This is a genomic window from Roseibium sp., from assembly GCF_965216085.1.
Taxonomy (GTDB): domain Bacteria; phylum Pseudomonadota; class Alphaproteobacteria; order Rhizobiales; family Stappiaceae; genus Roseibium.
Map to the genome: position 1 here is coordinate 2,289,458 of NZ_OZ244138.1, position 57,671 is coordinate 2,347,128.

A 57,671-nucleotide genomic window follows, 5' to 3' on the forward strand; every position below is an offset into this window, starting at 1 on the left:
CCGCACTGGTACGATCGAACGCTGATTGAATTCGCCGCCGGTCCCGGTGGCGAGTTTTCTAGGAATTGGGCTCTTGGAGCCCTTGTGAGGCTCCGGAAGGGATCCGGGGGAGTGAGGTCGAATATGGACGAAACCTTGAAGGAACTCGCCGAGCATATTGAGCTCGGATTGGCTGAGTCCCTCGTGTCCTGGAAGGTGGAATTTGGTGAGCTGACGCTGACCGTGACTGCCGCCGATATTCTCGACGCCGTGCGATACCTGCGCGACAACAGCTCCTGCAAGTTCGTCAATCTGACCGACATATGCGGCGTCGATTATCCGGCCCGCGAAAAGCGCTTTGATGTCGTTTATCACTTCCTGTCCCCAGTCCAGAACCAGCGTATCCGCGTGAAATTGGCAACGGACGATGCAACTCCGGTGGCCTCGCTGACACCACTGTTTCCTGGGGCAGAATGGTTTGAACGCGAAGCCTACGATATGTATGGCATCCTGTTTTCCGGTCACCCGGACCTGCGCCGCATCCTGACCGATTACGGCTTTGACGGCCATCCGCTGCGCAAGGATTTTCCGGTCACCGGGTTTGTCGAAGTCCGCTATGACGACGACAAGAAGCGCGTCGTTTACGAGCCGGTTCGGCTCAATCAGGAAATGCGGTCTTTTGATTTCCTTTCGCCCTGGGAAGGCACGGATTACGTGCTGCCGGGCGATGAAAAAGCAACGACGAACTGAGGGGCGGCATGAGCGAACGGCTTTCAGGACGGTGTCTTTGCGGGAAGGTGCGGTTTACGGCCGTTCCGGAAAAAAATGAGATGGGCGTATGCCACTGCGAAATGTGCCGCAAATGGACAGGCGGCACCTATATGGCCGTTGACTGTGGGGCGAGCGTGGAGTTCGACGGGGCAGAATCCTTGGGTATATATAAGTCGTCCGGCTACGGTGAGCGGCTTTTCTGTAAAGAATGCGGCAGCAGCCTGGCGTGGCGGCTTCAGGACGGTACGCACACGTCATTTTCAGCTCAGGCGTTCGACGATCCCAGCCGTTTCAAATTCAAGACTGAAATCTTCACTGACGAACAGCCGGACAATTATGCGTTCGCCAATGAAACGACACGAATGACTGGCCCGGAAGTCATCGCGCTCTTCACAGCAAATCAGGACCCTCAAAATGGCTGAGGCTCAGGTTCGTAATTTCAATATCAACTTCGGTCCGCAGCACCCGGCGGCCCACGGCGTGCTGCGCCTGGTGCTGGAGCTGGACGGCGAAGTGGTGACGCGGGTTGATCCGCATATCGGCCTTTTGCACCGCGGCACCGAAAAACTGATCGAGCAGAAGACTTATCTACAGGCTGTTCCGTATTTCGACCGCCTCGATTATGTGGCGCCGATGAACCAGGAACATGCCTTTGCCATGGCCGTGGAGCGCATGTTGGGCATCGAAGTGCCCAAGCGCGGCCAATTGGTGCGGGTGCTTTATTCGGAAATCGGCCGGATCCTGTCGCACCTTTTGAATGTCACGACACAGGCGCTCGACGTCGGCGCGCTGACACCACCGCTCTGGGGCTTTGAGCCGCGTGAAGAGCTGATGGTGTTTTATGAGCGCGCCTGTGGCGCCCGTATGCACGCAGCTTATGTGCGGCCGGGCGGGGTTCATCAGGATCTGCCACGCGATTTGCTCGACGATATCTGGGATTTCTGTGATCCGTTCCTGCAAACGCTGGACGATATCGAAGGTCTTCTGACCGACAACCGCATCTTCAAGCAGCGCAACGTCGATATTGGCATTGTTGATCTGGATGATGCCTGGGCACGCGGTTTCTCCGGCGTCATGGTGCGTGGGTCTGGTGCTGCTTGGGATCTACGCAAGTCGCAGCCGTATGAGTGTTACTCCGAGCTCGACTTCGATGTTCCGGTCGGCAAGAACGGCGATAACTACGACCGTTACCTGATCCGCATGGAAGAAATGCGCCAGTCAGTGCGCCTTATGAAACAATGCCTTGAAAAGCTGACGGTGGAAACGGGACCGGTGTCGTCCTTGGACGGCAAGATCGTGCCGCCTAAACGCGGTGAGATGAAGCGGTCGATGGAATCGCTGATCCATCACTTCAAGCTCTACACCGAGGGCTATCATGTCCCGGCTGGCGAAGTTTACGCGGCCGTCGAAGCGCCGAAAGGTGAGTTTGGGGTTTATCTGGTCGCTGATGGCACCAACAAACCGTACCGCTGCAAGATCAAGGCTCCGGGGTATGCACACCTGGCAGCCATGGATTTCTTGTGCTGCGGCCATCAGCTTGCTGATGTGTCGGCCGTGCTGGGGTCTTTGGACATCGTGTTTGGTGAGATCGACAGATAGCCCATGACCGTAGCCGCGAACCCTATTTCTGTTGATTGGCACACCGGTACAGCCACACACGCTGGACCGCTGGAAGCTGCTGGCTTGCGCATTATGCGTTTGGCTGCAAGCTTGCTTGCGCCGCTTGACAGCTTTGGGTTCTCCTATGTCGCGTCCCTGGTTGGGAAGATTTTCCCGAGTGACCGGTCCGTCCGGCTTCAAATCGACACCGACAGCAGCTTCACGTTTCCCTATGGCGACAGATACTGGAGCAGAATGCTGCAGCCCGGCAGCCGCTATGAGGAAGAGATCGAAGATCTTTTGATCGCTCTGAAATCTGTCGACTATGCATTTGTGGACTGTGGCGCGAACTACGGCTTCTGGTCTGTAAAAGTCACGAGTGAGCGGTTTGGGCAGCATCCAGCTGTCGCCATTGAACTGGACCCGGATACTTTTGCGGGCCTTCAGGTGAATGCCGGTGAAAATGGTAACCGGTTTGACTGCTTGAACCGGGCTGTATTCGACAAAGATGGCGAGCATCTGGACATTTTTGGTGACAAACACGAAGCCCGGACTGTTGCGGCCAGCGATGCCGGAACCGCGCGTCATGGCAGTGTTTTGTCCTCCACACTTGACCGGATCGTCGCTGATGCTGGCTTCCAGACCCACGGCAAGGTCGTGTTGAAACTGGATGTCGAAGGCGTCGAGATCAAAGCGCTTCAGGGCGCGGCTCAGCTGCTCGAAAAAGATGTTCTCCTAATTTACGAGGATCACGGTAGCGATCGCGATCACGAGATTTCCCGATATTTAACCGCCAATGAAGCGATGCGCGTTTTCGGTTATCTAAAGGGCAGCTTTTTTGAAATCGAAGATTTGGCTGATCTGACCAGCCTGAAAACCAATCGCCGTAAAGGCTATGATTTTTTCGCAACTCGGAGCCAGTTTTGGCTGGATCAACTCGCCGGACTTATCGCCGGCCAGTCTGTATCTGGGCCAAACAGTGCTGAATTGCGCAGGAAACGGGGATAACACCATGGCAGTTCGCAGACTTGCCGCGGAACAACCAGAAAGCTTCGAGTTCACCGAGAAGAACTTCGGCTGGGCCAAGAAGCTGATCGACCGCTACCCGGCTGGCCGGCAGGCCTCTGCGGTCATACCGCTTTTATGGCGCGCGCAGGAACAGAACGAAGGCTGGGTCAGCGAACCAGCGATCCGCTACATCGCCGACATGCTCGACATGCCGAATATCCGCGTCTTGGAAGTGGCGACTTTTTACACCATGTTCCAGCTGCAGCCGGTTGGAAAAAAAGCCCACATCCAGGTGTGCGGCACGACGCCTTGCCAATTGCGCGGATCGGAAGACCTGATCAAGATCTGCAAATCCCGCATTGCCAAGCACATGCACGAGATTTCCGAGGACGGCATGTTCTCCTGGGAAGAGGTTGAGTGTCTTGGCGCCTGTACAAATGCTCCGATGGTTCAGATCTTCAAGGACACGTACGAAGACCTGACCGAAGACAGCTTCAACAAGCTGATCGACGATATTGCGGCCGGCAATGAAGTGACACCTGGCCCGCAAAATGGCCGGCGGTTCTCCATGGCCGAAGGTGGCCAGACCAGCCTTACCGAGATTGACGACAACACCAAGGGGGACCTCCCGGTTCCGCATGTAGTGGACGGCTCTGAAAAGGCCTCACATCATTTTGCTGGCGCGTCCATCAACACCGGCGGCAACGACTATGATGGCGTTCCGACCCCGGCTGAAGATTCCGTTGCCAAGGTAAAGGCGGCGTTTGCTGCCAAATCGGCGGAAAAGGCAGAAGCTCCCGCAGCTGCACCGGCCGAGAAGAAGGCTGAGGCACCGAAAAAAGCAGCTCCGAAAAAGGCTACAGTCAAAAAAGAGGCTGCGCCCACGAAAGAGGCTGCGCCCAAGAAAGAAGCTGCTCCTAAAAAGGCCGCTGCACCGAAAAAATCTGCTGCAGCGAAAGCCAAGGCTGCAGACGATGCGCCAGCTGCTGAAAAAGAGCCGGAAGTCCTCAAAGAAGCCCGTGGTGGCCAGGCCGATGACTTGAAGAAGCTCAAAGGCGTCGGTCCGAAATTGGAAGCAACCCTCAATGAGCTCGGGTTTTTCCATTTCGATCAGGTCGCTGCGTGGGGCCCGGAAGAGGTCGCCTGGGTCGATAGCCGGCTGAAGTTTAAGGGCCGCATCGAGCGGGATGGCTGGATTGAGCAGGCCAAGATCCTCGCATCCGGCGAGGCAACCGAATTTTCCAAGCGTGTGGAAGCCGGCGATGTTGCTTCCTCCAAGAGCGAAGACTAAGGGGAAGAGATGCTTGAGGATAAGGATCGGATCTTCACCAACATCTACGGTCTTCATGACTGGGGTCTTGAAGGCGCGAAGAAGCGTGGCCAGTGGGACAACACCAAGGCGTTGCTCGACAAGGGCCGCGACTGGATCATTCAGGAGATGAAGGACAGCGGCTTGCGTGGCCGTGGCGGGGCGGGTTTCCCGACCGGCCTGAAATGGTCGTTCATGCCGAAAGAATCCGACGGCCGTCCCGCTTACCTCGTCGTCAATGCCGACGAATCTGAGCCAGGCACCTGTAAAGACCGAGAAATCCTCCGCCATGACCCGCATACGCTGGTCGAGGGCTGTCTGGTGGCCGGTTTCGCCATGGGAGCGATTGCTGCTTACATCTATGTGCGCGGTGAGTTCATCCGTGAGCGCGAGCGTCTTCAGGCGGCGATTGACCAAGCTTATGATGCCGGTCTGATCGGCAAGAACAACAAGAACGGCTACGATTTCGACATCTACGTTCACCACGGCGCCGGCGCTTACATTTGCGGCGAGGAAACCGCGCTGCTGGAAAGCCTGGAAGGCAAAAAGGGCCAGCCGCGCCTGAAACCGCCGTTCCCGGCAAACGTCGGCCTTTATGGCTGTCCGACGACGGTGAACAACGTCGAATCCATTGCCGTTGCACCGACCATCCTGCGCCGTGGCGGCGGCTGGTTCGCAAGCCTGGGTCGTCCAAACAACACCGGCACCAAGCTGTTTTGTGTGTCCGGTCATGTCAATCAACCGGCGACCTTCGAAGAAGAGCTCGGTGTGCCGTTCTCCGAGATGATCGACAAACACTGCGGTGGTATCCGCGGTGGCTGGGACAATCTCCTGGCAGTGATCCCGGGCGGTTCCTCCGTTCCGTGCTGCACGGCGGATGAAATCAAAGACGCGCCGATGGACTTTGATACGCTGCGCGGTATGGGCTCCGGCCTTGGTACCGCTGCGGTGATCGTCATGGACAAGTCCACCGACATCATCAAGGCGATTGCCCGTCTCAGCTACTTCTACAAGCATGAGAGCTGCGGCCAGTGCACGCCATGCCGGGAAGGCACCGGCTGGATGTGGCGGGTGATGGAACGCATGGTGAAGGGCGAAAGCTCTTATGAAGAGATCGATATGCTCTTCAAAGTGACCAAACAGGTCGAAGGCCACACCATTTGTGCCCTTGGAGACGCGGCCGCATGGCCGATCCAGGGGTTGATCAAGAATTTCCGGCCGGTCATCGAGCAACGTATCGATGATTATGTCGCCAAGTCGAAGAGTTCTTCGACCCTGGTGGCGGCTGAGTAAGCGGAACGGGATTTGGAGAGCAGCGGATGACGAAGCTCATCATCGACGGCAACGAGGTAGAGGTCCCTTCGGACTACACCCTGCTTCAGGCCTGTGAAGAGGCAGGTGCCGAGGTTCCGCGGTTTTGTTACCACGACCGCCTGTCGATTGCCGGCAACTGCCGCATGTGCCTCGTGGAAGTGAAGGGTGGACCGCCCAAGCCGACCGCGTCCTGCGCTATGGGCGTCAAGGATCTGCGTCCGGGACCAAACGGCGAGCCGCCGGTCGTTGAAACCAAGTCCGAGATGGTCAAAAAGGCCCGTGAAGGGGTGATGGAGTTCCTGCTCATCAACCACCCGCTGGATTGCCCGATCTGTGACCAGGGCGGTGAGTGCGACCTTCAGGACCAGGCGATGGCCTATGGTGTCGATGGGTCGCGGTTCCATGAGAACAAGCGTGCGGTCGAAAACAAGGAAATCGGCCCGCTCATCAAGACCATCATGACCCGCTGCATTCACTGCACGCGCTGTGTCCGCTTCACCACTGAAGTTGCCGGTGTGACAGACATGGGGCTGATCAGCCGCGGCGAAGATGCGGAAATCACCACTTATCTGGAAGCCGCATTGTCCTCAGAAATGCAGGGCAATGTTGCCGATTTGTGCCCGGTCGGTGCGCTGACCCACAAGCCGTATGAATTCCATGCCCGTCCGTGGGAGCTGACCAAGACCGAAAGCATCGATGTCATGGATGCGCTTGGGAGCGCGATCCGTGTCGATACACGCGGCAAGGAAGTCATGCGGGTGATGCCGCGGCTCAATGAAGAGATCAACGAAGAGTGGATTTCCGATAAGTCTCGCTACATCTGGGATGGGTTGAAGACCCAGCGTCTTGACCGGCCGTATGCCAAGAAGGACGGCAAACTGCAGCCGGTGTCCTGGCCAGAGGCGTTCCAGATCATCGCTGACAAGGTCAAGGCAACATCCGCTGACAAAGTTGGCGCATTGGCTGGCCAGCTGGCCGGCGTTGAAGACATGTTCGCGCTGAAGAGCCTAATGGACAAGCTGGGCTCGGCCAACATCGACAGCCGTTTCCCGGGCTCGCCGCTGCATCCGAAAAACGGCCGCGCCAGCTATATCTTCAATTCCACCATTCAAGGCATTGAAGAGGCCGACGCGATCATGCTGATCGGCACCAACCCGCGTCTGGAAGCGCCGGTCCTGAACGCCCGGATCCGCAAGCGCTGGAGCCAAGGCAATGTCCACGTTGGATTGATAGGTGAAAACGCCGATCTGACCTATCCGGTGACCTATCTGGGCGCCGGCCCGGACAGCCTGAAGCAATTCATTGAACACGCGCCGGCCAAGGCGGAAAAGCCGATGTTTATCATCGGGCAGGGCGCGTTGAACCGCGCGGATGGTGCGGACGTTCTGGCAAACCTGGCTGCTGCAGCCAAGTCGCTCGGAGTGATTAAGGACGGCTGGAACGGCTTCAACATCCTGCACACCGAAGCATCGCAAGTTGGTGCGCTGGACATTGGTTTTGTTCCAGGCGAGGGCGGCAAGGACACAGCCGGCATGCTGGAAAGTGGCGCTCTGGATGTGCTCTTCCTGCTCGGCGTTGATGAAGTCGAAGTTCCGGAAGGGGCGTTTGTTGTCTACCAGGGCACCCATGGTGACCGCGGCGCGCACCGCGCCGATGTGATCCTGCCGGGCGCAGCTTATACGGAGAAATCCGCGATCTACGTCAACACCGAAGGCCGTGTTCAGATGGCTGATCGCGCTGGCTTCCCTCCAGGCGATGCTCGCGAAGACTGGGCCATCCTTAGAGCGCTATCGGCCGTTGTCGGCCAGACGCTGGAGTTTGATTCCCTCCAGCAACTGCGTGCCAAGCTGTTTGAAGCCGTGCCGCACATGGCTGCTATCGACGCGATTGAGGCTGGCGATGCTGGCGATATCGAAAAGCTGGCCAACGGCAAAGCCAAGATGCATAACGCCGGATTTGCAAATGTGATCCGGGACTTTTATTTGACGAACCCGATTGCTCGGGCCTCCAAGGTGATGGCCGAGTGTTCGGCGCTCGCGAAAACGCGTGCCGCAGAAGCTGCGGAATAAGGGGTAGGGGACTGAAATGGCTGAGTTCATGACCACCTACGGCTGGCCGTTCCTCTGGATGGTATTCCAGAGTGTTCTGCTGATGGTCGTGCTTTTGGTGTTCGTCGCCTACGTGCTTTATGCGGACCGCAAGATCTGGGCGGCCGTTCAGATCCGCCGCGGCCCGAACGTGGTTGGACCCTGGGGGCTATTCCAGAGTTTTGCTGACCTTCTGAAATTCGTTCTGAAAGAGCCGGTGATCCCGTCCGGATCCAACAAGGTTCTCTTCCTGCTGGCGCCGCTGATTTCTGTGCTTCTGGCGCTTGCCGCCTGGGCAGTCATTCCGGTCGCGGACGGCTGGGTTGTCGCCAACATCAATATCGGTGTTCTGTTCGTCTTTGCCGTATCATCGCTGGAAGTCTATGGCGTGATCATCGGCGGATGGGCGTCGAACTCCAAATATCCGTTCCTGTCGGCGCTGCGTTCGGCGGCGCAGATGGTGTCTTATGAAGTCTCCATCGGCTTCGTCATCGTTACCGTTCTTCTGTGCGCGGGCACTTTGAACCTCACTGGCATTGTTCATGCCCAGCAAACGGGTCTTGCCGATATGCTGGGTGTGCCGTGGCTGAGCTTCCTGAACTGGTACTGGTTGCCGCTGTTCCCGATGTTCGTTGTGTTCTTTGTCTCCGCGCTGGCTGAAACCAACCGGCCGCCGTTCGATCTGGCGGAGGCGGAATCGGAGCTGGTTGCCGGTTTCATGGTGGAATATGGCTCGACGCCGTACATGATGTTCATGCTTGGCGAATATGTCGCCATCTGCCTGATGTGCGCGCTGATGACCATCTTTTTCATGGGCGGATGGCTGCCGCCATTCGACTTTGCGCCGTTTACCTGGGTGCCGGGCATCGTCTGGTTCATCTTAAAATGTCTGCTCGGCTTCTTCATGTTCGCAATGGTCAAGGCCATGGTCCCGCGTTACCGCTACGATCAGCTGATGCGCCTGGGCTGGAAAGTGTTCCTGCCGCTGTCTTTGGGCATGGTTGTAGTTGTCGCGACTGTCCTGATGATCATGGGCTGGGCACCGTGAGCGGCATAAGAGGCGGCTGATGGATATTTCGCTCCCCGGTGTGATCGGGGCGGCCGTTGGGTTCTACATCGGCTGGCTCGACTGGAAGATCCTGAAGGGCATGCTTCAGGCGGTGGAGACGAAAAACAGACAGGCTGGCGGCGACGGTGGCGCCGCGGCCAAGTACAAAGCGCTTCTCGGCGCACTGAGTTTTGGAATTCCGGTGATCGGCTTCCCGATTGTCGGCTATTGGGCGGCCAGTCAACTGGCTGGTTGAGGAAAGAGAGGCAAGGGCGATGGTTGGTCAAGTGGTCAAATCGCTGTTTTTGCAGGAATTCGTGTCGGCTTTCTTCTTGGCGATGCGCTATTTCTTCAAGCCGAAGCCAACGGTGAACTATCCCTTTGAAAAAGGGCCGGTGAGCCCGCGCTTCCGGGGAGAGCATGCGCTGCGCCGGTATCCGAACGGCGAAGAGCGCTGTATCGCCTGTAAGCTGTGTGAAGCCATCTGCCCGGCGCAGGCGATCACCATTGAAGCTGGCCCGCGCCGCAACGATGGCACCCGCCGCACCACACGCTATGACATCGACATGGTCAAATGCATCTACTGCGGCTTCTGTCAGGAAGCCTGCCCGGTGGAAGCCATCGTCGAGGGGCCGAACTTCGAATTCGCAACGGAAACCCGCGAAGAGCTTTATTACGATAAAGAAAAGCTGCTTGCGAATGGGGACCGCTGGGAACGCGAAATCGCCCGCAACATTGAAATGGACGCTCCTTACCGTTAGGAGCTAACCGCAACCAAATTGGTCCAGCAATCCGGTTGGATCCCGCATTTTTTGGCCGCAAGGCTACACGACAGGCAGGTCTTTGAAATGATCCTGAAAGCCCTCTTTTTCTACCTATTTGCCGGCGTCACTCTGGCGTCTGCATTTATGGTGATCGCGGCCCGCAATCCGGTGACGTCGGTCCTGTTCCTGATCCTGGCCTTCGTCAACTCTGCTGGCTTGTTCATCCTACTCGGCGCAGAGTATCTGGCTCTGCTTCTGGTCGTTGTTTATGTCGGTGCCGTTGCGGTGCTTTTCCTGTTCGTTGTGATGATGCTCGATGTCGACTTCGTCGAGCTGCGCCAGGGTTTTCTGCAGTATCTGCCGGTCGGCAGCTTGGTTGGGCTGATTTTGCTTGTTGAACTTCTGATGGGCCTTGGTGCCTGGGTGATCGCCCCAGAAGTCTTGAGCCAAGGTGCAGAGCCGACGCCGGCCTTGACTGAGATGAGCAACATCCAGGCGCTCGGTTCGGTGCTCTACACCAAATACATCTATTTCTTCCAGGTCGCTGGCCTGGTGCTGCTTGTGGCAATGATCGGGGCGATTGTCCTGACGCTGCGCCACAAGCCAAACGTCAAACGTCAGGATATTCCGACCCAGGTCGCGCGCAACAAAGAAAGCGCGATCGAGATCCGGAAGGTCGAAACGGGCAAAGGTATTTGACGCGGTAAAAACGCGTCGTTCGAGAAGTCCTGAAACCGGCACGCTCCTCCGTGCGGTATCAGGTTGGGGTAAATGAGGGGAGCACGGCGAGGCGCCCATGGAAATCGGTCTGTCGCACTATTTGTCGGTCGCGGCGATCCTGTTCACGATCGGAATTTTCGGGATCTTCCTGAACAGGAAAAACGTGATTGTTATCTTGATGTCTGTCGAGCTTTTGCTCCTGGCAGTAAACATCAACTTTGTCGCCTTTTCGTCGTTCCTCGGCGACATGATGGGACAGATCTTCACCATGCTGGTGCTCACCGTTGCGGCGGCTGAAGCGGCCATTGGCCTGGCGATCCTGGTGGTCTTTCACCGGAACCGCGGCTCGATTGCCGTGGAAGACGTCAACGTGATGAAAGGGTAGGGGCTGATGTATTCCGCAATCCTGTTCCTGCCGCTGATCGGTTTCCTGATCGCTGGCCTTTTTGGCCGCGCCATCGGTGCCAAAGCGTCTGAATATGTCACCAGCGGTCTGTTGATCCTGGCGGCGCTTCTATCCTGGTGGACGTTCTTCAGCTTCTGGCTTGGCGGGGCAGAAGCCCAGGTGATCAACCTGTTCCGCTGGATGAGCGCCGGTGACCTGAATGTTGCCTGGTCGATCCGGGTCGACACGCTAACAGCAGTCATGCTGGTGGTCGTCAACACGGTTTCCGCGCTCGTGCATGTCTATTCCATTGGCTACATGCACCACGATCCGCACCGCCCGCGCTTCTTTGCCTATCTGTCGCTGTTCACCTTTGCCATGTTGACGCTGGTGACCGCCGACAATCTGATGCAGATGTTTTTCGGCTGGGAAGGTGTTGGTCTTGCTTCTTATCTGCTGATCGGTTTCTGGTATCAAAAGCCATCCGCCAATGCGGCTGCTATGAAAGCTTTTGTTGTCAACCGTGTCGGCGACTTTGGGTTTGCGCTCGGCATTTTCGGCGTCTTCTACCTCTTCGGCAGCATCGACTTCACCACAATCTTCAATGATGCCCCGTCCTTCATCGAAGAGCAGGGTGAGGTGATGACTTTCCTGGGGTACCATCTGGATGCCCAGTCTGCGATGACGATTGTCTGCTTGCTCTTGTTCATGGGAGCTATGGGCAAGTCGGCGCAATTCCTGCTGCACACCTGGTTGCCGGATGCGATGGAAGGCCCAACCCCAGTCTCCGCACTCATCCACGCCGCGACCATGGTCACTGCCGGTGTCTTCATGGTGGCGCGTTTGTCGCCCCTGTTTGAACTTTCTGATACGGCGCTGGCGATCATCGTCTTCTTCGGTGCGACCACGGCGTTCTTTGCGGCAACGGTTGGTCTCGTTCAGAACGACATCAAGCGCGTGATCGCTTATTCGACCTGTTCCCAGCTGGGTTACATGTTTGTTGCGCTCGGCGTTGGTGCCTACTCTATCGGGATTTTCCACCTGTTTACGCACGCGTTCTTCAAGGCGCTGCTGTTCCTATGCGCCGGGTCCGTGATCCACGCCGTCTCTGATGAGCAGGACATGCGCAAGATGGGCGGTCTGAGAAAGCACATTCCGATCACCTATTGGACGATGATGATCGGTACGCTGGCCCTGACCGGTGTTGGCATTCCGCTAACCCACCTTGGTTTCGCAGGCTTCATCTCCAAGGACGGCATCATCGAAGCGGCGTTTGCTGCGACCGGTGGGGACCATCCGAACCCAATGGCCATGTACGGCTTCTGGCTGACCGTGATCGCAGCTGGCCTGACCTCTTTCTACTCCTGGCGCCTGACGTTCATGACCTTCCATGGCAAGCCGCGCGCTTCCGTCGATGTGATGAAACACGTTCATGAATCGCCGCTTGTGATGACGGTGCCGCTGTTTATCCTGTCGATCGGTGCAGTTCTGGCCGGCATGGTCTTCTACGGTCCATTCTTCTACGACGAAGCGTCTTATGAAGCCTTCTGGGCCGGGTCTCTGCCAGCCTTTGCCTCCAGCCACGTCTTGCACGACATGCATCACGTCCCGGCTTGGGTGAAGGTGTCGCCGTTTGTCATGATGGCGGGTGGTCTACTGGTTGCATACCAGTTCTATATCCGTGCGCCGGAAATGCCGAAACGGTTGGCGGAACGCCATTTTGGGCTCTATCAGTTCCTCTTGAACAAGTGGTATTTTGACGAGCTCTACGACTTAATCTTTGTCCGTCCTGCAATGTGGATTGGCCGTGTCCTTTGGAAGAAGGGCGATGGAACCGTGATTGATGGCTTCGGCCCGAACGGGATCGCGGCGCGGGTGCAAGGTGTCACGGCCTGGGTCGTGAAACTGCAGACCGGATATCTTTACCACTATGCATTTGCGATGCTGATCGGCGTGGCTGCGCTGATCACCTGGTCGATGTTCTCCGGTGCCGGCACCGGCGGGGGTGCGCACTAATGATTGACTTCCCAATTCTGTCACTCACGACATTTCTGCCGTTGCTTGGCGTTGTCTTCATTCTCATGGTGCGCGGGGATGATGACGAGGGTAAACGCAGCATGCGCTGGGTCGCGCTGATGACAACCAGCGTGACGTTTGTGTTGTCCCTGATGATCTGGGCCTTCTTTGACTATTCCAACCCTGGCTTCCAGTTTGTCGAACAACGCGATTGGCTGGGCGGCAACATCCAATACAAGATGGGCGTGGACGGGATTTCGATCCTCTTCGTCATCCTGACGACCTTCCTGATGCCGTTCTGTATTCTATCCTCGTGGGGGAGTGTCCAGAAACGCGTCAAGGAATACATGATCGCGTTCCTGGTTCTAGAAACCTTGATGATCGGCGTCTTTTGTTCGCTCGACATCGTGGTCTTCTACGTCTTCTTCGAAGCTGGCCTCATTCCGATGTTCCTGATCATCGGTGTCTGGGGTGGCGCGCGCCGGGTCTACGCATCCTACAAGTTCTTCCTCTACACGCTGCTCGGATCAGTGTTGATGCTGGTCGCGATCATGGCGATGTACTGGACGGCTGGCACGACCGATATCCAGGAGCTGCAGGCCTATTCCTTCCCGGCGGAAATGCAGACCTGGCTCTGGATTGCGTTCTTTGCGTCGTTCGCGGTGAAAATGCCGATGTGGCCGGTGCACACCTGGCTGCCGGATGCCCACGTTGAAGCGCCGACGGCCGGGTCAGTGATCCTGGCGGCTGTCCTTCTGAAGTTGGGTGGATACGGGTTCCTCCGGTTCTCACTGCCGATGTTCCCGATTGCCAGCGCGGATTTTGCGCCGTTGATCTACACCTTGTCGATCGTAGCGATCATCTACACATCGCTGGTGGCGCTCGCTCAGGAAGACATCAAGAAGCTGATCGCCTATTCCTCTGTTGCCCACATGGGCTATGTGACCATGGGTATCTTCACCATGACACACCAGGGGGTTCAGGGCGGGATCTTCCAGATGCTCTCACACGGTATTGTCTCTGGCGCGCTCTTCCTGTGTGTCGGTGTCATTTACGACCGCATGCACACCCGTGAGATCTCCGCTTATGGCGGGCTGGTCAACCGGATGCCGAAATACGCGGTCGCCTTCCTGATCTTCACTATGGCCAATGTCGGTCTGCCGGGCACATCCGGGTTCGTCGGTGAAATCCTGACGCTGATGGGCGCGTTCCAGGTCAACACTTGGGTGGCATTCTTTGCAACTTCCGGCGTGGTTCTGTCGGCGGCCTACGCGCTTTACCTCTACCGCCGGGTCGTCTTTGGCGCACTGGAGAAGGAAAGCCTCAAGTCGATCCTGGATTTGAACCTGCGCGAGAAGGTCATTCTGATCCCCTTGATCTTCCTGACGATTTTCTTCGGCTTCTATCCGATGGCGATCCTGGATGTGACCCAGGGATCGGTCGACAACCTGATCAATCATTACACTGCGGCTCTTGAAGCTGCTGGGGCGACCCAGCACGCAGCTGCAGCGCACTAAGAGTTTCGAGGACGAGACAGAGCTATGACCCAATTGCCAGATCTCATGCCGGCGATGCCGGAAATCATCCTGGCGCTCGGAGCGATGGTGCTATTGATGATCGGTGCCTTTGGCGGCCGGAACATCAGCTACGCAGTCTTCGGCGGAGCGATGGGGCTTCTCGGCGGCACGTTCCTCGTGCTGCTGCTGGTTCCGAACTTTGGCGAGACGTTTGGCGGATCCTTCATTCTGGATGATTTCGCCTACTTCCTGAAGCTGATTGTGCTGGTCGGCTCGTTTTTTGCCATTGCCATGTCCTGGGCCTATGCAAAGAGCCAGTCGTTCGATCATTTCGAATATCCGATCCTGATCGTCCTGGCGACGCTCGGCATGATGCTGATGCTATCGGCCAACGACATGATCGCGCTTTACCTCGGCCTGGAGCTGCAGAGCCTGTCGCTCTATGTGGTTGCTGCCATCAACCGCGACAGTGTCCGCTCGACGGAAGCTGGCTTGAAGTACTTTGTTCTCGGCGCCTTGTCTTCGGGCATGCTGCTATACGGCATGTCGCTGGTCTATGGGTTCTCCGGTCAGATTTCGTTTGCCTCGATTGCCGCGGTGCTCAGCCATGAAGGTGCGCCGCTTGGCGTAATCATCGGCCTGACCTTCATCCTGGCGGGCCTTGCCTTCAAGATTTCCGCGGTGCCGTTCCACATGTGGACGCCGGACGTTTATGAAGGGGCACCGACGCCGGTTACGGCCTTCTTTGCAGCGGCTCCTAAGGTTGCTGCGATGGGCATGCTGGTGCGCATCGTGATCGATGCGTTCCATCCGGTGACCAGCGACTGGCAGCAGATCATCGTCTTCATTTCCATCGCCTCTATGGCGCTTGGCGCCTTTGCGGCGATTGGTCAAACCAATCTGAAACGGCTGATGGCCTATTCTTCAATTGGCCACATGGGCTATGCGCTGGTCGGCCTGGCTGCCGGAACCCAGACGGGCGTCGAAGGCGTGATCTTCTATATGGTCGCCTATCTCGGCATGACGCTTGGTGTGTTTGCCTGCATTCTCTCCATGCGCCGCAAGGAAGGCATGGTCGAAGAGATTGCCGACCTTTCAGGTCTGTCGCAGACCAATTTGACCATGGCTGTGGTTCTTGCGCTTTTGATGTTCTCGCTGGCCGGTATTCCGCCGCTGGTCGGTTTCTTCGGCAAGTGGTTCGTTTTTGCCGCCGCTGTTCAAGCTGGTCTTTATCCGCTGGCGGTTATTGGTGTTCTGGCGTCTGTGGTCGGCTGTTATTATTACCTGCGCATCGTCAAGGTCATGTTCTTCGATGGACCGGCCGAAGCGTTCCAGCCGATGCCGACAGAACTGAAGGTCGTTCTTGGGCTCTCTGGCCTGTTCGTGATCTTCTTCTGGGTGATGCCTGGACCGGTTGTGACCGCGGCAACAGCTGCTGCGCAGTCTTTGTTCTGATGGATGGCACCAGCGATTGAGTAGTCAAACACCACATCAAGGTTTTGAAGGTCCGGCGCCTGGAGCGCCGGATTTTCGTTATGAGGCGCATGATACGGTTGGTTCTACCAATGTGCTCTGTTTTGAGCGTGCTGCGGCCGGCCATCCCGGTAATCTGTGGATCCGTGCCGGCATTCAGACCGCTGGCCGTGGCCGCAGGGGACGGGTATGGGAGTCGCCGCATGGAAACCTCTTTGCCAGCGTGCTGCTGATTGACCCAGCGCCGCTCGACCGGATCGGCGAATTGCCGCTGATTTCTGCGGTCGCGCTTGCCGAGGCCGTTGACAAGGCCGCCGGAACATTCCAATTGGTGTCGTTGAAGTGGCCAAACGACCTTCTGGTTGAAGGCGCAAAACTCTCCGGCATTCTGCTGGAAGCCGAAACACTGGAAGATGGCCGTTTGGCCGCAGTGATGGGGTTTGGCATCAATTGCGTTTCTCACCCAGATCCAGCGCTTTACCGGGCCACCGACCTGCGTAGCCTAGGCTATCAAATCAGTGCTGACCGGCTGTTTGAAGCACTCGCCGAGACGCTGGCCAGTTATCTGGCCACATGGAAACAACCTGACGGATTTGACCGGATCCGCCGGCAATGGCTGAAACGGGCCGCTCATTTGGGCCAGCAAATTACGGTCAAAGCCGCTCAGGAAGAGATTACCGGCATATTTGACGATCTGGATGCGCGCGGCCACCTGGTCTTAAAACTTCCAGATGGCCGGAAACGGACCATTTATGCAGGCGATGTATTTTTATCCGGCGAATAACAGCCGGACAGTTCCCTCTATGCTTGAGAGGGGTAGGAGATTTTGATGGCTTCGGCCAAAGACAAAAACGATATTGTGTTCCTGCCGCTCGGCGGCGTGGGCGAAATCGGGATGAACCTCGGCCTTTACGGCTATGGGCCGGAAGGCAACCGCACCTGGTTGATTGTCGACTGCGGTGTCAGCTTCGCAGGCCCCGAACTGCCGGGCATCGATTTGATCATGCCGGACATCAAGTTTCTGGAAGACGAGGTCGACAATATTGCCGGCATGGTGATCACTCATGCTCATGAAGATCACTATGGCGCGATCCTGCATCTGTGGCCCTTTTTGAAAGTGCCGATTTATGCGACGGCCTTTACAGCAGGCTTGCTTGCCGCCAAGACCGAAAGTGAACCGGGCGCTGAAGAAGTGCCGGTGACAGTCGTGCGCCAAGGTGAACGGCACCAGATCGGGCCGTTTGATGTTGAATTTGTCGCTATGGCGCATTCGATTCCGGAGCCTTGTGCTTTGGCAATCCGGACGTCCGCAGGAATGGTGCTTCATACCGGCGACTGGAAGATCGACAAGTCTCCTGGCATCGGGCATCCAATCGACCTGGACCGTCTGGCAGAGCTCGGCCGGGAAGGGGTGATGGCCCTGGTCTGCGACAGCACCAATGCCGTGCGCGACGGCGTCAGCCCGAGTGAAGCCGATGTCGCTGCTGAATTGACCAAGGTGTTGGCGGGTGCAAAGAACAGGGTTGCGGTTACGACCTTTGCCTCGAACGTCGCCCGGATCCGTGCCATTGCTGTGGCGGCAAAGGCTAACAACAGAGACGTTGTTGTGGTTGGCCGGTCGATGCACCGGGCAATTGAGGTTGCTAGCGAATTGGAATATCTCGACGGCTTGCCAGCATTTCACGATGAAGAGGCTTTTGGCTATTTGCCGCGGGATAAGGCCGTGCTGCTGTGCACTGGATCACAAGGGGAAAACCGAGCGGCGCTTGCGCGTATTGCCACCGGTGATCACCGCAATATTGCGCTGACCAAAGGCGACATGGTGATCTTTTCCTCGCGCACCATTCCCGGCAATGAAAAAGACGTTGGAGCGGTTCTCAACAATCTTGCCGACAAGGACATTGAGATCGTCACCGACAAGGATGCGCTGGTGCATGTCTCTGGTCACCCGCGCCGGGGCGAATTGAAGCAACTCTACAAATTGGTACAGCCGAAAGTCGTGCTTCCTGTGCACGGCGAACCGTTGCATCTTGCCGCTCATGCTGCGTTTGCGAAGGAGCAGGGTGTTCCGGAAGTCATCCGCGGCAAAAATGGGGACATTATCCGCCTTGTGGCCGGACGGGCTGCAGTCATTGACGAGGCACCGTTCGGCATTCTGGTCAAGGACGGCAGCATTCTGGATGATCCGGAAGTCACCGGTGTGCGTGAACGGCGCAAACTGTCTTATGCCGGTGCCGCGATCATCACGCTGGTGGTCAATCGGTCCGGTGAGCTCTTGGATGATCCGCATGCGGTGCTGCTTGGCCTGCCCGACACAGATGACGAGGGCGAGCCAATGGAAGAGATTGTCACGAAAGCCGTGGTCGGCGCCGTGACCAGCATTCCGAAGGCCCGGCGCAAGGACAAGGATTTGATTGCGGAAGCGGCTCGCCGTGCGGCTCGCGCAGAAATTCTGAACGTCTGGGGCAAAAAGACGCTCTGCAAGGTGGTGGTGACCCGTCTTTAGATTTAGTGCGGTTGAACTGATTAGACAGGAACCGCCGTGTTTGTGGAGGAATTGATATGATCGGGCGGCTCAATCACGTTGCCATCGCGGTATCGGACATCGAAGCGGCGACCGCGACCTACCGGGATACCCTTGGTGCAGATGTCTCTGCCAAGGAAGAACAGCCAGATCACGGCGTCTCGACGGTGTTCATCAACTTGCCGAACACGAAAATCGAACTACTTGAGCCCTTGGGAGACGATTCGCCGATCGCCAAGTTCCTGGAAAAGAACCCGTCCGGTGGCATTCACCATGTCTGCTATGAGGTCGAAGACATCATCGCGGCGCGGGACAAGCTGGTGGCCGAGGGCGCCCGGGTTCTAGGCAATGGCGAACCGAAAATTGGGGCTCATGGCAAACCGGTGCTGTTCCTTCACCCGAAGGACTTTTTGGGCACCTTGACCGAATTGGAAGAGGCGTAAACACATGTCGGTGGCGTTCAGCCTGGCAATCTTTTTTATGATGTGGTGGATCATTCTGTTTGCGATGCTGCCGTTTGGCATGCGCCGCACGCAGGAAGAAGCCGGAGAGGTGATTCCCGGTTCCGAAGCCAGTGCCCCTGAACGCCCCCGGATGCTGCGCGTTATTATCCTGACGACAGTTGTGACCTGTACTTTGTTTGCCGCCTATTATTATCTGCGGGCTTCCGGTTTCGGGCTGGATGATATCCCATTTTTAACGCCGCCGAGCGACAGCTACGCCAAGCCGGGAGGCTGAGAAGGTATTTCTTATAACGCGAGATCATCGGCATGAGCTTCGATTTGATCGGCAGCATCAACGCTGCACGGCAGGCTGCCGGGTTTCTATCTCTTGAAGAGACTGTCGCTCTTGGCGAGCGCGGAAACCGGATACTGGATCCGTTTTCTGTTCTAATTTCCAATGGGGTTCATCTCGGCGAAGGCAATACCATATATCCAGGCTGCACCTTGCGTTCGGAAGGTGAGGCTGAAATTGTCATCGGCAATGGCAATCTGTTTCATTCCGGAACCTTGATTGAAGCCAGCGCGGGCTCAGTCAGAATCGGCAACGGCAATCAATTTGGCGAGGGCGGCTTTACTGCAAAAACCAATCAACCGGGATCAAGTATTCAGATAGGCAACAAAGGCCGCTTCCTGAACAACCCATCTGTGTTCGGGAAAACGGAGCTCCAAGATGGTTCGCAGATCCTGGGAAATATCTCAGTCATTTCCTGCGTATTAGGTGCCGGAAGTTCCTTTGAAGACCCGGATCCGGATTTACGAGCCGGGCTCCTGAAAGGCTCTGGTATTGCCAAGAACCTTTCTGTTCCTGCCGGTCACGTCATTCAAGGGCAGGGAACCTTCGAGCAAGACCAAATGGTTCTGCAATCCACCTTTCATCCGATAAGGTGACTATCAAAATAATGTTTGATTGGATTCGACCATTTTTCGGATCTCTCGCGACCCAATCCCAAAAACTTGCAAAGAAAAAAGGCAGAGCTGAAAGCTCTGCCTTGAAAAAGTTCCGCGTCTAAATTGACTCCGTTCCCTCGCGTGCCGGTGTTCCGGCTTGACGGGGCGGCTGCTGCCGTAAAGGCGCGCCTGGTGTCCTTCCTCCCAAGACTCAGACCGCGATGTCCATAAGCTCCTGACATTACTGCCGTGGCTTTTTTATTATGGAAACGGAACCTAGCTGATTGTTTCAGCATTGTCACCTATTTGTCGTGCCAAGCCTAATTTTTTTGCTTGCCTATTTCCCTTGCGTCGCAAATCGCGAATTTGAATCCATTTCCATGGGGCGGAAATGAGCTGGCTAATGTCTGGAGGTGGCCATTTTTTGGGGCGTCAAAGAGGCAAATATTGCAAAACTCAGCCAGACAGTGCGTTTGGACTTGTGTTTGAACCCAGCTTGCGGTTTGACTGCGCACAAAACCGGCAATGCCCATAGTCTGAGAGTGCATAATGCGTCTGTCCCGATATTTTCTGCCCATCTTGAAAGAAACTCCCAAAGAAGCGGAAATCGTCTCCCACCGCCTGATGCTCAGGGCCGGGATGATCCGCCAGCAGTCTGCTGGAATCTATTCCTGGCTGCCGCTGGGGTTGAAGGTCTTGCGCAAGATCGAAAGGATCGTCGAAGAAGAGCAGGCACGGGCCGGCGCGATCCAGCTGTTGATGCCGACCATCCAGCCGGCAGATCTGTGGCGCGAAAGCGGGCGATATGATGCGTACGGCAAGGAGATGCTGCGCATCACCGACCGGCACGAGCGCGAGATGCTCTTCGGCCCGACCAACGAGGAGATGATTACCGACATCTTCCGTAGCTATGTGCGCTCTTATAAGGACCTGCCGCTGAACCTTTATCACATCCAGTGGAAGTTCCGCGATGAGGTCCGTCCGCGCTTCGGCATCATGCGTGGCCGTGAATTCCTGATGAAGGATGCCTATTCCTTCGATCTCGACCAGGAAGCCGCCCGCCATTCCTATAACCGGATGTTTGTCGCATATTTGCGGACTTTCGACCGGATGGGTCTAAAAGCCATCCCGATGAAAGCCGATACCGGCCCGATTGGCGGGGATCTCAGCCACGAGTTCATCATTCTTGCTGACACCGGTGAAAGCGAAGTCTTTCTCGACAAGTCGCTTCTGGAAATGCCGATCCCGGCCGATGATACGGATTTCTCCTCAGATCTCAGCCCGATTGTCGCCTCCTGGACAACGCCCTACGCGGCGACCGATGAGATGCACGACGCAGAGGCATTTGACGCCTTGCCGAACGATGGGAAAGTGTCCGCCCGCGGCATCGAGGTTGGTCACATCTTCTACTTCGGCACCAAGTATTCTGATGCCATGGGCGCGAAAGTTGCCACCGGCGAAGGCACGGAAGTCCCGGTTCACATGGGCTCTTACGGCGTCGGGGTCTCCCGTCTTCTTGGCGCCTTGATTGAGGCCAATCATGATGACAACGGGATCATCTGGCCAAAATCAGTCGCCCCGTTCCATGTCGGCATCATCAACATGCGCCCGGGAGATGATCTGACCGACCCGGCGTGTGAAGACCTTTATGCCAAGCTGGAAGCGGCGGGCATCGAAGTGCTTTACGACGATACCGACAATCGGGCAGGGGCGAAGTTCGCCACCATGGATTTGATTGGTCTGCCGTTCCAGGTCGTCGCCGGTCCACGTGGCCTGAAAGACGGCCTTTTGGAAGTCAAGGACCGCGCAACTGGGGAAAAGGAAATGCTGACCCCGGAAGCAACCTTGAACAAGCTGACCGCGGCATTGACGGACTGATCTTGTCCGGTGATCCTCTGGGGCGGGGAATCGGCCGCGGGTAACTGCGGCTGCCGGGGCGTTGCGGAAATGGATGGACTATGACAGCGGTAGACACTGCGGACGACAACGCGAGCCGGGATATGGCGCAGCCAACACGCCCCTTTTCGCCCTTTGAATGGATGATAGCCGGCCGGTATTTGCGCTCTCGCCGGAGAGAAACCTTCATTTCGGTGATTGCCGGGTTTTCTTTTGCCGGCATCATGCTGGGTGTCGCCACGCTGATCATCGTCATGGCGGTGATGAACGGTTTCCGGTCTGAACTCCTTGGCAAGATCCTTGGCATCAATGGCCACATGCTGATCCAGCCGATCGATCAGCCGCTCAATGACTATGACGCGGTTGCCGGGCGGCTGGAAGGTGTGCCTGATGTCATTAGTGCAATTCCCTTTGTCGAAGGGCAGGCGCTTGTATCCGGTCCTGCTGGGAACCTCGGAGCCTTGGTGCGCGGCCTCTATGAACGGGATCTGCGCCGGGTGCCGCTGGTCGCTAACAACTTGCGGGCCGGGTCGCTCGACGGCTTTGACGCAGGCGAGGGCGTTGCCATCGGGTCCCGTATGGCCCAACAGCTTGGCATCACGCTCGGCGACAACATCACCATCATATCTCCGCGCGGCAGTGTGACGCCCATGGGAGTCACACCACGGCTCAAGGCCTATCCGGTGACAGCGATCTTCGAGATCGGCATGAGCGAATATGATGCAACTTTTCTATTCATGCCGCTGCCCGAATCCCAAGCCTATTTCAATATGGACGGCATCACGACCGGCATCGAAGTCTATGTGACCGATCCGGACAATGTCGGCAACATGCTGCGCGCCATTGAGGATGCGGCCGACCGGCCTGCCTTCGTCACCGACTGGCGCCAGCGCAACGTCACGTTCTTTTCTGCCCTTGAGGTGGAGCGCAATGTGATGTTCATCATCCTGACACTGATCGTTCTGGTGGCTGCACTCAACATCATTTCCGGGCTGATCATGCTGGTGAAGGATAAGGGCCACGACATCGCGATTTTGCGCACGATGGGCGCGACCCGCGGAGCGATCATGCGGATCTTCCTGATCACGGGGGCCAGCATTGGCTGTGTCGGCACGCTGGCCGGGTTTGTCCTCGGGCTGATTGTCTGTCTCAATATCGAAAGTATCCGGCAGTTCGTTTCCTGGCTGACGGCAACGCAACTGTTCGACCCGACACTCTATTTCCTGTCGAAACTGCCGGCGGAAATTGACAGCGGGGAAACGCTCACAGTGCTGGTCATGGCTTTGGTTCTGTCTCTTCTGGCAACGCTCTATCCCGCCTGGCGGGCTGCCCGGCTCGATCCGGTCGAAGCCCTGAGATATGAATAGGAGCGGTCAGATGAACCAAGCTGTTGATCCGCGCCAAGCGCCGCGATTGAAACCCGCTGCCATTGAACTGGCAGGCATTGAACGCGCGTATGATGAGGGCGAACAGAAACTCCATGTTCTGAATGGTGCCAACTTGCGCATTGAGGCTGGTGAGATGGTCGCGCTGGTTGCGCCTTCCGGCACGGGCAAATCGACCTTGCTCCACATTGCCGGGCTCTTGGAACAGCCGGACGCCGGCGATGTTTTCCTGGGGGATGTCAATTGCACGGATCTTTCCGACGACGAACGCACGGCCATCCGGCGCAACGACATCGGCTTTGTTTATCAATTCCATCATCTGCTGCCGGAGTTCACCGCGCAGGAGAACATCATGATGCCGCAGATGATCCGCGGTCTTTCCAAAAAAGTTGCCGCTGAGCGCGCCGATGAGCTGCTGGCCTATATGCGCCTAGGTGAGCGCGGCAGCCACCGGCCATCAGAACTCTCCGGCGGCGAGCAGCAACGGGTTGCGGTCGCCCGGGCCGTTGCCAATGCCCCGCGCATCCTGTTGCTCGATGAGCCAACGGGGAACCTGGACCCGAAGACAGCCAATTACGTCTTTGATGCGCTGTCTGCGCTTGTTAGGGCGTCTGGTGTGGCCACACTCTTTGCCACGCATAACTTAGAGCTTGCCGGCCGTATGGACCGGGCGATCACCTTATCCGCCGGATTGGTACAACCGCTCAAGTAGACGATTTTTTTCTATCGGCCGCATTTCAAACCGTAGCTTTGCGGGGCGGAACAAAGCAAAAACGCAAAGATTTCTGCGGGTCTTATACAAATCAGATCAAGGAGAACAAAAAGGGCTTGCAAAAAGAACATAAATGGAACATGTTTAGCTTATCGAAAGAAAGTTTGGAGTGAGTGATGTTCTATTTCGCGCGTGACTGTGCTGCTCTGGCATCCCTGGTTTCTTTTGGCGTGACCCTGGCGGTCTGGGGTGATGTGATCCTGTCTGCGGGCTGATCATTGTCCGCAAATGCGACCCAGTCCGGCAGGCTGTTGGTCTGACGGACAGTCTTCCAAAGCCGCATTTTGAATGTGGCTGATCAATTCTGAGTTGGAAAAACAGAGGTCTGAGCAGGCGTGCTCTGGTCAAGGTGTTTTCAGCTGATTAAAGAACAGCGGTGACAACCGCGCTGGCGGCTGGACGAAACGCGATGCAAGCGTTTCACTAACAGCGAAGATTCGCGTAGGCCTTCAAGGGTGCCGCCATGACTGATTCAAACAGCGCTCAAGACGCAGCTGCTAACCCGTCTATGCAATCGGGCAATGGGCCCGGTTATGTGCATCTGCGGGTTCATTCAGCACTGTCGCTCCTAGAAGGCGCGCTGCCGATCAAGAAGCTCTTGGATCTGGCCAAGGCCGACGACCAGCCGGCGCTGGCAATTGCCGACACCAACAATCTTTTTGGTGCCCAGGAGTTTTCGGCCAAAGCCTGGGGCGCAGGCATCCAGCCTCTAACCGCTTGTCAGCTGTCCGTCTTTTTTGACGACGGTCTGGACAGCGGCCGGCGCGGTGAACCGGCGCTCGCCGATCTTGTTCTGATTGCCATGACCGAAACGGGCTATGGCAACTTGATGGAGCTGACCTCGCGTGCATTTCTGGATACGGAAACAGGCCTGCGCCCGCATGTCACCCTCAGCTATCTCTTGTCCAAGGCTGAAGATGTCATAGTCCTGACCGGCGGCAGTCTCGGGGCTGTCGGGGCGGCACTTCTGGCCGGGCGCAAGGATCTGGCCGAGAGCCGCTTAAAGACGCTGAAGGAGGGGTTCCCCGGTCGTTGTTATGTTGAAATTCAGCGCCATGGCATGGACAGTGAAAAGAAAACCGAGGAGGCCTTCCTCGATCTTGCCTACGCCATGGATCTGCCGCTGGTTGCCACCAATGAGGCGTTTTTTCCAAAGCGGGAAGACTATGAAGCCCATGATGCGCTGATCTGCATTTCCGAAGGCCGAGTCATCATTGAAAGTGATCGCCGCCGCCTGACGCCGGAGCACTATTTCAAGACAAGGGCGGAAATGTGCGCGCTCTTTTCCGATCTTCCCGAGGCGCTTGCCTCCACGGTCGAGATTGCCAAACGCTGTTCGTTCCGGCCGATGCGGCGCGCACCGATTCTGCCGCGGTTTGCCGGTGCGGATGCGGACCCAGAAGAAGCCGAACGCGCCGAATCGGAAGAACTGAAACGCCAGGCGCGCGAAGGCTTGCAGGCCCGTCTTGATGCTCATGGCCTAGCGCCGGGACTGGAAGAAAAAGACTATTGGGAACGGCTCGATTATGAGACCGGCATCATCGAGCGGATGAAGTTTCCAGGTTACTTCCTGATCGTTGCCGACTTCATCAAATGGGCCAAAAACCAAGACATTCCGGTTGGCCCGGGCCGTGGGTCGGGCGCGGGCTCGCTGGTGGCCTGGTCTTTGACCATTACTGACTTGGACCCGATGCGGTTTTCTCTGCTGTTCGAACGGTTCTTGAACCCCGAACGTGTCTCCATGCCGGATTTTGATATCGACTTCTGCCAGTCGCGGCGGGAGGAGGTGATTAGATACGTTCAGGAAAAATACGGCCGTCAGCAGGTTGCCCAGATCATCACCTTTGGATCCTTGCAGGCCCGCGCGGTTTTGCGCGATGTCGGCCGTGTCCTCCAGATGCCCTATGGACAGGTCGACCGGCTGTGCAAACTGGTGCCGGCGAACCCCGCCAATCCGGTGACGCTTGGCCAGGCGATCGAAGATGAACCGCGCCTCCGGGAAGCAGCCAAGGAAGAAGAGATCGTTGACCGGCTTTTGGGCATGGCGCAAAAGCTCGAAGGTCTTTACCGGCACGCCTCGACCCACGCGGCCGGTGTGGTGATCGGCGACCGGCCGCTGGAACAGTTGGTTCCGCTCTACCGCGATCCGCGCTCCGATATGCCAGTTGCCCAGTTCAACATGAAAATGGTTGAAGATGCGGGGCTGGTGAAATTCGACTTTTTGGGCCTGAAAACCCTGACGGTCATCGACACGGCGGTCAAATTGATCGAACGGCGCGGCATCACCGTTGATGTTGCCGGTCTGCCGATTGACGATAAAAAATCCTACGATCTTCTAACCCGCGGCGAGACTTTCGGCGTGTTCCAGCTGGAAAGTCAGGGCATGCGCCGGGCCGTTGCCGGTATGAAACCGGACCGCTTTGAAGACATCATTGCGCTGGTGGCGCTCTACCGTCCGGGCCCGATGGAAAACATCCCGGTCTATAACGCGGTTAAACACGGCGAACAGGAACCGGATTGCCTGCATCCGCTCTTGGAACCGATCCTGATGGAGACGAATGGCATCATCGTCTACCAGGAGCAGGTGATGCAGATCGCGCAGGTTCTGTCCGGCTATTCCCTCGGTGAAGCGGATCTTCTGCGCCGCGCCATGGGTAAGAAGATTGCCGCCGAAATGGAGGTCCAGCGGGCCCGCTTTGTCGATGGGGCCGTGGAGCGCGGCATCAACAAGACCCAGGCCGGAACGATCTTCGATCTGGTGGCGAAATTCGCCAACTACGGCTTCAACAAATCCCACGCGGCCGCCTATGCGCTGGTCTCTTATCACACGGCTTGGTTGAAGGCGAACCATCCGGTTGAGTTCATGGCAGCGTCCATGACCCTCGATATGGGCAACACGGAAAAACTCGGCGATTTCCGCCAGGAAGCCCGGCGTATGGGCATTGAGGTGGTGCCGCCCTCCATCAACCGTTCGCAGGTCTATTTTGATGTGTCCGACGGCAAGATCCTTTACGCTATGGGGGCGGTCAAAGGGGTTGGCGAACAGGCGGTGGAACACATCGTAGAGGTCCGCGGCGACACTCCATTCCAGAGCCTGGGCGATTTTGCCCGCCGCATCAGCCCGAAAGCACTCAACAAACGCACGCTGGAAAATCTCGTGGCCGCGGGCGCCTTTGATGAGCTTGAGCCAAGCCGGGCCCGGGTCTTTGAAGGGCTCGACCGGGTGATGGGCCTGGCGCAGCGCACGGAAGAAAATAAAACGCTTGGCCAGGACGAACTGTTCGGCGGTTCTGATAGTGAGGAGCCCTTGCAGCTGGATGATGTCCATGGCTGGACATCGGAAGAAAAGCTCCAGCGGGAGCATTCGGCCATTGGTTTTTATCTCTCCGCCCACCCGATCGACGAATACGCCTCGGTTCTGGAAAAAATGCGGGCGCAGCCCTGGGCCCAGTTTTCTGAAGCGGTCAAGAAAGGCGCGTCCGCTGGCCGTCTGGCGGGAACCGTCATTTCCATGCAGGAACGCAAGACAAAATCCGGCACAAGAATGGGCATTGCGCGGCTCTCCGATGCAACCGGCCAATATGAAGCCCTGCTGTTCCGCGAAAAGCTGGAACACTTTCGCGATGTGCTGCAATCCGGCCGGTCGGTTGTTGTGCTGGTTGCTGCCGACATGCGTGACGATGAACCGTCCCTGATCATCGAACAGGTTGACCCGATCGACAAGGTCGCTGCGCGCTTACAAAAAAGCATGCGGGTCTTTGTCCGCGACGAGCGGCCGATCGCCAGTCTTGCCAAACAGCTGACCATGCGCGGAGAGGGCGATGTGACTGTGATTGTGCTTCTGGAAAACGGTGCCCGAGAAGTCGAAGTAAAACTTCCCGGCCGGTTCCGCCTCTCGCCGGAGATTGCCGGAGCCCTCAAGGCGGTTCCCGGCGTCACCGACGTGCAGATGGCCTGACCGGTGTTTCTATTCACATTGAAGAGTCAGCCGGCCGGCCAGATGATCTCGAGCCGGATTCCGCCGGGCTCTGAAAACATCATGTGATGACGCGGGCCGCCGGACAGGGGCTCTGGTTCGAATTCCATTTCAACGCCAGGCCAGGTGCGGACTGTCTCCGCCATCGTCAGCAGCTCGTCTTTGCTGGCAACTTCAAGGGCTAAATGATGCAGGCCGATGTTGGTTTTGCGGTCAAAGTCTGTGATCGGTTGGGTTTTGTCCGCTTGCCAGAGCGTGAGACGGCAGGTGCCATCGGAAACGGTCGAGCGCGGATAGCTGTCATCGCGGGCAAGCACCTCCCATCCAAGGCACTCTGAGAAGAAAGAGGTTGTTTGATCCAGATCCCGGACCGTCAGGCCGAGGTGGTTGATGCCTATGGTTGCCATGGAACTCTCCTTATATATGGTCGGCCATCTAAATCGGGATCAGCTGCTGCGGGCAAAGGCCAAGGGAGGCGCGGTTTGCAAGGACTTGCAGCCGCGGCGGGGTGGGTTCGGCGAATATAGCCTATTGCGGCGAAGATTCTGCGTATAAAACCGGCGCCAGGCTCTTGAAATAAAATTTCTCTCCCACTATAAGGCGCCCATTCCACACGCAAGGGGCGGAAACTGAGCTTATCGGTGTCCATCCGGTGGCTGAAGGAAAATCTCCTCCAGCCCACAAACCTCTTGCGGAGGTAAAACCGGAAAACTCAGGAGTTATAGGCATGGCATTGCCTGATTTCACGATGCGTCAGTTGCTGGAAGCTGGCGTTCACTTTGGTCACCAGAAACACCGTTGGAACCCGCGCATGGGTCAGTACATCTTTGGTGTACGCAACGATGTTCACATCATGGACCTGTCCCAGACCGTTCCGCTTCTGCACCAGGCACTGAAGGCTGTCTCTGACACCGTTGCTGGTGGTGGTCGCGTTCTCTTGGTTGGTACCAAGCGCCAGGCTCAGGAAGCTGTTGCAACGTCTGCCCGCAATTCTGCGCAGTACTTCGTCAACGCCCGCTGGCTCGGCGGCATGCTGACCAACTGGAAAACCATTTCCCAGTCCATTCAGCGTCTGCGCAAGCTGGAAGAGACCCTGAACTCTGACGCAGCAAACGCTCTGACCAAGAAAGAGCGTCTGTTCATGGACCGCGAGCGCGAAAAGCTTGAGCGGAACCTTGGCGGTATCAAGGACATGGGTGGTATCCCGGACCTGATTTTTGTCATCGACACCAACCGCGAAGCGATTGCCATCCAGGAAGCCCGTCGTCTGGGTATCCCGGTTGCTGCGATCCTGGACTCCAACTCCAGCCCGGAAGGCATCACTTACCCGGTTCCGGGCAACGATGACGCTGGCCGTGCCATCTCGCTTTACTGCGACCTGATCGCCCGCGCTGCTATCGACGGTATTTCCCGCGCACAGGGCGCGTCCGGCATGGACATCGGTGCATCTGAAGAAGCTCCGGTTGAAGAAGCGATCGTTGAAGCTGCTGCAGAAGCAGCTCCGGCTGAAGCCGAAGCGGCTGCCGCTCAGGCTTAATGATTTTGTTTCTGCCGCACGGGTTTTGTGCGGCAGAAACTTGTTGAATTCGTTCGGCGGGGCGCAATTTGTTGCACACCCGTCATAAAGGCGCGGAAAGCAATCAGCTAAACCGTGTCTCATCTGAAACCCCCCATCCACGAGGCAATCGATGAGCATTACCGCCGCGATGGTAAAAGAGCTCCGCGAGAAATCCGGCGCTGGCATGATGGACTGTAAAACCGCCCTTAAAGAAAATGGCGGTGACATGGAAGCAGCTGTTGATTGGCTGCGCACCAAAGGCCTGGCGAAAGCTGCCAAAAAAGCTGGCCGTGTGGCCGCTGAAGGTCTGGTTGGTGTGGCTGCTGACGGCGCAAAAGCTGCTGTGATCGAGCTGAACTCCGAAACCGACTTCGTTTCCCGTAACGAAGGTTTCCAGGAGCTGGTGGGCAACGTCGCCAAGGTTGCTGTTAGCACCGACGGTTCCGTAGACGCTGTGAGCGCAGCTGATCTGGGCGGCAAGTCTGTTGCCGACTCGATCACTGATGCGATCGCGACCATCGGCGAGAACATGAACCTGCGCCGTTCTGCGATCCTGTCTGTAAACGACGGTGTTGTTTCCACCTACGTTCACGGCGCTGTTTCCGATGGCCTCGGCAAAATTGGTGTTCTGGTTGCTCTGGAATCTTCCGGCGACAAGGACAAGCTGAACGCCCTTGGCCGTCAGATCGCCATGCACGTTGCTGCAACCAGCCCGCTGGCTCTGAACACCGATGAGCTGGACCCGGCTGTTGTTGAGCGTGAAAAAACCGTGTTCTCCGAACAGGCCCGCGATTCCGGCAAGCCGGAAAACATCATCGAGAAGATGGTGGAAGGCCGCCTGCGCAAGTTCTACGAGGAAGTCACGCTGGTCAAACAGGCTTTCGTGATCAATCCGGATCAGACTGTCGAGCAGGCTGTTGAAGGCCTTGCCAAGGAAATCGGCACTGAAGTCAAACTTTCCGGCTTTGTCCGCTTCGCTCTCGGCGAAGGGATCGAGAAAAAAGAAGAAGACTTCGCCGCCGAAGTGGCGGCAGCCACCGGGCAGTAAGTTCCCAAGAAAAAGCGCCGGCAAGTCCGGCGCTTTTTTTTTAGAAACTACAATTTACCCAAGGTGCACAAATGACATCTCCTTTGCGTTGGAAACGGATCCTTCTCAAACTCTCCGGCGAGGCCTTGATGGGATCGCAGGCTTTTGGAATTGACCCGGCCATTGTTCAGCGGATCGCAAAGGAAATAGCCGACGCTGTGGCGCTTGGGGCGCAAGTTGGTGTGGTTGTCGGCGGCGGCAACATCTTCCGCGGTGTGGCTGTGGCTGCGAAGGGCGGCAATCGTGTCACCGGTGACCACATGGGCATGCTGGCCACCATCATGAACAGCCTGACGCTCGCCGACGCTCTGCGCCGCCTCAAGGTCAACGCCCGCGTTCTGTCGGCGGTCGCTGTTCCGTCCATCTGCGAAACCTTCTCCCAGCGCGTTGCGGACCGCTATATGGAAGATGGCGATGTCATCATCTTTGCCGGTGGTACAGGCAACCCTTTCTTCACGACCGACAGTGGCGCGGCTTTGCGTGCGGCGGAAATGAAATGCAACGCCTTCTTGAAGGGCACACAGGTCGATGGGGTCTATTCCGAAGACCCGAAGGTCAATCCGGATGCGGAGCGGTATGAAGCGCTCAGCTACGATGACGTGATCACCCGCAATTTGAAAGTCATGGACACGACGGCAATTGCCCTTGCGCGGGACAATTCTATCCCTGTTATTGTCTTCTCCATCCACTCACCGGGCGCCCTTGTGAGCGTGTTGCAAGAAACGGGAACCTACACAGTCGTGGGTGAGCAATAGTTTTTAGCTGTGTAACAGCTTGTAGCTCTTGTGTTTCGACGCGGTTATGCCATGTTGGCGCGCCGGATCTGAATTGGCTCTAAGCAAAAACAACAGTGAGGACAAAATGTCTGTAGAAGGTGTCGACCTGGACGATTTGAAGCGGCGCATGCAAGGCGCGCTTTCGGTATTGAAAACCGAATTCGCCGGTCTTCGCACAGGCCGCGCATCCGCAAGCATGCTGGACCCGATCACAGTTGATGCTTACGGCCAGTCCATGCCGCTCAATCAAGTTGGAACCGTGTCCGTTCCGGAACCGCGCATGGTTGCAGTTCAGGTTTGGGACAAGAGTATGGTTGCCGCAGTCGAAAAAGCGATCCGCGAATCAAACCTTGGCTTGAACCCGGTCGTCGACGGCCAGTTGTTGCGCCTGCCGATCCCGGAGCTCAATGAAGAACGCCGCCAAGATCTGATCAAAGTTGCGCATAAATATGCGGAAGGCGCGAAAGTCGCGATCCGCCATGTGCGCCGCGATGGCATGGATGACGCCAAGAAGGCCGAAAAAGACGGGGATATTTCCCAGGACGACAGCCGTGTTGCCTCAGATGAGGTGCAAAAACTGACGGACCAGATGATTTCCGAAGTGGATGCTATGTTGTCCAAAAAAGAGCAGGAAATCTCTCAGGTCTAATTAGTTAAGGCGCGGCAGCGGCGGATACGATGATGAGCGGCAACCCGGAACGACAGGCAGATGCAGGGCCGCTTGCGGCTTCATCCCCGCATGTGCCGCGTCATATTGCCTTCATCATGGATGGTAACGGCCGCTGGGCTTCCTCCCGGGGGCTGACGCGCACCGAAGGCCACCGCCAGGGGCTTGAAGCTCTGCGCCGGATTATCCGGCACTGCGGCACGCGCGGCATTGAGATCGCCACGATCTACAGTTTCTCGACAGAAAACTGGAGCCGGCCGGAACCCGAAGTGAAGTTCTTGATGAGCCTGCTGCGCCGGTTTGTGCAGCGGGACTTGAGCGAACTTCACCGGGAAAACATCCGCATCCGCATTATTGGCGAACGCCAGTCTCTTGAGCCCGGCATTTTGAAATTACTTCAAGATGCCGAGGACTTGACCCGCGAAAACACGGGGATGGATCTTGTTGTGGCGTTCAACTATGGCGCCCGCCAGGAAATCACCGGTGCGGTGCGCAAGTTGTGCGAAAAACTGGCGGCCGGAGACCTTCAGGCCAGCGAGATTTGCGAAGACGCGATTTCAGCTGAACTGGATACAGCAGGCCTTCCTGATCCAGATCTGATCGTGCGCACCAGCGGTGAGCTGCGCCTATCCAACTTCCTTCTCTGGCAGGCGGCTTATTCGGAATTCTATTTCACCGAATTGATGTGGCCGGATTTCGATGAAGCGGCCCTCGACAAGGCGCTTGAAAGCTTTGGGTCACGGGACCGGCGCTACGGCGGTGTTACCGCTCAAGCTCTGTAGGGCCCTTGTATTGTGATGCCGGTGCAAGACACTCCCGCCAAACCGAAAAGCAATCTGTATCAGCGTGTTATATCTGCCGCGGTTCTGGCGCCGGTCGTTCTCGGACTGATCTACTGGGGCGGCTTGGCCTATGCAGCCCTCGTTTTGGCCGCCGCTGTTCTATTTTTGTGGGAATGGTTTTCGATCACCGGAACTCGCCACCTGTCGCCATCTGCCATTGCTGGGCAGGCAGCGCTGATTTGCGGTGGCATTCTCCAAGTGGCCGGAAATCCTCAGCTTGGACTTGCTGTAATTCTCGCCGGTGCTGGCGCAGCTTATGTGTTGTCCGGTTTTTCAAGGGCAGGGCGCTGGGGCGCGGAAGGTGTGCTTTATAGCGGGTTCGCTTTGTTTTCTCTTCTGGCCCTTCGTAGCGGGACTGGCGGCCTGATCTTCATCTACTTCCTGTTCATCGTTGTCTGGGCCACCGACATTTTCGCTTATTTCACTGGCCGGGCTTTGGGTGGACCAAAACTCTGGGCGCGGGTTTCACCAAAGAAAACCTGGTCAGGCGCCCTTGGCGGCCTCGTCTTTGCGATCATATTTGGGGCAGGGGTCAGCGTTGCAGGCAGCGGCGGACACATGGCGATATGGGCGGGACTTGCGGCAGTATTGTCAATTGTCTCACAGGCCGGGGATCTGCTTGAATCAGCCATCAAACGGCGATTCGACGTAAAGGATTCCAGTCAGCTCATTCCTGGGCATGGCGGCATCATGGACCGCATCGATGGACTGGTCGCAGCCGCGATCTTTGCCGTATTGATCGGCTGGGTGGCCGGCGGAACTCTCGCCGATCCGCTTGCCGGATTGGCTCTAAACTAGTTGGGAATATGCCGGTGCCGGCAATTAAAGACTATAACACCCGGACTTCTCCAATCCGTGTGACAATGCTTGGAGCGACTGGTTCTATTGGTCAAAGTGCTGCCGATTTGATCGCGCGCAATCCGGACCGCTTCGAAGTTGTCAGCCTGGTCGCCAATTCCAGTGCCAAGGCTCTGGCAGAAATGGCGATTTCTCTGAACGCCAAGAGCGCGGTCTTGGCTGATCCGGAAAACTTCGAGGACCTGAAAGGTCTTCTTGTTGGAACCGGTATCGAGGCTTCAGCCGGTGAGGCCGCCGTTTTTGAAGCTGCAGACCGGGACACAGATCTGGTTATTGGAGCGATTGTCGGGGCCGCGGGACTGGCGCCGACCATGGCCGCCATCAAACCTGGACGCCGGATTGCGCTTGCCAACAAAGAATGCCTGGTTTGTGCCGGGGATCTCTTTATGGCGAAGATTGCGGCGGCGGGCGCGGAAATTCTGCCGGTCGACAGCGAACACAATGCGATCTTCCAGGTGTTTGAAGCAGCTGAACCCGACAGTGTTGAAAAAGTGATCCTTACGGCATCCGGCGGGCCTTTTCGCACCTTTGCGCTGAAGGATATGGCGCAGGTGACACCTCAGCAGGCGTTGAAACATCCCAACTGGGACATGGGTGCCAGGATCTCAATCGACAGTGCGACCATGATGAACAAAGGCTTCGAAGTGATTGAAGCCTATCATCTTTTCCCCATTGAATCTGATCAGCTTGAGGTGCTGGTGCATCCTCAATCTGCTGTGCATGGCCTAGTCCAGTACCGGGATGGGTCTCTGCTTGCGCAGCTTGGAAGTCCGGATATGCGCACGCCAATTGCGCACTGCATGGCCTATCCACGCCGGATGGAGGCGCCAGTTCAACGGCTGGACTTGGCAAGCCTTGGTTCTCTGACGTTCGAAAAACCAGACCTCGCGCGGTTCCCGGCGCTCCGTCTTGCACTGGAAGCGCTGCGAAGCGGTGGGCAGGCTCCGGCGGTTCTGAATGCTGCCGATGAAACTGCAGTTGCTGCGTTTCTTAAAGGTGCGATCGGCTTTATGGACATTCCGGCAGCTGTAGAAGAAACGCTCAATGCCTTTGCTGCATCTGGAGAGATTTCGGCAGCCGGTTCGGTCGAAGATGTGCTCAACGTCGACCGTGGCGCCCGGCAATGGACTGCCGATTGGATTTTGCGCAAAGCCGCTTGAAAAAATGCGGGGTCAAACTCGCCAAGGATCATTAACGTGCCGTAATTCCATTGCTAATAGAGTGGCTCTGGATTTAAAGCTCGGGAAATATCGGATATCTCATGGATCTCTTTGACTCTGCCTACGGATTGTTGGTCGGATACCTCGTTCCATTTCTTTTCGTTCTGACAATCGTTGTGTTTTTCCACGAGCTTGGTCACTTTGCTGTGGCGCGTTGGTGCAAGGTCAAGGTGGACGCTTTCTCGGTCGGTTTCGGACGGGAACTCTTCGGCTGGTATGACAAACATGGCACGCGCTGGAAAATCTCTCTGATTCCATTGGGCGGATACGTAAAATTCGCCGGAGATGAGAATGCAGCCAGTGTTCCTGACCGCGACTATATCGCCAGCATGAGTGAAGAAGAGCGCAAGACCGCCTTCATTGCCAAGCCCGTTTGGCAAAGGGCGGCCATTGTGGCTGCCGGCCCAATCGCGAATTTCATCTTAGCAATCATCATCTTCGCCGGCATTTTCATGGCATATGGCAAGCCGCAATTGTTGCCGGTTGTCTCCTCGGTGATTGAGGGCTCGGCTGCTGAGGCCGCAGGCATCAAAACCGGAGACCGGATCCTTTCGATCAATGGTGAGCCTCTGTCCTACTTCGAAGATTTAAAATGGACAGTTCGGCATAACCCTGATCAGCCGTTGATATTGGGAATTAACCGGGATGGCGCGGAAATCTCCGCAACTGTCGTTCCGGCCTATGTGACGGACGTCAATCAGTTCGGCGTGGAGTATAGGGAACCGCGCATCGGTGTTGCCATGGCGAGTGATGCCGAAACTCGGGTGCTGATCCGGCTCGGCGTAGGGGGCGCTTTGTGGGAAGGGGTCTTGCGCACCTATAAGATCATCTACGACACGATCAATTTCATTGGCGAAATCTTTGTCGGAGAACAATCTGCGCAGCAGTTAGGCGGACCGATCCAGATCGCCCAGGTGTCCGGTACTGTTGCGCAATTCGGTTTGATCGAGCTGATAAGCTTGGCCGGTTTTCTGTCTGTTTCCATCGGATTTATCAATCTACTGCCGATTCCGATTCTTGATGGCGGGCATCTGGTTTTCTACGCCGCAGAAGCAATCCGTGGAAAACCACTCGATGAAAGAGTTCAGGAAGTTGGTTTCCGTATCGGACTGGGGCTTGTTCTGGCACTTATGGTGTTCGTCACTTGGAACGATATCTGGCGTTTGATGAGGCTCTAACGCAGGCGCCGTGACATTGACGCAACGTCCTCAGACTAAATCGCTTTCGCCAGCCAAGGGCTGTTGCGTTATCGGTAAAAGTCTATAAAACATGGATCGGTTTTCAGGAATCTTCCGGGGTGATGTGAGGGTTTCTGAAACGGGGTATTAAAAAACAAAGGCATAGCGCACTGATGCAGCGATTGCAGAAACTTATGAGAGCCGCAATTTTGGCGGCCGCGGTTCTCACTGCCGGCTCTGTTCTGCCGGACACTTTGGGGCCATTCGCTGGCGCGACACAGGCGGAAGCCGCAGTTGCTCGTAAGATCGAGGTTCGAGGGACGAGCCGAATCGAGGAAGAGACTGTCATCAGCTATATGACGATCGTTCCTGGTCGGTCCTACGGTGCCGCGGATGTGGATGAGTCGCTGAAAGCCCTCTATGCAACAGGTTTGTTTGCCACGGTTGAGATCACCCCACGTGGCAGCACGGTTATTGTGACCGTCAGCGAAAATCCGATGATCAATCGCGTTTCTTTTGAAGGAAACAAAAAGATCAAGGACAACGCACTGGAAACCACTTTGCGCTCTCAGCCGCGCTCCATGCTGTCGCGTGCGAAAGTTCAAGCCGACGTCCAGAACATTCTAGAAGCTTACCGTCGCTCCGGCCGCTATGGTGCGTCTGTCGAGCCGAAGATTATTGATCGCGGCCAGAATCGCGTCGATCTTGTTTTTGAAGTCAATGAAGGCGCAAAAACTGGTGTTGAGCGGATCAGCTTCATCGGTAACAAGTCCTTCAGCGACGGCCGTCTGCGTGATGTTATCCGGACCCGTGAAAGTGGTCTGTTGAGCTGGTTGCGCAGCACCGACACATATGACCCGGATCGCTTGGCTGCTGATGAGGAGCTGCTTCGCCAGTACTACAACAAAAAGGGTTATGCGGATTTCCGTATCGTTTCGGTCAGCGCAGACCTTGATCGCGAAAACAACATTTTCTACGTGACCTTCACGGTTGATGAAGGCGAGAAGTACAGCGTTGGCAATGTTGAAGTCGTTTCCACGATCGCGGAAATCGATCCGGAAGATCTTCGTAAGCTGGTTCGGACCCGCAGTGGCAAGACATTCAACTCTTTGCGTGTTGAGCAGTCTGTCGAAGACATCACTTTGCGCGTTTCTGAAGAAGGTTACGCTTTTGCCCGTGTTCGTCCGCGTGGCGCGCGCAACTACGAAGACAACACCATCGACCTGATCTACTATATTGAAGAAGGGTCGCGCGCTTACATCGAACGCATCAACATCATCGGTAATGACAGGACCCGCGAATACGTTATTCGTCGTGAGTTTGATGTTGCTGAAGGTGATGCTTTCAACCGCGCCTTGATCGACAAGGCTGAGCGCCGCCTTAAAAACCTGAACTTCTTTGAACGTGTTGCGATTTCTACTCAGCAGGGCAGTGCGCCGGACCGGGTTATCGTAAATGTTCAAGTGGAAGAAAAGCCAACCGGGGAAATCTCTTTCGGTATCGGGTATTCGACCACGGACGGTGTTGTTGGCGACGTTTCGGTCTCTGAGAAGAACTTCCTGGGCCGCGGTCAGTTTGTAAAGATTGGCGTTGGTGGTGGTACCGATACTCAGACCTATGAATTCCGGTTTATTGAGCCGTTCTTCATGGGGCGCCGGATTGCTCTTGATCTCGATCTCTACCGCGCGGTCAATGATGCCAATGACTACCGGTCATTTGATGAAACACGGACCGGAGGCGGCTTCGGCTTCACTCTGCCGTTGCGCGAAGATGAAACCACACTGCGGCTTTTCTACAAGATCTTTGAAGAAAAGAACGAAGACAAGCGCTATGGATCGACGAACATCACTAATTGTGACACGGCGAACCTTTCTCTGGCGGTCTGTGACTCCCTTGGTACCTATTTGACGTCGCTGGTTGGCTACGAGCTCAAGTACACCACGCTTGACCGCAACTTGAACCCGACCGATGGCTTCTACGCGTCCTTCTCGCAAGAGTTTGCTGGCGTCGGTGGCGACAGCCAATACATCAAGACAGAAGTTCAGGCACGGGCTTATCAGGAAATCCTGGCAGACTACGGTCTGGTCGGCAGCGTCCGTCTTCGTGGTGGTAACATCATTGGTATTGGTGAGCGTCTGCGGGTGTCTGAGCAATTCATGCTTGGTGGAAACCTGGTTCGCGGTTTTGAAAACCGCGGTATTGGCCCGCGCGATGCGTCTTCAGATGATGCAATTGGTGGCCGTTGGTATTTCGCAGCAACCACAGAAGCACAATTTCCGTTCCCCTTCATCCCCAAGGAACTTGGGCTCGGTGGCGCGTTCTTCGCAGATGCTGGTTCACTTTGGGATGCTGACAACGATCTCGTGAACATCGTGGAAGCTGGTGGTGGCCGGATCCTGTCTAATGGCTTCGATCTGCGTGCATCAGTCGGTTTCGGTATCCGTTGGCAATCGCCGTTCGGACCGCTGAAGGCTGATTTTGCTTACCCGCTACTCAAAGAAGATAGTGATAAAACTCAGATCTTCCGGCTGAGCGGTGGAACCAGCTTCTAACGAGCGGTTTCTTTGAAATTCAAACGGCCGCCGCGTCAAACGGCGGCCGTTTTTGTTACGGTCTAACCGGAACACACTCCAGAACATGGGAATGTGCACATGTCCGAACCGAATTTCTTTCATTTTCCAACTGGCGTCTGTTTGGGCGATATCGCCAAATGGGCTGATGCGAAAATTTTGAACGGATCAGCCGAGACTGGAATCTCCGGTGTTGCTCCGTTGGAAGACGCGGGGGCCGGCATGTTGGTCTTTTTCGACAACACCGCCTATCTCAATGCGCTTCAGAACACGGAAGCTGCTGCGTGCCTGGTGTCGGCGCGCCACAAGGACAAGGTGCCGGAGGGGGTTACTGCGCTTGTGTGCAAAGACGCGTACCGGTCCTGGGCGAAAGTACTCGCAAAACTCTTCCCGGAGGCCATGGTACCAAAGGAACCGGGCGTTGACGGTGTGTCTGACCGGGCGTCAATTGATGACCAGGCCCAACTCGAAGATGGTGTTTGTGTCGAACCTGGTGCGGTAATTGGAGCCGGAGCAGAAATTGGCGCAGGGACTGTCATCCGCAGCAATGCTGTTATTGGCGCTGGGGTCCGGATTGGCCGGGATTGCGTAATTGGGGCCAACTGTTCCGTACAACACTCCATTTTGGGAAACAGAGTTTATCTGCATCCGGGTGTTTGCTGTGGTCAGGACGGGTTCGGCTACGCCATGGGGCCGGGCGGACACCTGAAAGTGCCACAAGTTGGCAGAGTGGTGATCCAAGATGATGTTGAGATTGGCGCCAACACCACCATCGACCGTGGAGCGAACAGAGATACGGTGATTGGAGAAGGCACAAAGATCGACAATCAGGTCCAGATTGGCCACAACGTGGTCATTGGGCGGCACTGTGTGTTGGTTTCTCAGGTCGGAATATCTGGCAGCGCGACTTTGGAAGACTTTGTGGCGATCGGCGGTCAGAGCGGTGTGAAAGGTCATGTCACGGTCGGCATGGGTGCTCAGGTGGCGGCTGTAAGTGTCGTCAACGAAGACCTTGCTGCTGGCGGTCGATATGGCGGAACACCGGCAAAACCGGTGAAACAATGGTTCCGGGAAGTGGCTGCAGTCAGAAAGCTTGCAGAACGCGGCGGCAAATCGTAAACGGACGGTAGTTCGAACATCCAATTACTTGAAGAATTTGGCGGTGAACGGCCAAGGGGCGAAGAATGGACGAAACAGAAAAGAAAACGCTCGCGACCGCGGACATCATGAAAATCATGAAGCTGTTGCCGCACCGGTATCCGTTTTTGCTGATCGACAAGATCATCGAAATGGACGGCGATGAGAGCTGTATTGGCGTCAAGAATGTCACCATCAACGAACCGCAGTTTCAGGGCCACTTTCCGGAACGGCCGATTTTTCCGGGTGTTTTGTTGATCGAGGCCATGGCCCAAACTGCGGGCGCCTTGTGTGTCCATGCCCGCGGTGCCGATGCGCCGCCGCAGCTGGTCTATTTCATGACTATCGACAGGGCAAAGTTCCGCAAACCTGTGGAGCCGGGTGATCAGGTCCATTTTCACGTCAAGAAAATCAAGCAACGTGCGAACATCTGGAAGTTCGATGCCGTTGCCAAGGTGGATGGTGCAAAAGTTGCCGAAGCCGAAGTCAGTGCCATGCTGGTAGATGCGTGAGGGTTTATGACTGATATCCATCCAACGGCCATTGTTGAAGATGGTGCTGTCCTTGGGGACGGCGTGCGCATCGGGCCGTATTGCGTCATTGGTCCGCAGGTCAAGCTTGGCGCGAATGTTGAATTGAAATCCCATGTAGCTGTTGCCGGTGACACCACAATCGGTGCCGGAACGTCTATCTATCCGTTCGCCTCTGTCGGTCATCAAGCGCAGGATCTGAAGTTTCAGGGCGAAGCTGCGACCTTGTCGGTCGGGGAAGGCTGTATCATCCGTGAAGGCGTGACGTTAAATCCGGGAACGGAAGGTGGTGGGCTCAGCACAACGATCGGCAACAATTGTGCCTTTCTGGCCAATTCCCATGTCGGTCACGACAGCCACCTGGGTGACCGGGTGGTTCTGTCCAACAATGTCATGATCGCCGGTCATGTCGACGTTGGCAGCAATGTCATTTTTGGTGGCGGTTCAGCCGTGATCCAATTTACACGCATCGGCGACAATGCCTTTATTGGTGGCTTGGCGGGATTGGAAAATGACCTTATTCCATTCGGTATGGTGACCGGCAACCGGGCAAGCCTCGGAGGTCTTAATCTTGTTGGTTTGAAACGCGCCAATTTCCCGCGCGAACAGATCCATGCCTTGCGGGCAGCTTACAAGGCACTCTTTGAAAGCAATGAAGGCACCCTGCGCAATCGGGCGGAAGCCATTGCTGCGGAAACGGCAGACCAGCCGCTTGTGAAAAAAGTGACGGATTTCATTCTTGAAAAAGAAGACCGGCGCTTTTGTACGCCTGCCTAAGTAGGTGAACGTGATGCTAGACGCGGGATCAGCCGGGCAGGCTCCGGTCGCTCTGATTGCTGGAAATGGCCGGATCCCGTTGCAAGTTGCGCATGCGCTTGCCGACGCTGGCCGGGACTGCCGCGTTGTTGCAATCAAGGGGGAAGCTGATGAGGCAACCCGTGGACTTGCTTCGGCCGAACTTGGATGGGGCGAAATCGGCCGTCTTTATTCGTTTTTGAAAAAAAGCGGCTGCCGGGATGTCCTCTTGATAGGTGGGGTGTCCAAACGTCCGGATTTCACGTCAATTCTGGGGGATCTGGGCACATTGCGCCGGTTACCCACCATCATCCGGGCGCTGGCGGGCGGTGATGACAGCCTTTTGACCAAGGTGATTGGCCTGTTTGAGGTAGAGGGGTTTCGTGTCGTGGGGATCAAGGATGTTGCGCCGGCACTTCTAGCTGCCAGCGGTGTCTTGGGCAAAATTCAGCCAAAGGATACGGACTGGCGCGATGTTCAATTGGCATTGAGCGCCACGCAGAAGCTCGGAGAGCTGGATATCGGCCAGGCGGCCGTTGCCATTAATGGCCGGGTGGTTGCGCTGGAAGGTGCGGAAGGCACAGATGCCATGCTCGAGCGCTGTGCCGACTTGAGGGAAGCTGGCAGGATCCGGGCAAAACAAAAGACGGGCGCTCTGGTGAAGACCGCCAAACCGAACCAGGACCTCAGAGTGGACTTGCCGACCGTTGGACCGCGCACGATTGAACGGGCGCAAGCAGCTGGTCTCTCTGGGATTGCCGTTGAAGCTGGTGGCGCTTTGATCTCGGACCGCGAGGAAACTTTAGCCCTGGCGGATGCAGCTGGCCTATTTGTTCTGGGCATCGATCAAACTGCGCTCACCAGTGATCTAGAAGAATGACAACCCGCCCGCCGACCATATGCATCGTCGCGGGCGAAGAGTCCGGTGATCAGCTCGGCTCCGAACTGATCAAGGCGCTCAACGAAAAGCTCGGATCCGGCGTGCGGTATTGCGGCGTCGGCGGCGAGCGCATGACAGCGCTGGGGCTTACCAGCTTTTTCGATATGTCTGATGTTTCGGTCATGGGCCTGTCCGCGGTTCTGGCCCGGCTGCCGCTGATCGTCAAACGGGTTTATCAGACCGTCGATGCGGCAATTGCCGCAGGCCCGGATGTCTTGGTGATCATCGACAGTCCCGATTTCACTCACAGTGTTGCCAAGCGTGTCAGAAAACGCGCGCCTCATATTCCGGTTGTCGGCTATGTGTCGCCATCGGTCTGGGCCTGGCGGCCGGGCAGGGCGAAAAAGATGAGCGTTTATGTCGACGAACTTCTTGCGCTTTTGCCGTTTGAACCGGGTGTTCATAAAAAACTTGGGGGGCCGCGCACGCATTATGTCGGCCATCCGCTCAGCGAGAACGCAGATACACTGCGTCCCTCGGAAGGCGAGCGCTCGCCTCTAAGCGATCCCAACAAGGTGTTGCTGGTCTTGCCTGGAAGCCGGGGCAGCGAAATTACCAGGCTGCTGGACGTCTTTGGCGAAACGGTTGCCTTGGTCAAAGAAGAGATGCCGGACCTCCAAATTGTTCTTCCTGCGGTCGCGCATTTGGAAGACCGGATTCGATCCGGTGTCAGCACTTGGAAACACCAGCCGGAAATCGTCATTGGTTTGGAGGAAAAGCGGGCCGCATTCCGCCGTGCGCATGCAGCTTTGGCAGCCTCCGGTACGGTTTCGTTGGAGTTGGGGCTTGCCGGTGTGCCGATGGTGGTTGCTTATAAGGTCGACTGGTTTTTCCGGCGCCTCAAAGATCTCAACAAGATCTTCAAATTCGCCAGCGTCGACTCCTTTGTGCTGCCCAACATCATTCTTGGCACCAAAGCGATCCCTGAGTTTCTCGATGAGGAAGTACAGCCGGATGTATTAGCGGCGCTATTGAAGGCCTATTTGACCGATACCGCCGAGCGCCAGACCCAGGTAAGCGAACTCACCCGCCTCGATCAGGTGATGCGTCTTCCCGATGGCTACAGCCAGCGGGCTGCCGCTGCCGATGTTGTTATTGGCTGTTTGGAAAAAGACTAGTTTTTCAGCGCCGAAGAATGCGTGACGTTGCCGTCATGGTTCCCAATTCGGGATCAATCCATTACCATTTGATGCTGACCGGTGGTTGAACCGGGGGGGCATTCGCAAGCGAGATGGTTATGGTGAGAGACATGATGTCGATAAAACGTAGAGACATCATAAAAGGTCTTGGTGCTGTTGCTGCGGGAGCTTGCTGTGATTTGTCAGGTGCGGGCGCCAAAGCGGCTCAACCTTTGATCATCATGCACAATGAGGATTTTCCTCCCTTCGAATATGATGAGAATGGAACGGCTGCGGGAATTTTGCCGAAAAAGATCAATACGATCCTGGCACGAAGTGACGAATACATTGCCATCCATAGAACCAATCCCTGGCGGCGCGCGCAGCAGATTATCCGTATTGGACGGGCAGATGGTTTGTCCGCGTATCCGTCTTTGGAGCGGCTTGAGTATATTGGTTTCAACGAAACACCGTTGGAAACGATCACGCTAGGTCTCGTCTTTGCGAAAGACCACCCGAAACGGGCTGAAATAGAGAGCATTTCTTCCCTGAAAGATTTGAAAAAGTTTCGGGTCGTCGATGTTTTTGGAAATGGATGGTCCAAACAGAAAATTGCCCCGATCGTCGACATTGAGTGGGTTCAGTCCTTTGACCAGGTATTTGAAATGTTGGCCAAACGCCGCACAGATGTGCATGTGGTTGTCAGTTTGAAAACAGCCAAATGGCAATTTCGGCATCTCGGTGCGCGTATCAAGGACGTAACGTTTATGCCGCGGCCGGATCTCAGTCCACCTATCCCAATCCACTTCGGTCTTCGCCGCACGCTGGCCGGTTATGAAACCATATTGCGCCGGTTTGACGAGCTTTATGACGAAAACCGGTCAATCTGAACTTATCGGGTGAGGGCGGGTTTTTCTCAAGCTCTCAATAGTCGTTTTCTAGTGACCTCAATATCAGTTTCCTGACGGTCCGAGCGTTTCAATCAGCGATCAGTTGATCCCAGTAGACGGCGGATCAAGCATGTCCTCAAAGAACCAAGCCGTCAGTTCGTTCCGGCTGCCGACGCCGGCCTTGCGATAGACTGCCGTTGCCTGCTGGCGGACGGTTTTTTCCCGTGTTTGCCGGAGTTCAGCTATCTCGCGAAATGACAGTCCTTTCAGCATGCCGATAACAACATCCTGCTCGCTGGCTGTCAGGCTCCAGGCATCAAACTGTTTTTGCATGACCGCACGGTATTGTCCGGCAAGTTCAGGAGAACTGGAGTCGAGTTTGGCAAGCTGGCCGCGCGCGCTGCTCAGTTGGCCGCTGAGATCTTTAAGAGCTTTTTGCTGAACACGGTGTTCGTAGGCAAAACCGAGCAGAACCACCGCACTAATGATTAGCCCCGAGAGATCGTCGGCCATAGTAGCCAAGGTTTCTCCATTGCTGAATTCGGTGAAAATCTCGACAACGCTGGTGGCGAAAACAATCAACACAAAAACGATGAATATCGCTTTTCGGTAGCGGAAAAGCCCCGAGGGGTCGGCCATGTTGGATTCCCTGTTTTGACTAGAAATCAGCATATCAACTTTTGTTTTCAGGCAAAAATTGACCGTTTGCCGGATGCTCTTAACTGGAAATCCGGCATTTGTCCGATGGATTTTCTTATCGTGGATGGCCAGACAGCACCTTATCGAGCCCGCCATCGTGTGATCAAGCAAATGATCCGGGCTGCGACAATCCTATTCGGTGTGAGGATCTAAATGTCGAATCTCCTATCTCGTCGGCACTTTCTTGCTGGCGGCGCGTCTCTTTTTGTTGCCAGTCAAGTCCGGCCGGTATGGTCGAAAACCATGCGGCCTAAGTTGCCGATCCCGGCGCTTGCTGATGGGACAGATAGCGAGCCAATCGATCTGCAGATCAGACGGGGAACGCAGCAGTTTATGCCTGGAGTTAAAACGCACACTTTGGGGATCAATCAGAATTATCTAGGCCCAACCATTCGCACCCGCAGGAACAGTGAACTTAATCTGAGGTATCACAACACGTTATCGGAAGGGGTCTCTATTCACGGCCACGGGCTGCATGTCCCAGGCGATGTTGATGGCGGTCCCCAACTGGAGATCGCGCCCGGCGGAGTGTGGCAGCCTAGACTTTCAATTGTGCAGCCGGCCGCGACCTGCTGGTATCATTCGCATACCCACGGGAAGACCGGGGAACAGGTTTATAACGGGCTGGCAGGAATGATCATCATTGATGACGACGAGGTCGATTCGGTGGATTTGCCGAACCGGTACGGCATTGATGACTTGCCGGTTATCCTTCAAGACCGGACCTTTGATAGCAACGGCCAGTTCGTGTATGAGCCGGAAAATGCAGATGAGGACGGCTGGTTCGGGGACACCGTTCTTATCAACGGAGCTGTTGCGCCGGTCGTTGCAGAAGTGCCCGCCGGTAAAGTGCGGCTTCGGCTTTTGAATGGGGCCAACGCCCGTTTTTATATCGTTGCCTTTGCAGACAATCGGACGTTTTACAAGATTGCGACAGACGGCGGTCTTCTGGAGGCTCCGGTTCCCCTAAAAACCATGGAAATGTCGCCGGGCGAGCGCTGCGAAATCATTGTTGACCTGTCCAGCGGTGCGCCGGCCGAATTGCTGACCTTGTTTGAAGATGAAATCGACGCGGATGAAGAGGGTGTTGTCAGCAACCTGCAGGCCCTTTTGCGTGGCTCCGATACGCGTACACCGGTGGCATCCCTGACTTTGAATGTAGACCAAAACCTTCCTGCACATACGGCTCCATTGCCGGAGAAAATGGCTACAATTGCCCGCCCCCTAGAGCACCAAGTAAAGAACCGGCGGGACTTTGTACTCGATATGGACAATGGCGGCGATCACCAAGGGCATGGCGGGCACGCTCATATGGATATGACCATCAATGATGCTGTGATGGACATGAATGTCATCAACGAGCGGGTTAAGTTGGGCGTATGGGAGCGATGGCGGGTCCGGTCCAACCAGGGCGCTCATCCGTTTCATGTCCACGGGTGTTCTTTCCTAATTGAGCAGATGGAAGGAGCAGCGGTGACACCGGATCAACAAGGCTGGAAAGATACCATTGTTCTCGACGACGACGATTGGTCAGAATTTGTCGTTCAGTTCAATCACGAAGCAACGGAAAAATATCCCTATATGTACCATTGCCATATTCTGGAACATGAAGATCGCGGCATGATGGGCCAGTTCACCGTTTTCCGGTCGTAGGCTTAGCCAGATTTACTGAAAGTCTGCAGGGCCGGCGCACACGGCGAACACTCAGACAAACCGCGATCGATATTAGGAAGCCCCGGATCAAGGATCCGGGGCTTTTTGTATTTGTGTTCACTAAGGCGTGCCGTAGGCCGATCGCGGTGTAACCCCGCCCTTCCGAAAGCCACATCCAGCGAAGGCTGCAGCCGGAGGCGTGGCGGGGAGGTGAGGAGAGCTCCAAGCCGGAACGTGAAGGTATTGGCTCTTTCTTGGCCAGCAAAGGGGTAGGGCAATTGCAGCAGTATGCGCCGAGTACGGCAACCGGAGCAGGTCACTCAGTGAGCAGGTACATTAATGTGGTGACCTGTTGAAATTGATCCCGGAGGCCGCATCGCTAACTGATTTCCGTTGCAAGGACAGCAGCAGTCTCTGCAAAGATGAGCGATGGTTCAGAGCAGGGCGTTCGATAAGGCGCCATGACAAGAAAGCCAGGGGACTGACGGTCAGCAGTGTCAGGATGACGTTCATCAGAATCGGATAAGGGCCTGACCATAAAACCAGCCACATTTGTTGAATTGGAAATCCCATAAGATAGATCCCGTAGGACAGGTCTTCCCGATTTGTGAGCCTGCCGAACCATCCAAAATCAACGGACCCTATCCAGAAAGTTAGACAGGCAACGGCAAGGATTTCTGTAACGGGCGAAAGGGGTGTTCCAAGCAGAATAACAGACCCGACAATCACCAGGACAGCGCGTAGGAACGAAACCGAAAGGTGTTTCCTGAATATCCAGCTTGCGACACCAAGATAAAATGCAAAGAAGAAGCGCGCGAAGTGATCGACCAGCAATCCGGCGTTTTGGCTCGACCTAATGATCAAAACGCTGGCGGATAGTGCGAGAATGACCGCGACGATTTTCTTGCGGTCGCCAAAATAGATGCCGAGCGCTGAAACAAGTGGGATCGTTAGATAACAAATGACCTCGTAACGAATGGTCCAGACCGTTGCCAAAACATATCGTTCATCCGGATTCTCAATAAAAATACCCGGAAGGGTTCCGCCGCCATCAAGCGCGACCACCACTCTGAGGAAGAGCGAAATGGTTTCCCAGGACGTTAGAAACGCCTGAAGACTCAGCTGATTTGTGCAAAGGCCGCGATGGCAATGGTGGTTATCGTCACAACAAACAGCGCGGGGAATATGCGCAGAAACCGGCCGCAGAGAAAATGGATGAGGTTAGGCTGCCGGTTCCAACTCGCTGCAATCAGAAAACCCGACAACACAAAAAACGCATTTACAGCGTGACCGCCGAGGGAAAAGCTGGTGAGTGACGCGAGCGGATCTGCAAGTTCGCTTCGCCGTGACAAGATGAATGCATGAGAAACTATTACAGCCGTCGCAGCAAAAAGCCGCACGACCCCAAAGTTATTGCAATCTCTTTGGATAAGGGTGTCGAGTGATCGGTTCATTTGGACCCAAAATGTTCTTTGCCACACACTACAAAGGAATTTGGGGCTTTTGTTAATTTGCTTAATATATCGTTAACGGTGCCGGTAGAGTGTCGGAAGTATTGTATATTTTCAAGGGGTTGAGTGGTTTTTGGACTTAGGCAATCAACAGCTTGAACAATCAGTCACATGGGTGTTGGACTTCAAATCAGCAGTTTGTTTTCATAACAAAAAACCCCGGATCAAGGATCCGGGGCTTTTCATTTGATCTCTTCGTCCGCTCAGTCGCTACGGTATTCGTTCAATTTTTGTATTCAACGCTAATGGACCAAAAATGGTGTCCAGAAAACAAATGATTATGCTCAAGATAGGTGAGTAGGGTAGTAATAGTACTTCTGACAATGTTGATATTTCGAGGTAATTAGATGGTATTTTTTTGGTAATATTGCATAATGATGTAAGGAAACTGGATATGAGTGTGGGTATAATTTAATTTTAACTGATGAAACGCTAAGATTTACCTTGGAAAGAACACGCTGCTTGCATTTCGAAGCACCTGCGTTGTCTCAAGGCATGACAGCTAAGTGATGGAGAAATCGGGATTGGAAAATTCTCCAAAAAGTTCAGCGCTCAAAGATACTGAAAACAAGCCACTATTTGCCAAGGCTACAAAGTCTCCCTTGTTTAAAGGCAAGCCCGATAGATCAGTTTCCACAGCAACGAACTCCAAGAAGAAATGGAAGATTGCCATCGTCGATGACGATGAGCAGGTGCATCAGGTTACCGAGTTGGCTCTATCCAATTTCTCGTTTCATGGTGATGGTTTGGAATTTGTTCACGCCTATTCGGGAGTTGAAGCTAAAGAACTGTTTCAAAAGCATCCGGACGTATCAGTGTTGTTGCTTGATGTGGTGATGGAGAGTGAGCACGCGGGCCTGGAATTTGCCAAATATATTAGGGAGGAAATTAAAAACTATCAGGTTCGAATAGTCCTGCGAACAGGGCAGCCTGGTCAGGCTCCGGAAAGTCGGATCATATCTGACTATGACATCAACGATTACAAAGAGAAAACGGAGCTGACAGCTCAAAAACTTCATACATTGATATTCTCTTGCCTACGTTCATATCGAGACATTATGGCCTTGGAGCGCAACAAGCGAGGGCTTGAGCACGTTATCTCTGCATCTCAGGATATATTTAAGCTCGGGTCGATTTCGACCTTCGCAGAAGGGGTCATCGAACAAATCAGCTCTCTCCTTTATGCGGACCAGAGCGCATTAATCTGTGGGCTGAATGGACTGGTTTCCCATGAAAACCGGGCTGGCATAACTTTCATTGCAGGTACTGGTGAGTTTGCCAAGAAACAAGGTAATGATCTCGATGATTTCTTACCCGGGCATGTGATTAAGCAATTAACTTGTATCGATGATGATGTTGGTAGTTTAGAAGTGAATGATCTATTTATATCCTACTTGACCACTAAAGATGGACACCGGAACCTACTAATAATTTCAGGAGTGAAATATAATCATCCTTCGGAAAGAAAGATGATGAATTTAATTTGTCAAAACGCCCTTATAGCGTTCGACAATTTGAATCTGAGAGTTGAAATTGAGGAGACGCAGAGGGAACTCGTTTATCGCCTCGGCGAAGCAGTTGAGACGCGGTCCAAAGAAACCGGAAACCATGTGCAAAGAGTCGCGGAGTTTTCCAAGTTCCTTGCCTTGAAAGCCGGTATGTCCGCGGGAGATGCGGAATTATTGAAGCATGCTTCTCCGATGCATGACCTGGGCAAGATCGGCATTCCAGATTCTATTTTAAATAAACCTGACAAACTCACTGCCGAAGAATGGAAGGTCATGCAGAGCCATTCAGCTCTTGGTGCCCAGTTGTTGGGGGACTCGGATAGAGAAATCTTGAACCTTGGAGCTAGGGTAGCTCTTGAACATCATGAAAAATGGAATGGTACTGGCTATCCGAATGGAAAATCTGGCGAGGAGATCTCGCTTGCTGGTCGGATAACCGCAATTACCGACGTGCTTGATGCGTTGTCACGTGACCGTTGTTACAAAAAAGCATGGCCATTCGACCAGATTGTGGAGTTCTTGTTGGAGGAGAGAGGAAGGCACTTTGATCCGAACTTAGTGGACCTTGTTCTGGAAAATATTGACGAGATTAAAGAAATTCAACGTAGATACCCATGAATGCAAGAGTATTTCATAATATGTCGCTTTTATTATAGAGGGGTAGGGCTTCTTGATGGATGATGAAAAGGAAATTGAGCAAAGCCGTGTTCTTAGAATTGTTACCGAAAATACAAAGCATGGTATTTCCTTTTTTAATAAAGACTTGGTTCTTGTTGCCTGCAATCACAGATTTGCCGAACTACTGCAATTCCCAAGCAAATTCTGTCAGCCCGGGACCCTCATGCGCGACTTGTTTTATTTCAATGCGCAGCGTGGGGAGTACGGCCCGGGTGATATAGATGAACAAGTAAGTCAACGGCTAAAGCTGGCAAAAGAATTCTCTCCTCACAAGTTCGAACGAGTGCGGCCGGATGGGATGATTATTGAAATTATTGGCACGCCGGTAGAAGAAGGCTTTGTATCAACCTACACAGATATTACCGAGTTACGAAAAGCGCAGCGAGATTTGGTTGAAGCCGAAAAAATGGCTTCCCTTGGCTCCTTGGTCGGCGGTGTTGCCCATGAGATAAACACCCCGTTGGGTATCTGCGTAACAGCAGTTTCCTATTTCCAGACCCAAATTGCTGAAATAGGTGCCCTGTTTCGGTCTGGTGAACTCAATGAAGAACACCTTACGTCCTTTCTTTCAACCGCAGAGCAATCAGCCAAGCTTCTGGAAACCAACATGAACAGAGCAGCAATGCTGGTTAAAAGCTTTAAGCAGGTTGCTGTGGATCAAACATCAGAAGAGAAACGGACAATAAATTTACAAAAATACCTTGAGGAAATTCTTGTCAGTCTCAACCCTAAACTGAAGAAAACCAAAATTGAAGTGATATTGGACATTCCTGATGAGTTATCAATGGAGACTTATCCAGGATCTTTGGCTCAGATAGCAACCAACTTAATAATGAACAGCCTCATCCATGGTTTTGAGGGCAAGTCGAACCTCAACGGGACCATTCAAATCTCCGCGCAGCATCAGGATGAGGGTATCCGGATCGAGTACAAGGACACCGGTAAAGGTATGGGGCCGGACGTTCTGGATAAAATTTTCGAACCGTTCTTTACAACAAACCGGGATAGTGGAGGGACCGGTTTGGGTCTCCATATTGTTTACAACATAATCACTCAAAAACTGGCTGGCACCATCGAATGTGAAAGCACAGCCGGGCGGGGGACGAAATTTGTTTTTTCAATTCCATGTCAAGATTTTGGCTCACAATCTTAGGTTCGTGAGCGCCTCGTAAGAACTCAACAGCAGACCTCTGGAAGTGCTGATACATTCCCTGTGTAGGCTTGTAGGGTCCATACAATCAAAGAGACGTTTCTCCCCGGACCTCGGATCATCTTGGAAAGCTAAAAACAATCGACACATAGACCCTTGAGACAAATGGGGCGAATTGACCTTGCGCCAAACAAAAAAGCCCCGGATCAAGGATCCGGGGCTTTTCTTTTTGTCTTTGTGTTCAATCAGCCGAGGCGCTGATCGATCGGAATATAATCGCGTTTTGTTGCACCGGTGTAGAGCTGGCGCGGACGGCCGATGCGCTGGGACGGATCTTCCACCATTTCTTTCCACTGAGCGATCCAGCCGACGGTACGGGCCAGAGCGAACAGCACAGTGAACATGGTTGTCGGGAAACCGAGCGCACGCAGCGTGATGCCGGAATAGAAGTCGATGTTCGGGTACAGCTTCTTCTCAACAAAATAAGGATCGTTGAGCGCGATCTTTTCCAGTTCCATCGCGATGTCGAGCAGCGGATCGTCCTTGATGCCGAGTTCGCCCAGAACCTCGTGACAGGTCTTCTGCATGATCTTGGCGCGCGGGTCGTAGTTCTTATAGACCCGGTGGCCGAAGCCCATCAGACGGAACGGATCGTTCTTGTCTTTTGCCCGTGCAACAAACTCCGGAATGCGGTCAACAGAGCCGATTTCAGACAGCATGTTGAGCGCTGCTTCGTTGGCGCCGCCGTGGGCAGGACCCCAAAGGCAGGCGATGCCGGCTGCGATACAAGCAAACGGGTTTGCACCGGACGAGCCAGCCAAACGGACCGTCGAGGTCGATGCGTTCTGTTCGTGATCGGCATGCAGGATGAAGATACGGTCCATAGCGCGGGCCAGAACCGGGTTCACCTTGTACTCCTCGCACGGAACCGCAAAGCACATGTGCAGGAAGTTGGCTGCATAGGACAGATCGTTGCGCGGATAAACGAACGGCTGGCCGACATGGTACTTGTAGGCCATTGCGGCCATGGTCGGCAGTTTCGCGATCATGCGCAAGGAGGCAACCATGCGCTGGTGCGGATCAGAGATATCCGTGGAGTCGTGATAGAAGGCGGACAGTGCGCCGACTGTGCCGCACAGGATCGCCATCGGGTGGGCGTCGCGGCGGAAACCGGCATAAAACCGGTTCATCTGTTCGTGGATCATCGTGTGGTAGGTCACACGATCTACAAAGTCATCTTTCTGCGCATTCGTCGGCAATTCGCCGTAGAGCAGCAGATAGCAAGATTCTAAGAAGTCACCATGGTCGGCGAGCTGTTCAATCGGATAGCCGCGGTAGAGCAGCGTGCCTTCGTCGCCATCGATGTAGGTGATCTTGGATTCGCAAGATGCGGTCGAGGTGAAGCCCGGGTCGTACGTGAACATGCCAGTGTCCTTGTACAAGGACGCGATGTTCACAACCGACGGTCCGATGGATCCGTCAAGGACGTCGAAATTGTGATCACCACCATCGACGTTGAGCTTGGCGTTGTTGTCGGCCATTCAGAAAACCTCCTGTTTGTTACCCATTGCACCGGCCAGCCGCAGGTCTTGAACCAAGACCTAACGCTTTAGCCAGACAGTGCTGGAGGAATGGTCGCGTCTTGCCTAGCCCATTTGCCGCACTGCCGCAAGCTGGTGCATATAACGCTTTGGTCAAAGACGTTTATGCAGCGGTTTGCGGCAGTGCCGAAGCTTGAAAAATAATGGAAACTCTCGCCTTGACCGTTATCAAGGAGCCTGATCGGCAATCCGCGCCAGGGATTCGTCCCGGCCAAGGGCGATCAGAACATCATAGATACCGGGAGAAGTACCCCGGCCGGTCAACGCGGCGCGCAGAGGCTGGGCAACCTTGCCAAGTTTCAGTTCTTTGCCTTCAGCATAGGCCTTGACCGCGGTTTCCAGCGGCTCAGCTTCCCAGTCTGCGACATCAGACAAAACGCCGTGCAGATCGCCCAAGACCGCGCGGGCGTCGTCAGTCAGGATTTTGACGGCCTTTTCGTCGTTTTCCAGCGGACGCTGGCGCCACAAATAAGATGCGCTGTCGGTCAATTCGACCAGGGTTTTGGCACGTTCTTTGAGGCCGGGCAGGGCGGTGAGCGCCGTTTGGGTATTGCCGGCTTCGGCCAGCCATGCGAGCACATCCGCACCGCCGTCTACATGGGCCAGATAGACCTTCCAATGGTCCAGCAGCTCGCTGTCATCGGTGGCGCGCATATAGTGGCCGTTGAGGTTTTCCAGCTTCTTGAAGTCGAATCGGGCGGCGGACTGACCGACCGCGTCCATGCCGAACCACTGGATCATGTCCTCAAGGGAAATGATTTCTTCATCGCCGTGGCTCCAGCCCAGCCGTGCGAGATAATTGCGCATCGCTTGCGGCAAGTATCCGAGTGCCCGATAAGCTTCCGCGCCAGTTGCACCATGGCGCTTGGAGAGTTTTGCTCCATCCGGACCATGAATTAGCGGAATATGCGCCATCTTCGGCACATCCCAGCCATTGGCATTGAAGATCAGCGTTTGGCGGGCAGCGTTGGTCAAGTGATCAACACCCCGGATGATGTGGGAGATGCCCATATCATGGTCGTCGACGACCACAGCCAGCATGTAGGTCGGTGTGCCGTCGGAACGCATCAAGACAAAATCGTCTAGATCCTTGTTCGGGATCACCACCCGGCCTTGAACCATATCGTCCACGACCGTTTCGCCTTCTTGTGGTGCTTTCAGGCGGATCACCGATCGACGCCCTCAGGTGCCTCAGACGGGTCTTTCTCGCGCCAGGTGCCGTCGTACCGTGGCGGACGGCCTTCAGCACGGGCCTTTTCGCGCATGGCGTCGACTTCTTCTGGCGACGAATAACAGCGGTATGCCGTGCCATTTGACAGCATCTGATCGACAACTTCTTTGTGGCGTTCGACACGGGAAAACTGCGAGATCGGCTCGCCGTCCCAATCCAGGCCAAGCCAGGAGAGGCCATCCATCAATGCGTCAACCGCTTCCTGGGTTGAACGGGCCCGGTCTGTGTCCTCAATCCGCAGCAGCATTTTGCCGCCGTGATGTTTGGCAAAAAGCCAGTTGAACAGCGCAGTGCGGGCGCCGCCGATATGAAGAAACCCGGTCGGGGACGGGGCGAAACGCGTGACGATATCTTGTGCCATGGTGCTTTTTGAAAGTCTCTGTCAGAATGAGGCGGTCCAACCGCCTGACGAATAGTGGCGCGGTCTTAACACAGGCGCGCCCAAGGCAAAATAGGCTTTGCCATGATTGGCAGGTCCGGCGAAGGGAGCAGGGGTGGCGCGTGAAGATGGCACCGGCTTCAACTATTACGGCGAGCGCGGCGCCGGCGCAAAATCCACTGACCCAAATGTAATAGGATCTGGTTCTGGCAACAGGGCATCACAGGACCGGGGATCGCCCTGGGTTGCCTTTTTAAGATCGCGCGATTTCCAAAAACACGACCGCAATAATCAACAGGCTAAAACCCGTTGGGTGCCTGCATCGCACGAGTTGGAGCGCCTGTCGCAAAACCAGGGACTACTGTGGACCGGATTTGCCTTTGCAGGCGGGATACTAATTTACAGCTTGCTGCCGGACGAACCGAGCTGGGTGGTTTTGGCAGTTTTACTAGTCGTGATTTGTAGTGCGGCTGCTGTCCGCAGCCGCCGCTCCGGTTCCTCCAGAAACGGTCTCCTTTTGTTGGCCGCTTTTACTGGGCTTTGTGTGGCAACTTTTCGGACGGCTGCCATAGAGGCGCCCAGACTTCTTGAACCAATGACAGTCGAGCTGCGCGGAGAAGTTCTGGAGCTTCAGCACAGGCAATCCGGCAAGCGGCTTCTTCTAAAAGCGGCTGCGGTCAACGGGCGGACAATTGAGCCTGGTTTGTTTGTTGAACGGGTCCGGTTGCGGGTGCCTGTGAATACCGAAGTTTCTCCGGGCGACTGGGTGCAGCTTCGCGCGCGGTTGTTTCCGCCAATGGGGCCGGTCGTTCCGGGCGGATATGATTTGTCCTTCCGGGCATATTTTCAAAAAATAGGCGCGACCGGGTTTTCATATGGCCCACCGGAAAAAATCAGCGGGCCGCCTCCCACACTCATCCGGCAGGCGGAACGGCACATTGATCATCTGCGCAAGCATCTTGCGCAGCGGATCTCAGCCGTCTTGCCGGAAGGTTCGGAAAAGGCGCTTTCGATCGCGCTTCTCGTCGGAGATCGGAGTGGTATCGACGAAAAAACCGAAGAAAGCCTCAGGGCTGCCGGACTGGCGCACATACTGGCAATTTCCGGGTTGCACATGGCACTTTTTGCTGGTGGCGCCTATGCTGTGTCACTTGGCGTCTTGGCGCTCGTTCCCGGGTTTGCATTGCGCTGGCCGTTGCACAAGGCCGCGGCGCTGTTGGCGCTCGGTGCTGCGGTTTTTTATTTGCTGCTCTCTGGCGCGTCGGTGGCAACCCAGCGGTCTTTCATGATGATCGCTCTGGTTTTTCTGGGCATATTGACCGGGCGGCGCGGTTTGACCCTGCGGACGGCTGCTTTGGCTGGGCTGTTTCTTTTGTTGTTGGCACCAGAAAGGCTGTTTTATCCCGGGTTTCAAATGTCCTTCGCGGCCGTGATTGCTTTGATCGCGGTTTACGACCTTTGGCGGCGCCGTCAAAAGGAAGCTGGTTTTTCGTCTAGACCTCAGACGCTTCCGGCCCGGTTGGGTTTGAGCATCGCTAAATGGGCTGGGGGGCTGTTCGTCACTGCTCTGGTTGCAGGAACTGCGACCGGGATAATCGGTGCTTACCATTTCTCCCGGGTCGCGCCTTTTGGGATCGTCGGGAATATGCTGGGTATGCCGGTGTTTTCTCTGGTTGTTATGCCAATGGGGGTTCTGGCGCTTGTCTTGATGCCCCTTGGCCTCAGTGCTGTGCCGCTGAAGGTGATGAGCGCTGGTCTAGGTATGTTGATTGATGTCGCAACTTTTACCGAAAACCTAGCCCCGGACGTGGGCCAGATCGGAACGTTAGGGGCAGCGCCTGCGGGTCTGTTGATGGCTGCGCTCTTTATCTGTTTGCTCGCACCTGGCCGAATTCGAAGCTTCAGTATGTTTCCCTTGGGGGCCGCCATAACACTTATGACATTGTCGCGCGCGCCCGATATTCAAATCGCGGCGGCAGGGCCGCAACTCGCTGCTCGCGATAGGCAAGGAGATCTGCGCCTCTCCCATGTCCGCAAGTCCTTTGCCGCTGAAATCTGGCTGGAGGGGGAGGGTGAAGGATTGGGGGCGATTAAGTCGCGCAAGATGAGTTCAGCGCAGCGCCGATGTGATCCGGACGGATGTGTGGTGCTCGCATATGCGCTTCAAGGCAAGCGTTACTCGGGTCAGACGCCGCTTAAAATCGGTGTTTCTAAAACGGTGCAGGCTCTTTTCGAAGATTGCCAAAAGGCAGATATTATCGTGACCGACAAAATCGTGCCGGGGACCTGCCAATCGAGCGTGATTTTGGATCGAGTTATGCGGGAAAAAAGAGGGGCAGTTTCGATTTGGTTAGCGCCGCCTGACAGAGCTGATCACGGCTGGCTCGGGAAGCCTGCGGCAGAGCAGGTGGCCAATCATACGCCCGTCAAACCCGGCATCACGCGCGTGACGTATGCCATTCCCCGGTTACCGCGGCCCTGGAACCGGCCAGGCACAATAACCCGCGCCAGTTTGAGGCCAAAAAACAAATCCTCCGCAAAGCCGTAGACCTTGCGGAGGAGCATAATTCCAAAATCTGATAAGCTGAAAAAGACCCGTCTCAATATTGGCGGAACAGGGCCACGAGGCGGCCTTGAACACGCACACGGCCCGGTCCGAAAATACGGGTTTCATAGGCCGGATTGGCCGCTTCCAGAGCGATCGATGCGCCTTTTTTGCGCAGCCGCTTTAAAGTGGCTTCTTCATCATCAACCAGCGCCACGACAATGTCGCCGCTGTCAGCACTGTCGGTCCGCCGGATCAAAACCGTATCGCCGTCCAGGATACCAGCGTCGATCATGGAATCGCCGCGCACTTCAAGCGCATAATGTTCGCCTTTGCCTAGAAGCTCTGGCGGCACACTGATGGAATGGCTGTGTGTCTGGATCGCCTCGATTGGAACACCGGCAGCAATCCGGCCCATAACCGGAATTTCCCTTGCTGCACTTTCAACCGCGGCAGGCGCTGCGACCGGCTCGGGTGCCGGTTTTCCAAGGGAGCCTTCGATAACTTCCGGAGAAAAACTGCCGCGTGGCCGAGGGCTGCCGAGGCCCGGCGCGATCGAATCGGGCAGGCGGACAACTTCCATCGCTCTTGCCCGGTTCGGGAGACGGCGGATAAA

The 57,671-nt window shown here is 55.5% G+C and carries 50 protein-coding genes and 2 pseudogenes (2 of these 52 running past the window's edge); 45 read left to right on the forward strand and 7 right to left on the reverse strand.

Annotated features, from left to right (window positions below):
* The 25 genes from ACOOFE_RS10600 to dnaE all read left to right on the forward strand — a co-directional run.
* On the forward strand, nt 1–25 hold the 3' portion of the coding sequence (locus ACOOFE_RS10600) for a NuoB/complex I 20 kDa subunit family protein (protein WP_168206388.1). The gene continues 554 nt to the left of window position 1, outside the view; 25 of the gene's 579 nt are visible here — the last part of the coding sequence; the start codon falls outside the window, past its left edge; its stop codon occupies nt 23–25.
* A gap of 98 nt (nt 26–123) precedes the next feature.
* Nucleotides 124–729: an NADH-quinone oxidoreductase subunit C gene (locus tag ACOOFE_RS10605; protein ID WP_420414888.1), complete on the forward strand. Its 606-nt coding sequence runs from the start codon at nt 124–126 to the stop codon at nt 727–729.
* An 8-nt stretch (nt 730–737) separates the two neighbouring features.
* Nucleotides 738–1,172: a GFA family protein gene (locus tag ACOOFE_RS10610; RefSeq protein ID WP_420414889.1), complete on the forward strand. Its 435-nt coding sequence runs from the start codon at nt 738–740 to the stop codon at nt 1,170–1,172.
* Nucleotides 1,165–2,349 carry an NADH-quinone oxidoreductase subunit D gene (locus tag ACOOFE_RS10615; protein WP_420414890.1) on the forward strand — a complete coding sequence of 395 codons (1,185 nt, stop codon included), beginning with the start codon at nt 1,165–1,167 and terminating at the stop codon, nt 2,347–2,349. The genes ACOOFE_RS10610 and ACOOFE_RS10615 overlap by 8 nt, the downstream gene beginning before the upstream one ends.
* 3 nt (nt 2,350–2,352) lie before the next feature.
* Nucleotides 2,353–3,357: an FkbM family methyltransferase gene (locus ACOOFE_RS10620; RefSeq protein ID WP_420414891.1), complete on the forward strand. Its 1,005-nt coding sequence runs from the start codon at nt 2,353–2,355 to the stop codon at nt 3,355–3,357.
* Between the two features lie 4 nt (nt 3,358–3,361).
* Nucleotides 3,362–4,648, forward strand: a complete 1,287-nt coding sequence (locus ACOOFE_RS10625) for an NADH-quinone oxidoreductase subunit E (RefSeq protein WP_420414892.1) — start codon at nt 3,362–3,364, stop codon at nt 4,646–4,648.
* A gap of 9 nt (nt 4,649–4,657) precedes the next feature.
* Nucleotides 4,658–5,959: an NADH-quinone oxidoreductase subunit NuoF gene (nuoF, locus tag ACOOFE_RS10630; protein WP_420414893.1), complete on the forward strand. Its 1,302-nt coding sequence runs from the start codon at nt 4,658–4,660 to the stop codon at nt 5,957–5,959.
* A gap of 26 nt (nt 5,960–5,985) precedes the next feature.
* Complete coding sequence (gene nuoG / locus ACOOFE_RS10635) at nt 5,986–8,049, forward strand: NADH-quinone oxidoreductase subunit NuoG (protein WP_420414894.1); 2,064 nt, start codon at nt 5,986–5,988, stop codon at nt 8,047–8,049.
* A 16-nt stretch (nt 8,050–8,065) separates the two neighbouring features.
* Nucleotides 8,066–9,115 carry an NADH-quinone oxidoreductase subunit NuoH gene (gene nuoH / locus ACOOFE_RS10640; protein WP_141186417.1) on the forward strand — a complete coding sequence of 350 codons (1,050 nt, stop codon included), beginning with the start codon at nt 8,066–8,068 and terminating at the stop codon, nt 9,113–9,115.
* A gap of 19 nt (nt 9,116–9,134) precedes the next feature.
* Nucleotides 9,135–9,371: a hypothetical protein gene (locus ACOOFE_RS10645; RefSeq protein ID WP_420414895.1), complete on the forward strand. Its 237-nt coding sequence runs from the start codon at nt 9,135–9,137 to the stop codon at nt 9,369–9,371.
* A 19-nt stretch (nt 9,372–9,390) separates the two neighbouring features.
* Entirely contained in the window at nt 9,391–9,876 is a 486-nt protein-coding gene (gene nuoI, locus ACOOFE_RS10650; protein ID WP_141186419.1) for an NADH-quinone oxidoreductase subunit NuoI, read from the forward strand.
* Between the two features lie 87 nt (nt 9,877–9,963).
* A complete protein-coding gene (locus ACOOFE_RS10655) occupies nt 9,964–10,578 on the forward strand; it encodes an NADH-quinone oxidoreductase subunit J (protein ID WP_420414896.1) in 615 nt (204 codons plus the stop codon).
* Between the two features lie 97 nt (nt 10,579–10,675).
* The gene (gene nuoK / locus ACOOFE_RS10660; protein WP_141186421.1) at nt 10,676–10,984 is read left to right on the forward strand and encodes an NADH-quinone oxidoreductase subunit NuoK; all 309 of its coding nucleotides are present in this window, start codon (nt 10,676–10,678) and stop codon (nt 10,982–10,984) included.
* 6 nt (nt 10,985–10,990) lie between these two features.
* On the forward strand, nt 10,991–13,000 hold the full coding sequence (gene nuoL, locus ACOOFE_RS10665) for an NADH-quinone oxidoreductase subunit L (protein WP_420414897.1): 2,010 nt from the start codon (nt 10,991–10,993) through the stop codon (nt 12,998–13,000).
* Nucleotides 13,000–14,517: an NADH-quinone oxidoreductase subunit M gene (locus ACOOFE_RS10670; protein WP_420414898.1), complete on the forward strand. Its 1,518-nt coding sequence runs from the start codon at nt 13,000–13,002 to the stop codon at nt 14,515–14,517. The genes nuoL and ACOOFE_RS10670 overlap by 1 nt, the downstream gene beginning before the upstream one ends.
* A gap of 24 nt (nt 14,518–14,541) precedes the next feature.
* Nucleotides 14,542–15,972: an NADH-quinone oxidoreductase subunit NuoN gene (nuoN, locus tag ACOOFE_RS10675; protein ID WP_420414899.1), complete on the forward strand. Its 1,431-nt coding sequence runs from the start codon at nt 14,542–14,544 to the stop codon at nt 15,970–15,972.
* Nucleotides 15,973–15,988: 16 nt separating this feature from the next.
* A complete protein-coding gene (locus ACOOFE_RS10680) occupies nt 15,989–16,774 on the forward strand; it encodes a biotin--[acetyl-CoA-carboxylase] ligase (protein WP_420414900.1) in 786 nt (261 codons plus the stop codon).
* 45 nt (nt 16,775–16,819) lie between these two features.
* Nucleotides 16,820–18,496, forward strand: coding sequence for a ribonuclease J (locus ACOOFE_RS10685; protein WP_420414901.1), 1,677 nt, complete (start codon nt 16,820–16,822; stop codon nt 18,494–18,496).
* 56 nt (nt 18,497–18,552) lie between these two features.
* Complete coding sequence (mce, locus tag ACOOFE_RS10690; protein ID WP_420414902.1) at nt 18,553–18,957, forward strand: methylmalonyl-CoA epimerase; 405 nt, start codon at nt 18,553–18,555, stop codon at nt 18,955–18,957.
* Nucleotides 18,958–18,961: 4 nt separating this feature from the next.
* A complete protein-coding gene (locus tag ACOOFE_RS10695; protein ID WP_420414903.1) occupies nt 18,962–19,252 on the forward strand; it encodes a DUF1467 family protein in 291 nt (96 codons plus the stop codon).
* A gap of 32 nt (nt 19,253–19,284) precedes the next feature.
* On the forward strand, nt 19,285–19,905 hold the full coding sequence (locus tag ACOOFE_RS10700) for an AraC family transcriptional regulator (protein ID WP_420414904.1): 621 nt from the start codon (nt 19,285–19,287) through the stop codon (nt 19,903–19,905).
* A gap of 549 nt (nt 19,906–20,454) precedes the next feature.
* Complete coding sequence (gene proS, locus ACOOFE_RS10705) at nt 20,455–21,783, forward strand: proline--tRNA ligase (protein WP_420414905.1); 1,329 nt, start codon at nt 20,455–20,457, stop codon at nt 21,781–21,783.
* An 80-nt stretch (nt 21,784–21,863) separates the two neighbouring features.
* On the forward strand, nt 21,864–23,168 hold the full coding sequence (locus ACOOFE_RS10710) for a lipoprotein-releasing ABC transporter permease subunit (protein ID WP_141186431.1): 1,305 nt from the start codon (nt 21,864–21,866) through the stop codon (nt 23,166–23,168).
* Between the two features lie 10 nt (nt 23,169–23,178).
* Complete coding sequence (locus ACOOFE_RS10715; RefSeq protein ID WP_420414906.1) at nt 23,179–23,898, forward strand: ABC transporter ATP-binding protein; 720 nt, start codon at nt 23,179–23,181, stop codon at nt 23,896–23,898.
* A gap of 568 nt (nt 23,899–24,466) precedes the next feature.
* Complete coding sequence (dnaE, locus tag ACOOFE_RS10720) at nt 24,467–27,916, forward strand: DNA polymerase III subunit alpha (RefSeq protein ID WP_420415563.1); 3,450 nt, start codon at nt 24,467–24,469, stop codon at nt 27,914–27,916.
* Between the two features lie 26 nt (nt 27,917–27,942).
* Here the strand turns inward: dnaE and ACOOFE_RS10725 are convergent, their stop codons facing one another.
* Entirely contained in the window at nt 27,943–28,341 is a 399-nt protein-coding gene (locus tag ACOOFE_RS10725; RefSeq protein ID WP_420414907.1) for a VOC family protein, read from the reverse strand.
* A gap of 320 nt (nt 28,342–28,661) precedes the next feature.
* Between ACOOFE_RS10725 and rpsB the strand changes: the two genes are divergently transcribed.
* From rpsB to ACOOFE_RS10800, 15 genes are all read left to right on the forward strand, one after another.
* A complete protein-coding gene (rpsB, locus tag ACOOFE_RS10730; RefSeq protein ID WP_141186436.1) occupies nt 28,662–29,471 on the forward strand; it encodes a 30S ribosomal protein S2 in 810 nt (269 codons plus the stop codon).
* Between the two features lie 151 nt (nt 29,472–29,622).
* Nucleotides 29,623–30,540: a translation elongation factor Ts gene (tsf, locus tag ACOOFE_RS10735; RefSeq protein WP_420414908.1), complete on the forward strand. Its 918-nt coding sequence runs from the start codon at nt 29,623–29,625 to the stop codon at nt 30,538–30,540.
* A gap of 71 nt (nt 30,541–30,611) precedes the next feature.
* Nucleotides 30,612–31,334 (forward strand): UMP kinase, encoded by a 723-nt coding sequence (pyrH, locus tag ACOOFE_RS10740; protein ID WP_141186438.1) that lies wholly within the window; start codon nt 30,612–30,614, stop codon nt 31,332–31,334.
* 106 nt (nt 31,335–31,440) lie between these two features.
* Nucleotides 31,441–32,004 (forward strand): ribosome recycling factor, encoded by a 564-nt coding sequence (gene frr / locus ACOOFE_RS10745; protein ID WP_141186439.1) that lies wholly within the window; start codon nt 31,441–31,443, stop codon nt 32,002–32,004.
* Nucleotides 32,005–32,036: 32 nt separating this feature from the next.
* Nucleotides 32,037–32,804 carry an isoprenyl transferase gene (locus ACOOFE_RS10750; RefSeq protein ID WP_420414909.1) on the forward strand — a complete coding sequence of 256 codons (768 nt, stop codon included), beginning with the start codon at nt 32,037–32,039 and terminating at the stop codon, nt 32,802–32,804.
* 15 nt (nt 32,805–32,819) lie between these two features.
* Nucleotides 32,820–33,662, forward strand: coding sequence for a phosphatidate cytidylyltransferase (locus tag ACOOFE_RS10755; RefSeq protein ID WP_420414910.1), 843 nt, complete (start codon nt 32,820–32,822; stop codon nt 33,660–33,662).
* A 65-nt stretch (nt 33,663–33,727) separates the two neighbouring features.
* Entirely contained in the window at nt 33,728–34,882 is a 1,155-nt protein-coding gene (locus ACOOFE_RS10760; RefSeq protein ID WP_420415564.1) for a 1-deoxy-D-xylulose-5-phosphate reductoisomerase, read from the forward strand.
* Between the two features lie 101 nt (nt 34,883–34,983).
* On the forward strand, nt 34,984–36,120 hold the full coding sequence (gene rseP / locus ACOOFE_RS10765; RefSeq protein WP_420414911.1) for an RIP metalloprotease RseP: 1,137 nt from the start codon (nt 34,984–34,986) through the stop codon (nt 36,118–36,120).
* Between the two features lie 194 nt (nt 36,121–36,314).
* The gene (bamA, locus tag ACOOFE_RS10770; protein WP_420414912.1) at nt 36,315–38,672 is read left to right on the forward strand and encodes an outer membrane protein assembly factor BamA; all 2,358 of its coding nucleotides are present in this window, start codon (nt 36,315–36,317) and stop codon (nt 38,670–38,672) included.
* Nucleotides 38,673–38,771: 99 nt separating this feature from the next.
* Nucleotides 38,772–39,809, forward strand: a complete 1,038-nt coding sequence (lpxD, locus tag ACOOFE_RS10775) for a UDP-3-O-(3-hydroxymyristoyl)glucosamine N-acyltransferase (RefSeq protein ID WP_420414913.1) — start codon at nt 38,772–38,774, stop codon at nt 39,807–39,809.
* A 65-nt stretch (nt 39,810–39,874) separates the two neighbouring features.
* Nucleotides 39,875–40,339: a 3-hydroxyacyl-ACP dehydratase FabZ gene (gene fabZ / locus ACOOFE_RS10780; protein ID WP_141186444.1), complete on the forward strand. Its 465-nt coding sequence runs from the start codon at nt 39,875–39,877 to the stop codon at nt 40,337–40,339.
* A 6-nt stretch (nt 40,340–40,345) separates the two neighbouring features.
* The gene (gene lpxA / locus ACOOFE_RS10785; protein WP_420414914.1) at nt 40,346–41,134 is read left to right on the forward strand and encodes an acyl-ACP--UDP-N-acetylglucosamine O-acyltransferase; all 789 of its coding nucleotides are present in this window, start codon (nt 40,346–40,348) and stop codon (nt 41,132–41,134) included.
* A 13-nt stretch (nt 41,135–41,147) separates the two neighbouring features.
* Complete coding sequence (locus ACOOFE_RS10790) at nt 41,148–42,032, forward strand: LpxI family protein (protein ID WP_420414915.1); 885 nt, start codon at nt 41,148–41,150, stop codon at nt 42,030–42,032.
* On the forward strand, nt 42,029–43,210 hold the full coding sequence (gene lpxB / locus ACOOFE_RS10795; protein WP_420414916.1) for a lipid-A-disaccharide synthase: 1,182 nt from the start codon (nt 42,029–42,031) through the stop codon (nt 43,208–43,210). Before ACOOFE_RS10790 ends, lpxB begins: the two co-directional genes overlap by 4 nt.
* A gap of 131 nt (nt 43,211–43,341) precedes the next feature.
* Nucleotides 43,342–44,100 carry a substrate-binding periplasmic protein gene (locus ACOOFE_RS10800; RefSeq protein WP_420414917.1) on the forward strand — a complete coding sequence of 253 codons (759 nt, stop codon included), beginning with the start codon at nt 43,342–43,344 and terminating at the stop codon, nt 44,098–44,100.
* Between the two features lie 99 nt (nt 44,101–44,199).
* Here ACOOFE_RS10800 and ACOOFE_RS10805 read toward each other — a convergent pair whose 3' ends face one another.
* Nucleotides 44,200–44,739 carry a helix-turn-helix transcriptional regulator gene (locus ACOOFE_RS10805; protein WP_420414918.1) on the reverse strand — a complete coding sequence of 180 codons (540 nt, stop codon included), beginning with the start codon at nt 44,737–44,739 and terminating at the stop codon, nt 44,200–44,202.
* Between the two features lie 393 nt (nt 44,740–45,132).
* On the opposite strand from ACOOFE_RS10805, the pseudogene ACOOFE_RS10810 reads away from it, so the two are divergent.
* A pseudogene (locus ACOOFE_RS10810) lies at nt 45,133–45,393 on the forward strand (multicopper oxidase domain-containing protein); the annotation flags it as partial.
* Nucleotides 45,394–45,432: 39 nt separating this feature from the next.
* Nucleotides 45,433–46,452: a multicopper oxidase family protein gene (locus tag ACOOFE_RS10815; RefSeq protein WP_420415565.1), complete on the forward strand. Its 1,020-nt coding sequence runs from the start codon at nt 45,433–45,435 to the stop codon at nt 46,450–46,452.
* 336 nt (nt 46,453–46,788) lie between these two features.
* Here the strand turns inward: ACOOFE_RS10815 and ACOOFE_RS10820 are convergent, their stop codons facing one another.
* Both ACOOFE_RS10820 and ACOOFE_RS10825 read right to left on the reverse strand, forming a co-directional pair.
* Nucleotides 46,789–47,520 carry an acyltransferase family protein gene (locus ACOOFE_RS10820; protein ID WP_420414919.1) on the reverse strand — a complete coding sequence of 244 codons (732 nt, stop codon included), beginning with the start codon at nt 47,518–47,520 and terminating at the stop codon, nt 46,789–46,791.
* A gap of 50 nt (nt 47,521–47,570) precedes the next feature.
* Complete coding sequence (locus ACOOFE_RS10825; protein ID WP_420414920.1) at nt 47,571–47,906, reverse strand: acyltransferase family protein; 336 nt, start codon at nt 47,904–47,906, stop codon at nt 47,571–47,573.
* A gap of 566 nt (nt 47,907–48,472) precedes the next feature.
* Here ACOOFE_RS10825 and ACOOFE_RS10830 point away from each other — a divergent pair.
* Nucleotides 48,473–50,089, forward strand: coding sequence for a DUF3369 domain-containing protein (locus ACOOFE_RS10830; RefSeq protein WP_420415566.1), 1,617 nt, complete (start codon nt 48,473–48,475; stop codon nt 50,087–50,089).
* Between the two features lie 55 nt (nt 50,090–50,144).
* Complete coding sequence (locus ACOOFE_RS10835; protein WP_420414921.1) at nt 50,145–51,302, forward strand: PAS-domain containing protein; 1,158 nt, start codon at nt 50,145–50,147, stop codon at nt 51,300–51,302.
* A gap of 242 nt (nt 51,303–51,544) precedes the next feature.
* Here ACOOFE_RS10835 and gltA read toward each other — a convergent pair whose 3' ends face one another.
* Nucleotides 51,545–52,840 (reverse strand): citrate synthase, encoded by a 1,296-nt coding sequence (gene gltA, locus ACOOFE_RS10840; protein ID WP_141186454.1) that lies wholly within the window; start codon nt 52,838–52,840, stop codon nt 51,545–51,547.
* 228 nt (nt 52,841–53,068) lie between these two features.
* Nucleotides 53,069–54,492: pseudogene (gltX, locus tag ACOOFE_RS10845) on the reverse strand (glutamate--tRNA ligase).
* Between the two features lie 133 nt (nt 54,493–54,625).
* On the opposite strand from gltX, the gene ACOOFE_RS10850 reads away from it, so the two are divergent.
* On the forward strand, nt 54,626–57,058 hold the full coding sequence (locus ACOOFE_RS10850; protein WP_420414922.1) for a ComEC/Rec2 family competence protein: 2,433 nt from the start codon (nt 54,626–54,628) through the stop codon (nt 57,056–57,058).
* A gap of 52 nt (nt 57,059–57,110) precedes the next feature.
* Here the strand turns inward: ACOOFE_RS10850 and lexA are convergent, their stop codons facing one another.
* Nucleotides 57,111–57,671, reverse strand: the 3' portion of a protein-coding gene (lexA, locus tag ACOOFE_RS10855; protein WP_420414923.1) for a transcriptional repressor LexA. The gene runs 156 nt beyond the window's last position; the window shows 561 of its 717 coding nt (coding positions 157–717); its start codon lies off the right edge, out of view; its stop codon occupies nt 57,111–57,113.

Coding starts and splice junctions, on each gene's coding strand:
- ACOOFE_RS10605 (WP_420414888.1), top strand. CDS start 124: ATGGACGAAACCTTGAAGGAACTCGCCGAGCATATTGAGCTCGGATTG.
- ACOOFE_RS10610 (WP_420414889.1), top strand. CDS start 738: ATGAGCGAACGGCTTTCAGGACGGTGTCTTTGCGGGAAGGTGCGGTTT.
- ACOOFE_RS10615 (WP_420414890.1), top strand. CDS start 1,165: ATGGCTGAGGCTCAGGTTCGTAATTTCAATATCAACTTCGGTCCGCAG.
- ACOOFE_RS10620 (WP_420414891.1), top strand. CDS start 2,353: ATGACCGTAGCCGCGAACCCTATTTCTGTTGATTGGCACACCGGTACA.
- ACOOFE_RS10625 (WP_420414892.1), top strand. CDS start 3,362: ATGGCAGTTCGCAGACTTGCCGCGGAACAACCAGAAAGCTTCGAGTTC.
- nuoF (WP_420414893.1), top strand. CDS start 4,658: ATGCTTGAGGATAAGGATCGGATCTTCACCAACATCTACGGTCTTCAT.
- nuoG (WP_420414894.1), top strand. CDS start 5,986: ATGACGAAGCTCATCATCGACGGCAACGAGGTAGAGGTCCCTTCGGAC.
- nuoH (WP_141186417.1), top strand. CDS start 8,066: ATGGCTGAGTTCATGACCACCTACGGCTGGCCGTTCCTCTGGATGGTA.
- ACOOFE_RS10645 (WP_420414895.1), top strand. CDS start 9,135: ATGGATATTTCGCTCCCCGGTGTGATCGGGGCGGCCGTTGGGTTCTAC.
- nuoI (WP_141186419.1), top strand. CDS start 9,391: ATGGTTGGTCAAGTGGTCAAATCGCTGTTTTTGCAGGAATTCGTGTCG.
- ACOOFE_RS10655 (WP_420414896.1), top strand. CDS start 9,964: ATGATCCTGAAAGCCCTCTTTTTCTACCTATTTGCCGGCGTCACTCTG.
- nuoK (WP_141186421.1), top strand. CDS start 10,676: ATGGAAATCGGTCTGTCGCACTATTTGTCGGTCGCGGCGATCCTGTTC.
- nuoL (WP_420414897.1), top strand. CDS start 10,991: ATGTATTCCGCAATCCTGTTCCTGCCGCTGATCGGTTTCCTGATCGCT.
- ACOOFE_RS10670 (WP_420414898.1), top strand. CDS start 13,000: ATGATTGACTTCCCAATTCTGTCACTCACGACATTTCTGCCGTTGCTT.
- nuoN (WP_420414899.1), top strand. CDS start 14,542: ATGACCCAATTGCCAGATCTCATGCCGGCGATGCCGGAAATCATCCTG.
- ACOOFE_RS10685 (WP_420414901.1), top strand. CDS start 16,820: ATGGCTTCGGCCAAAGACAAAAACGATATTGTGTTCCTGCCGCTCGGC.
- mce (WP_420414902.1), top strand. CDS start 18,553: ATGATCGGGCGGCTCAATCACGTTGCCATCGCGGTATCGGACATCGAA.
- ACOOFE_RS10695 (WP_420414903.1), top strand. CDS start 18,962: ATGTCGGTGGCGTTCAGCCTGGCAATCTTTTTTATGATGTGGTGGATC.
- ACOOFE_RS10700 (WP_420414904.1), top strand. CDS start 19,285: ATGAGCTTCGATTTGATCGGCAGCATCAACGCTGCACGGCAGGCTGCC.
- proS (WP_420414905.1), top strand. CDS start 20,455: ATGCGTCTGTCCCGATATTTTCTGCCCATCTTGAAAGAAACTCCCAAA.
- ACOOFE_RS10710 (WP_141186431.1), top strand. CDS start 21,864: ATGACAGCGGTAGACACTGCGGACGACAACGCGAGCCGGGATATGGCG.
- ACOOFE_RS10715 (WP_420414906.1), top strand. CDS start 23,179: ATGAACCAAGCTGTTGATCCGCGCCAAGCGCCGCGATTGAAACCCGCT.
- dnaE (WP_420415563.1), top strand. CDS start 24,467: ATGCAATCGGGCAATGGGCCCGGTTATGTGCATCTGCGGGTTCATTCA.
- ACOOFE_RS10725 (WP_420414907.1), bottom strand. CDS start 28,341: ATGGCAACCATAGGCATCAACCACCTCGGCCTGACGGTCCGGGATCTG.
- rpsB (WP_141186436.1), top strand. CDS start 28,662: ATGGCATTGCCTGATTTCACGATGCGTCAGTTGCTGGAAGCTGGCGTT.
- tsf (WP_420414908.1), top strand. CDS start 29,623: ATGAGCATTACCGCCGCGATGGTAAAAGAGCTCCGCGAGAAATCCGGC.
- pyrH (WP_141186438.1), top strand. CDS start 30,612: ATGACATCTCCTTTGCGTTGGAAACGGATCCTTCTCAAACTCTCCGGC.
- frr (WP_141186439.1), top strand. CDS start 31,441: ATGTCTGTAGAAGGTGTCGACCTGGACGATTTGAAGCGGCGCATGCAA.
- ACOOFE_RS10750 (WP_420414909.1), top strand. CDS start 32,037: ATGAGCGGCAACCCGGAACGACAGGCAGATGCAGGGCCGCTTGCGGCT.
- ACOOFE_RS10755 (WP_420414910.1), top strand. CDS start 32,820: ATGCCGGTGCAAGACACTCCCGCCAAACCGAAAAGCAATCTGTATCAG.
- ACOOFE_RS10760 (WP_420415564.1), top strand. CDS start 33,728: ATGCTTGGAGCGACTGGTTCTATTGGTCAAAGTGCTGCCGATTTGATC.
- rseP (WP_420414911.1), top strand. CDS start 34,984: ATGGATCTCTTTGACTCTGCCTACGGATTGTTGGTCGGATACCTCGTT.
- bamA (WP_420414912.1), top strand. CDS start 36,315: ATGAGAGCCGCAATTTTGGCGGCCGCGGTTCTCACTGCCGGCTCTGTT.
- lpxD (WP_420414913.1), top strand. CDS start 38,772: ATGTCCGAACCGAATTTCTTTCATTTTCCAACTGGCGTCTGTTTGGGC.
- fabZ (WP_141186444.1), top strand. CDS start 39,875: ATGGACGAAACAGAAAAGAAAACGCTCGCGACCGCGGACATCATGAAA.
- lpxA (WP_420414914.1), top strand. CDS start 40,346: ATGACTGATATCCATCCAACGGCCATTGTTGAAGATGGTGCTGTCCTT.
- ACOOFE_RS10790 (WP_420414915.1), top strand. CDS start 41,148: ATGCTAGACGCGGGATCAGCCGGGCAGGCTCCGGTCGCTCTGATTGCT.
- lpxB (WP_420414916.1), top strand. CDS start 42,029: ATGACAACCCGCCCGCCGACCATATGCATCGTCGCGGGCGAAGAGTCC.
- ACOOFE_RS10800 (WP_420414917.1), top strand. CDS start 43,342: ATGATGTCGATAAAACGTAGAGACATCATAAAAGGTCTTGGTGCTGTT.
- ACOOFE_RS10805 (WP_420414918.1), bottom strand. CDS start 44,739: ATGGCCGACCCCTCGGGGCTTTTCCGCTACCGAAAAGCGATATTCATC.
- ACOOFE_RS10815 (WP_420415565.1), top strand. CDS start 45,433: ATGATCATCATTGATGACGACGAGGTCGATTCGGTGGATTTGCCGAAC.
- ACOOFE_RS10825 (WP_420414920.1), bottom strand. CDS start 47,906: ATGAACCGATCACTCGACACCCTTATCCAAAGAGATTGCAATAACTTT.
- ACOOFE_RS10830 (WP_420415566.1), top strand. CDS start 48,473: ATGGAGAAATCGGGATTGGAAAATTCTCCAAAAAGTTCAGCGCTCAAA.
- ACOOFE_RS10835 (WP_420414921.1), top strand. CDS start 50,145: ATGGATGATGAAAAGGAAATTGAGCAAAGCCGTGTTCTTAGAATTGTT.
- gltA (WP_141186454.1), bottom strand. CDS start 52,840: ATGGCCGACAACAACGCCAAGCTCAACGTCGATGGTGGTGATCACAAT.